Source organism: Streptomyces sp. NPDC006463 (genome assembly GCF_042870715.1).
GTDB lineage: Bacteria > Actinomycetota > Actinomycetes > Streptomycetales > Streptomycetaceae > Streptomyces.
Genome location: NZ_JBIAHP010000004.1, coordinates 114,135 through 171,497, shown reverse-complemented (window position 1 = coordinate 171,497; position 57,363 = coordinate 114,135). Strand labels below are relative to the sequence as shown.

Annotated in this window: 46 protein-coding genes, 1 pseudogene and 1 riboswitch (2 of these 48 running past the window's edge); of the genes and pseudogenes, 31 read left to right on the top strand and 16 right to left on the bottom strand. The window is 72.5% G+C overall.

What is annotated here, in order from left to right; all coding sequences use genetic code 11:
• Nucleotides 1-638 carry the 5' portion of a response regulator transcription factor gene (locus ACFYOB_RS09940; protein ID WP_030008767.1) on the bottom strand. 16 nt of this gene lie to the left of the window's left edge, so the window shows 638 of its 654 coding nt (coding positions 1-638); its start codon is at nucleotides 636-638; its stop codon lies off the left edge, out of view.
• Nucleotides 639-885: 247 nt separating this feature from the next.
• Between ACFYOB_RS09940 and ACFYOB_RS09935 the strand changes: the two genes are divergently transcribed.
• Nucleotides 886-1,059, top strand: a complete 174-nt coding sequence (locus ACFYOB_RS09935) for a hypothetical protein (protein WP_328928077.1) — start codon at nucleotides 886-888, stop codon at nucleotides 1,057-1,059.
• A 78-nt stretch (nucleotides 1,060-1,137) separates the two neighbouring features.
• Here ACFYOB_RS09935 and ACFYOB_RS09930 read toward each other — a convergent pair whose 3' ends face one another.
• Both ACFYOB_RS09930 and ACFYOB_RS09925 read right to left on the bottom strand, forming a co-directional pair.
• Nucleotides 1,138-1,941 (bottom strand): inositol monophosphatase family protein, encoded by an 804-nt coding sequence (locus ACFYOB_RS09930; RefSeq protein WP_388557155.1) that lies wholly within the window; start codon nucleotides 1,939-1,941, stop codon nucleotides 1,138-1,140.
• Between the two features lie 26 nt (nucleotides 1,942-1,967).
• Nucleotides 1,968-3,128 carry a ferrochelatase gene (locus ACFYOB_RS09925; protein ID WP_388557152.1) on the bottom strand — a complete coding sequence of 387 codons (1,161 nt, stop codon included), beginning with the start codon at nucleotides 3,126-3,128 and terminating at the stop codon, nucleotides 1,968-1,970.
• 172 nt (nucleotides 3,129-3,300) lie between these two features.
• Here ACFYOB_RS09925 and ACFYOB_RS09920 point away from each other — a divergent pair, with 172 nt between their 5' ends.
• Nucleotides 3,301-4,554, top strand: a complete 1,254-nt coding sequence (locus ACFYOB_RS09920) for an MFS transporter (protein ID WP_388557150.1) — start codon at nucleotides 3,301-3,303, stop codon at nucleotides 4,552-4,554.
• A complete protein-coding gene (locus tag ACFYOB_RS09915) occupies nucleotides 4,508-5,833 on the top strand; it encodes a D-arabinono-1,4-lactone oxidase (RefSeq protein ID WP_388557147.1) in 1,326 nt (441 codons plus the stop codon). Before ACFYOB_RS09920 ends, ACFYOB_RS09915 begins: the two co-directional genes overlap by 47 nt.
• Nucleotides 5,834-5,835: 2 nt before the next feature.
• Here ACFYOB_RS09915 and ACFYOB_RS09910 read toward each other — a convergent pair whose 3' ends face one another.
• Nucleotides 5,836-6,597 carry a hypothetical protein gene (locus ACFYOB_RS09910; RefSeq protein WP_388557145.1) on the bottom strand — a complete coding sequence of 254 codons (762 nt, stop codon included), beginning with the start codon at nucleotides 6,595-6,597 and terminating at the stop codon, nucleotides 5,836-5,838.
• Nucleotides 6,598-7,093: 496 nt separating this feature from the next.
• Here ACFYOB_RS09910 and sepH point away from each other — a divergent pair, with 496 nt between their 5' ends.
• A complete protein-coding gene (gene sepH / locus ACFYOB_RS09905) occupies nucleotides 7,094-8,143 on the top strand; it encodes a septation protein SepH (protein ID WP_388557143.1) in 1,050 nt (349 codons plus the stop codon).
• Between the two features lie 52 nt (nucleotides 8,144-8,195).
• Here sepH and ACFYOB_RS09900 read toward each other — a convergent pair whose 3' ends face one another.
• Nucleotides 8,196-9,041, bottom strand: coding sequence for a sulfurtransferase (locus ACFYOB_RS09900; protein ID WP_388557141.1), 846 nt, complete (start codon nucleotides 9,039-9,041; stop codon nucleotides 8,196-8,198).
• Nucleotides 9,042-9,216: 175 nt separating this feature from the next.
• Between ACFYOB_RS09900 and ACFYOB_RS09895 the strand changes: the two genes are divergently transcribed.
• Nucleotides 9,217-10,008, top strand: a complete 792-nt coding sequence (locus tag ACFYOB_RS09895; protein WP_388557138.1) for a VOC family protein — start codon at nucleotides 9,217-9,219, stop codon at nucleotides 10,006-10,008.
• Between the two features lie 21 nt (nucleotides 10,009-10,029).
• Nucleotides 10,030-10,260: a hypothetical protein gene (locus ACFYOB_RS09890; protein WP_388557136.1), complete on the top strand. Its 231-nt coding sequence runs from the start codon at nucleotides 10,030-10,032 to the stop codon at nucleotides 10,258-10,260.
• Nucleotides 10,261-10,481: 221 nt separating this feature from the next.
• Here the strand turns inward: ACFYOB_RS09890 and ACFYOB_RS09885 are convergent, their stop codons facing one another.
• A complete protein-coding gene (locus ACFYOB_RS09885; RefSeq protein WP_388557134.1) occupies nucleotides 10,482-11,831 on the bottom strand; it encodes a hydrolytic protein in 1,350 nt (449 codons plus the stop codon).
• 168 nt (nucleotides 11,832-11,999) lie between these two features.
• On the opposite strand from ACFYOB_RS09885, the gene ACFYOB_RS09880 reads away from it, so the two are divergent.
• The 17 genes from ACFYOB_RS09880 (at nucleotide 12,000) to ACFYOB_RS09800 (ending at nucleotide 32,582) form a co-directional block, all read left to right on the top strand.
• The gene (locus tag ACFYOB_RS09880) at nucleotides 12,000-12,671 is read left to right on the top strand and encodes a LuxR C-terminal-related transcriptional regulator (RefSeq protein WP_388557132.1); all 672 of its coding nucleotides are present in this window, start codon (nucleotides 12,000-12,002) and stop codon (nucleotides 12,669-12,671) included.
• Between the two features lie 181 nt (nucleotides 12,672-12,852).
• Nucleotides 12,853-16,035, top strand: a complete 3,183-nt coding sequence (locus ACFYOB_RS09875; RefSeq protein ID WP_388557130.1) for a hypothetical protein — start codon at nucleotides 12,853-12,855, stop codon at nucleotides 16,033-16,035.
• A complete protein-coding gene (locus ACFYOB_RS09870; RefSeq protein ID WP_388557128.1) occupies nucleotides 16,032-16,736 on the top strand; it encodes a DUF4255 domain-containing protein in 705 nt (234 codons plus the stop codon). The genes ACFYOB_RS09875 and ACFYOB_RS09870 overlap by 4 nt, the downstream gene beginning before the upstream one ends.
• A complete protein-coding gene (locus ACFYOB_RS09865; protein WP_388557126.1) occupies nucleotides 16,733-18,838 on the top strand; it encodes an AAA family ATPase in 2,106 nt (701 codons plus the stop codon). Before ACFYOB_RS09870 ends, ACFYOB_RS09865 begins: the two co-directional genes overlap by 4 nt.
• A gap of 166 nt (nucleotides 18,839-19,004) precedes the next feature.
• Nucleotides 19,005-20,570, top strand: a complete 1,566-nt coding sequence (locus tag ACFYOB_RS09860) for a phage tail sheath family protein (protein WP_388557122.1) — start codon at nucleotides 19,005-19,007, stop codon at nucleotides 20,568-20,570.
• Between the two features lie 38 nt (nucleotides 20,571-20,608).
• Complete coding sequence (locus ACFYOB_RS09855) at nucleotides 20,609-21,049, top strand: phage tail protein (protein WP_388557119.1); 441 nt, start codon at nucleotides 20,609-20,611, stop codon at nucleotides 21,047-21,049.
• Nucleotides 21,046-21,543 (top strand): hypothetical protein, encoded by a 498-nt coding sequence (locus tag ACFYOB_RS09850; protein WP_388557117.1) that lies wholly within the window; start codon nucleotides 21,046-21,048, stop codon nucleotides 21,541-21,543. The genes ACFYOB_RS09855 and ACFYOB_RS09850 overlap by 4 nt, the downstream gene beginning before the upstream one ends.
• Nucleotides 21,540-21,698 (top strand): DUF6760 family protein, encoded by a 159-nt coding sequence (locus ACFYOB_RS09845; protein ID WP_167344733.1) that lies wholly within the window; start codon nucleotides 21,540-21,542, stop codon nucleotides 21,696-21,698. The genes ACFYOB_RS09850 and ACFYOB_RS09845 overlap by 4 nt, the downstream gene beginning before the upstream one ends.
• 40 nt (nucleotides 21,699-21,738) lie before the next feature.
• Complete coding sequence (locus ACFYOB_RS09840; protein ID WP_388557113.1) at nucleotides 21,739-24,873, top strand: hypothetical protein; 3,135 nt, start codon at nucleotides 21,739-21,741, stop codon at nucleotides 24,871-24,873.
• Nucleotides 24,874-24,907: 34 nt separating this feature from the next.
• Complete coding sequence (locus tag ACFYOB_RS09835; protein WP_030664136.1) at nucleotides 24,908-25,333, top strand: phage tail protein; 426 nt, start codon at nucleotides 24,908-24,910, stop codon at nucleotides 25,331-25,333.
• Nucleotides 25,334-25,388: 55 nt separating this feature from the next.
• The gene (locus tag ACFYOB_RS09830; RefSeq protein ID WP_388557108.1) at nucleotides 25,389-26,114 is read left to right on the top strand and encodes a LysM peptidoglycan-binding domain-containing protein; all 726 of its coding nucleotides are present in this window, start codon (nucleotides 25,389-25,391) and stop codon (nucleotides 26,112-26,114) included.
• Complete coding sequence (locus ACFYOB_RS09825; protein WP_388557105.1) at nucleotides 26,111-27,928, top strand: VgrG-related protein; 1,818 nt, start codon at nucleotides 26,111-26,113, stop codon at nucleotides 27,926-27,928. Before ACFYOB_RS09830 ends, ACFYOB_RS09825 begins: the two co-directional genes overlap by 4 nt.
• A 71-nt stretch (nucleotides 27,929-27,999) precedes the next feature.
• Nucleotides 28,000-28,317, top strand: a complete 318-nt coding sequence (locus ACFYOB_RS09820) for a PAAR domain-containing protein (RefSeq protein WP_388557102.1) — start codon at nucleotides 28,000-28,002, stop codon at nucleotides 28,315-28,317.
• A complete protein-coding gene (locus ACFYOB_RS09815) occupies nucleotides 28,317-28,739 on the top strand; it encodes a GPW/gp25 family protein (protein WP_190184825.1) in 423 nt (140 codons plus the stop codon). The genes ACFYOB_RS09820 and ACFYOB_RS09815 overlap by 1 nt, the downstream gene beginning before the upstream one ends.
• Complete coding sequence (locus ACFYOB_RS09810; RefSeq protein ID WP_388557098.1) at nucleotides 28,739-30,715, top strand: putative baseplate assembly protein; 1,977 nt, start codon at nucleotides 28,739-28,741, stop codon at nucleotides 30,713-30,715. Before ACFYOB_RS09815 ends, ACFYOB_RS09810 begins: the two co-directional genes overlap by 1 nt.
• Nucleotides 30,712-31,284 (top strand): phage tail protein, encoded by a 573-nt coding sequence (locus tag ACFYOB_RS09805; protein ID WP_388557095.1) that lies wholly within the window; start codon nucleotides 30,712-30,714, stop codon nucleotides 31,282-31,284. The genes ACFYOB_RS09810 and ACFYOB_RS09805 overlap by 4 nt, the downstream gene beginning before the upstream one ends.
• Nucleotides 31,285-31,325: 41 nt before the next feature.
• Entirely contained in the window at nucleotides 31,326-32,582 is a 1,257-nt protein-coding gene (locus tag ACFYOB_RS09800) for an NADase-type glycan-binding domain-containing protein (RefSeq protein ID WP_388557092.1), read from the top strand.
• 39 nt (nucleotides 32,583-32,621) lie between these two features.
• Here ACFYOB_RS09800 and ACFYOB_RS09795 read toward each other — a convergent pair.
• Nucleotides 32,622-32,766 (bottom strand): annotated as a pseudogene (locus tag ACFYOB_RS09795) (thymidine kinase); the annotation flags it as partial.
• A gap of 1,076 nt (nucleotides 32,767-33,842) precedes the next feature.
• On the opposite strand from ACFYOB_RS09795, the gene ACFYOB_RS09790 reads away from it, so the two are divergent.
• The 5 genes from ACFYOB_RS09790 to allB all read left to right on the top strand — a co-directional run bounded on the left by ACFYOB_RS09790 (nucleotide 33,843) and on the right by allB (nucleotide 40,790).
• Nucleotides 33,843-35,120 carry a YcaO-like family protein gene (locus ACFYOB_RS09790; RefSeq protein WP_388557089.1) on the top strand — a complete coding sequence of 426 codons (1,278 nt, stop codon included), beginning with the start codon at nucleotides 33,843-33,845 and terminating at the stop codon, nucleotides 35,118-35,120.
• 12 nt (nucleotides 35,121-35,132) lie between these two features.
• On the top strand, nucleotides 35,133-35,894 hold the full coding sequence (locus ACFYOB_RS09785; protein ID WP_388557086.1) for a TfuA-like protein: 762 nt from the start codon (nucleotides 35,133-35,135) through the stop codon (nucleotides 35,892-35,894).
• On the top strand, nucleotides 35,891-37,198 hold the full coding sequence (locus ACFYOB_RS09780; RefSeq protein ID WP_388557083.1) for an MFS transporter: 1,308 nt from the start codon (nucleotides 35,891-35,893) through the stop codon (nucleotides 37,196-37,198). The genes ACFYOB_RS09785 and ACFYOB_RS09780 overlap by 4 nt, the downstream gene beginning before the upstream one ends.
• 198 nt (nucleotides 37,199-37,396) lie before the next feature.
• The gene (locus ACFYOB_RS09775) at nucleotides 37,397-39,346 is read left to right on the top strand and encodes a B12-binding domain-containing radical SAM protein (protein WP_388557080.1); all 1,950 of its coding nucleotides are present in this window, start codon (nucleotides 37,397-37,399) and stop codon (nucleotides 39,344-39,346) included.
• Nucleotides 39,336-40,790 (top strand): allantoinase AllB, encoded by a 1,455-nt coding sequence (gene allB / locus ACFYOB_RS09770; RefSeq protein WP_388557077.1) that lies wholly within the window; start codon nucleotides 39,336-39,338, stop codon nucleotides 40,788-40,790. Before ACFYOB_RS09775 ends, allB begins: the two co-directional genes overlap by 11 nt.
• 216 nt (nucleotides 40,791-41,006) lie before the next feature.
• Here allB and ACFYOB_RS09765 read toward each other — a convergent pair whose 3' ends face one another.
• The 4 genes from ACFYOB_RS09765 to ACFYOB_RS09750 are packed head-to-tail and all read right to left on the bottom strand — an operon-like array spanning nucleotide 41,007 to nucleotide 46,361.
• Nucleotides 41,007-41,657, bottom strand: coding sequence for a thymidine kinase (locus ACFYOB_RS09765; protein WP_388557074.1), 651 nt, complete (start codon nucleotides 41,655-41,657; stop codon nucleotides 41,007-41,009).
• Between the two features lie 59 nt (nucleotides 41,658-41,716).
• Nucleotides 41,717-42,922, bottom strand: coding sequence for an alkaline phosphatase family protein (locus ACFYOB_RS09760; RefSeq protein ID WP_388557071.1), 1,206 nt, complete (start codon nucleotides 42,920-42,922; stop codon nucleotides 41,717-41,719).
• On the bottom strand, nucleotides 42,922-43,524 hold the full coding sequence (locus ACFYOB_RS09755) for a DUF5998 family protein (protein WP_328928050.1): 603 nt from the start codon (nucleotides 43,522-43,524) through the stop codon (nucleotides 42,922-42,924). The genes ACFYOB_RS09760 and ACFYOB_RS09755 overlap by 1 nt, the downstream gene beginning before the upstream one ends.
• A gap of 50 nt (nucleotides 43,525-43,574) precedes the next feature.
• Nucleotides 43,575-46,361, bottom strand: coding sequence for a GNAT family N-acetyltransferase (locus ACFYOB_RS09750; RefSeq protein ID WP_388557065.1), 2,787 nt, complete (start codon nucleotides 46,359-46,361; stop codon nucleotides 43,575-43,577).
• A gap of 184 nt (nucleotides 46,362-46,545) precedes the next feature.
• Here ACFYOB_RS09750 and ACFYOB_RS09745 point away from each other — a divergent pair, with 184 nt between their 5' ends.
• Nucleotides 46,546-46,827 (top strand): HPr family phosphocarrier protein, encoded by a 282-nt coding sequence (locus ACFYOB_RS09745; protein ID WP_328928048.1) that lies wholly within the window; start codon nucleotides 46,546-46,548, stop codon nucleotides 46,825-46,827.
• A 309-nt stretch (nucleotides 46,828-47,136) separates the two neighbouring features.
• Here ACFYOB_RS09745 and ACFYOB_RS09740 read toward each other — a convergent pair whose 3' ends face one another.
• The 4 genes from ACFYOB_RS09740 to ACFYOB_RS09725 all read right to left on the bottom strand — a co-directional run bounded on the left by ACFYOB_RS09740 (nucleotide 47,137) and on the right by ACFYOB_RS09725 (nucleotide 51,927).
• Nucleotides 47,137-47,814, bottom strand: coding sequence for a GntR family transcriptional regulator (locus ACFYOB_RS09740; protein WP_388557062.1), 678 nt, complete (start codon nucleotides 47,812-47,814; stop codon nucleotides 47,137-47,139).
• A 186-nt stretch (nucleotides 47,815-48,000) separates the two neighbouring features.
• Nucleotides 48,001-48,807, bottom strand: a complete 807-nt coding sequence (locus tag ACFYOB_RS09735; RefSeq protein ID WP_388557059.1) for a M23 family metallopeptidase — start codon at nucleotides 48,805-48,807, stop codon at nucleotides 48,001-48,003.
• Nucleotides 48,808-48,820: 13 nt separating this feature from the next.
• Nucleotides 48,821-48,979, bottom strand: a riboswitch (cyclic di-AMP (ydaO/yuaA leader).
• Nucleotides 48,980-49,183: 204 nt separating this feature from the next.
• Nucleotides 49,184-50,551 (bottom strand): M16 family metallopeptidase, encoded by a 1,368-nt coding sequence (locus tag ACFYOB_RS09730; protein ID WP_388557677.1) that lies wholly within the window; start codon nucleotides 50,549-50,551, stop codon nucleotides 49,184-49,186.
• Nucleotides 50,552-50,571: 20 nt separating this feature from the next.
• Complete coding sequence (locus ACFYOB_RS09725) at nucleotides 50,572-51,927, bottom strand: M16 family metallopeptidase (protein ID WP_388557056.1); 1,356 nt, start codon at nucleotides 51,925-51,927, stop codon at nucleotides 50,572-50,574.
• Nucleotides 51,928-52,117: 190 nt separating this feature from the next.
• Here ACFYOB_RS09725 and ACFYOB_RS09720 point away from each other — a divergent pair, with 190 nt between their 5' ends.
• Nucleotides 52,118-54,571: a DNA topoisomerase (ATP-hydrolyzing) subunit A gene (locus ACFYOB_RS09720; protein ID WP_388557053.1), complete on the top strand. Its 2,454-nt coding sequence runs from the start codon at nucleotides 52,118-52,120 to the stop codon at nucleotides 54,569-54,571.
• Between the two features lie 100 nt (nucleotides 54,572-54,671).
• Nucleotides 54,672-56,738, top strand: coding sequence for a restriction endonuclease (locus tag ACFYOB_RS09715; protein WP_388557050.1), 2,067 nt, complete (start codon nucleotides 54,672-54,674; stop codon nucleotides 56,736-56,738).
• Here ACFYOB_RS09715 and ACFYOB_RS09710 read toward each other — a convergent pair.
• Nucleotides 56,735-57,363 carry the 3' portion of a CobW family GTP-binding protein gene (locus ACFYOB_RS09710; RefSeq protein ID WP_388557047.1) on the bottom strand. It continues 493 nt past the right edge of the window, so 629 of the gene's 1,122 nt are visible here — the last part of the coding sequence; the start codon falls outside the window, past its right edge; it ends in the stop codon at nucleotides 56,735-56,737. The two genes, ACFYOB_RS09715 and ACFYOB_RS09710, sit on opposite strands and share 4 nt — an antisense overlap.

Below are 57,363 nucleotides of genomic sequence, written 5' to 3'. Positions count from 1 at the left end.
GAGCCAGGCACGGTCACGATGACCGGCGGCTCCCCCAGCTTGCGCCGCAAGGTCATGACCGTCACCCGCACCACGTTGGTGAAGGGGTCGGTGTTCTCGTCCCATGCCTTCTCCAGCAGCTGCTCGGCGGAAACCACGGTCCCCTCGCTGCGCATGAGCACCTCCAGCACCGCGAACTCCTTCGGCGCCAGCTGCACCTCCTTGCCCTCGCGGAACACCTCACGCCGGTTCGGGTCCAGCTTGATGCCGGCCCGCTCCAGCACGGGCGGCAGCGCGACGGTGGTGCGCCGCCCGAGCGCCCGCACCCGGGCCGTCAGCTCGGTGAAGGCGAAGGGCTTGGGCAGGTAGTCGTCCGCCCCGAGTTCCAGCCCCTCCACGCGGTCACTGACGTCGCCGGAGGCCGTCAGCATCAGCACGCGGGTGGGCATGCCGAGCTCGACGATCTTCCGGCAGACGTCGTCGCCGTGCACGAGCGGGAGGTCCCGGTCGAGCACGACCACGTCGTAGTCGTTGACTCCGACGCGCTCCAGGGCGGCGGCGCCGTCGTACACGACGTCCACTGCCATGGCCTCCCGGCGCAGCCCGGTGGCCACCGCATCGGCGAGCAGCTGCTCGTCCTCGACGACGAGTACGCGCACGTCGTTTCCTTCCTAAGGGCCCAGCAGGGCGCACGTGTGTTGCGTCGTCCATCCTGCCCGTTTCGGCCGTAAACCGGCTGTAAGGCGACGCTCACAGGGAGGCGGACGGGACGGAAGTGAGGATTCCCTCGTCTCACGAGGTTTCTGGGCCCAAGGTGCCGGGGAGGACGTCAGCACACCCCATCCACTCCCTGACGGCGGACTGCCACGTGCCGCCGCCGACCCACGAAGAGGGGGCGAACCCACCATGGACGCATTCACCGCGGGTCTCCTGCAGCGCATCAGGGCCACGCAGTCGGACCTCAGGATGGCCCGCGAGTCGGGCGACGACTTCCTCGCGGAAGTGGAACAGGCGGAGCTGGAAGACCTCCAGCGCCTCGCCGCCGAGCACGGGGTTCCCGTGTCCGTCAGCGCCGCCTGACCCCGGACCCCGGACCCCGGCCGCCGTCTCCCGGCGGCCGGGGTTCCCTCATTCCACGGCGACGGCGTCGGCGCGGGATCAGTCGTGCCAGGCCCCGGCCTCGTCCAGCAGCGGCTGGAGGGAGGCGAAGACCGCCGGGGTGGCGGCCAGGACCAGCTCCCCCGAGGCCCGTTCGCCGGGGCGGCCCCCGGTCACGGCCCCGGCCTCCCGGGCGATCAGGTCACCCGCCGCCAGGTCCCACGGGTTCAGCCCCCGCTCGTAGTACCCGTCCAGCCGTCCGGCGGCCACGTCGCACAGGTCCAGCGCCGCCGACCCGCCCCGCCGGATGTCCCGTACCACCGGGATGATCCGCGCCACGACCTCGGCCTGGTGGGCACGCCGGGCCTGGACGTACGCGAAGCCGGTCCCGAGCAGCGCCTGGTCCAGCGGCGCCGCCGCCCGGCAGGCGAGCCGCGCCGTACCGAGCCACGCCCCGCCGCCGAGCACCGCGTGGTACGTCTCCCCGCGCATCGGCGCCGCCACGACGCCCACCACGGTCTCGCCCCGGTACTCGGCCGCGATGGACACGCCCCAGCTCGGGAGCCCGTACAGGTAGTTCACGGTCCCGTCCAGCGGGTCGACGACCCAGCGCACCCCGCTCGTCCCGGGGGTGTCCGCGCCCTCCTCGCCCAGCAGCCCGTCCGCGGGCCGCCGCTCGGAGAGGATGCCGGTGATCAGCTTCTCCGCCGCGATGTCCATCTCGGTCACCACGTCGATCGGACTGCTCTTCGTCGCGGCCACCGCCAGATCGGCCGGCCGGCCGTCGCGCAGCAGCGCCCCGGCCTGACGGGCGGCCTGCAGGCCCACGTCCAGCAGTTCGGCCTTCAGCTCTTCGGAAATCACGGTCCACTCCTCAGGGGGGTACGGCCTCAGCGGGGGTACGGGCTGTCGGCGCCCGCGGCCGCCGGCCGGGGTGCCCGCGCCGGGCAGCAGCCCACGGCGCACAGGTCATGGCTCGCGCCCAGCAGTCCCAGCGCGCACCGCTCGACGGGCTCGCCCCGTTCGACCGCGGCCCGCTCCAGCACGAGTTCGCGTACGGCCGCGGCGAACCGCGGGTCGGCCCCGACCGTGGCCGACCGGGCGACGGGCAGCCCCAGCTCCGCCGCCTTCGCCGTCGCCTCCGTGTCGAGGTCGTACAGGACCTCCATGTGGTCCGAGACGAAGCCGATCGGCACCATCACCGCCGCGGGCGCACCCGCCGCGTGGAGGGCCTCCAGGTGGTCGCAGATGTCCGGCTCCAGCCACGGGATGTGCGGGGCGCCGCTGCGCGACTGGTAGACGAGCTCCCAGGGCAGTTCGGTGCCCGTCTCGGCGCGCACGGCGTCCGCGATGACCCGTGCGACGTCCAGGTGCTGCTTGACGTAGGCGCCGCCCTCGCCGTGCTCGGTGTGCTCCCCGACCGGTCCCGAGGTGTCGGCGGCCGCGGTCGGGATGGAGTGCGTGGTGAAGACCAGGTGCGCCCCGGCTCGTACCTCCGGCGCCAGCCCGGCCAGCGAGGCGAGCACGCCGTCGATCATCGGCTGCACGAAGCCGGGGTGGTTGAAGTAGTGCCGCAGCTTGTCCACCCGCGGCAGCTGGGCCACGCCCTCCTCGGCGAGCGCGGCCAGCGCGTCGGCGAGGTTCTCGCGGTACTGGCGGCAGCCCGAGTACGAGGCGTAAGCGCTGGTCGCGAGCACCGCGATGCGGCGGCGCCCGTCGGCGGCCATCTCGCGCAGCACGTCGGTCAGGTACGGGGCCCAGTTCCGGTTGCCCCAGTAGACCGGCAGGTCCAGCCCGTGCTCGGCGAAGTCCTTGCGCAGCGCGTCCAGCAGTTCGCGGTTCTGCGCGTTGATCGGGCTGACCCCGCCGAAGCCGAAGTAGTGCTGCCCGACCTCCTTGAGCCGCTCGCGCGGGATGCCGCGCCCGCGCGTGACGTTCTCCAGGAACGGCACGACGTCGTCGGGTCCCTCGGGACCTCCGAAGGAGAGCAGCAGGAGGGCGTCGTACGGGGCGGCGGGCCCGCCGACGGGCGGGCGGAGCTGGTCTGACATGGATCGAATCCTGCCACCCGGCCTCCGCGCGCGGGAACCGCCCTGGCCGGGACCCGGCCCGCACCGCAGGTAAGGTGACCCTAAGTTCCTTGATCCGGAACTTTTCCCCGTGCGGGTGCCCGGCCGGCAGTCGTAACCTGTACGAGCCTATGACGTCCCTTACGGAGACCCCTTGCCCAGTCCCTACCGCGCGATCTTCGCGGCCCCCGGAACGAAGGCGTTCAGCGCGGCCGGCCTCATAGGCCGGCTCCCGATCTCCATGGTCGGGGTGGGCATCCTCACCATGATCTCCGAGATCACCGGCCGCTACGCGATGGCCAGCGCGCTCACCGGCACGCTCGCCCTCGCCGCCGCGGTCATCGGCCCGCAGGTCTCCCGCCTGGTGGACCAGTACGGCCAGCGGCGGGTCCTGCGCCCCGCGACGGCGGTCTCGGTGGCCTCGGTGGCCGTGCTGCTGGTGGCCGCCGCGAACGGGTGGCCCGACTGGACGCTCTTCGTGTGCGCCGCGATCGCGGGTTGCGTACCGAGCGTGGGCTCGATGGTCCGCGCCCGCTGGACGGTGATCTACCGCGAGTCCCCGCGCGAGCTCCACACCGCGTACTCCTTCGAGTCCGTGATCGACGAGGTCTGCTTCATCTTCGGCCCGATCATCGCCATCATGCTGTCGACCGTCTGGTTCCCCGAGGCCGGACCGCTGATCGCCGCCGTCTGCCTGTTCGCCGGCGTCTGGCTGCTCACCGCGCAGCGCGCCACCGAGCCCGCGCCGCACCCCCGCGACGAGCACGCGGACCGCACCTCGGCCCTGCGCTCCCCCGGCCTCCAGGTGCTGACGGCCACCTTCGTGGCGACCGGTGCGATCTTCGGCTCCATCGACGTGTCCACCCTGGCCTTCGCCGAGGAACAGGGCCACAAGTCTTACGCCAGCTACATCCTGGCCGTCTGGGCCCTTGGGTCCTGTATCGCCGGAATCGTCTTCGGCCTGCTCCATCTCAAGGGCCGGACCGAACGCAGGTGGGTACTGGGCATCTGTGCGATGGCCGTGAGTATGATCCCCCTCCTACTGGCCGGGAACCTTCCGTTTCTGGCCGTGGCGCTCTTCGTCTCGGGCCTCGCCATCGCTCCCACGATGATCACCACGATGGCCCTGATCGAGGCACACGTACCACGCGCGAAGCTGACCGAGGGCATGACCTGGATCAGCACCGGCCTCGCGGTCGGCGTCGCGATCGGCTCCTCCGTGACCGGACTGGTCATCGACGCGGCCGGCGCGCAGCGCGGGTACGTCGTCTCCATCGCGTCGGGGGTGGCCGCGGCGGCGGTGGCGTTCGCGGGTTATCGCCGGCTGACGAGGCCGGCGCAAGGGGAGGAGCCAGCTAGCGATGGGGACGGCGACAGCAGGGAAGAACAGCCAGACCGCGTGGCGTAACTGGGCGGGCAACGTGTCCGCCCGGCCCGCACGCGTGGTGACCCCGGCCTCGGTCGGGGAGCTCCAGGAAGCGGTCCGCCGGGCCGCCGAACAGGGACTGCGGGTCAAGGCGGTCGGCACCGGCCACTCCTTCACCGCGGCCGCCGCGACCGACGGGGTGCTTCTGCGCCCGCAGGCGCTGGCCGGGATCACCTCGATCGACCGCGAGGCGGGCACCGTCACGGTGGCGGCGGGCACGGTCCTGAAGGACCTGAACGCGGCCCTGGCCCGGGAAGGCCTGTCGCTCACGAACATGGGCGACATCATGGAGCAGACGGTCTCCGGCGCCACCAGCACGGGCACCCACGGCACCGGCCGCGACTCGGCCTCCATCGCCGCCCAGATCCGCGGCCTGGAACTGGTCACCGCAGACGGCCGGCTGCTCACGTGCTCCGAGAAGGAGAACCCCGAGGTGTTCGCGGCGGCCCGGCTGGGCATCGGCGCGCTGGGCATCGTCACCTCGATCACCTTCGCCGTGGAGCCGCTCTTCTTCCTGACCGCCCGTGAGGAGCCCATGGGATTCGACCGGGTGACGGCCGAGTTCGACGAGCACTTCGCGGAGAACGAGCACTTCGAGTTCTACTGGTTCCCGCACACCGGCAACTGCAACACCAAGCGGAACAACCGCAGCCAGGGCCCCGCCGCCCCGCCCGGACCGGTGAGCGCGTGGATCGAGGACGAGCTGCTGTCCAACGGCATCTTCCAGGCGGTGAACTCGCTGGGCCGCGCGGTCCCGGCCACCATCCCCTCCATCGCCCGCGTGGCCAGCCGCGCCCTGTCGGCGCGCACCTACACGGACATCCCGTACAAGGTGTTCACCAGTCCGCGCCGGGTGCGGTTCGTGGAGATGGAGTACGCACTGCCGCGCGAGCGCGTGGTCGAGGCGTTGCGGGAGCTGCGGGCCATGGTCGACGGCTCCGGGATGCGGATCAGCTTCCCGGTCGAGGTGCGGACGGCCCCCGCGGACGACATCACGCTGTCGACGGCCTCGGGCCGGGAGACGGCGTACATCGCGGTGCACATGTACCGGGGCACCCCGTACCAGGCCTACTTCACGGCGGCCGAGCGCATCTTCACCGCGCACGGCGGCCGGCCGCACTGGGGCAAGGTGCACACGCGGGACGCCGAGTACTTCGCGCGGGTCTACCCGCGGTTCGCCGAGTTCACCGCGCTCCGCGACCGGCTGGACCCGGACCGGGTGTTCGGCAACGACTACTTGCGGCGCGTACTGGGCGAGTGAGTTCAGGGGGCGCTTCGGCCCTGCCCGGCGGGTGTCGGGGCGTCCGTACCCGGAATCCCGCTCGGGGTGGGCGTCGGTGTGGGCGTCGGCGTCGGGCCGTGCTGCGACGGGGAGGAGGACGGGCCGGGCGAGGAGTCGCCCGGGTCCGGGGTGCTCGGACCGGGGCTCGGGCCGCGGCCGCCTCCGCTGTGCGAGGCCGAGGGGGCCGGGGAGGTCCCGGACCCCGGGGTCTTCCCGTCCTTCCCGTCCTTCTCACCGGCGCCGTTCTCCTCCTCGGGCCGCGGGGGCGCGTGGTCGGGCGCCTTGCGGGTGCCTCCGGAGAGGATGGTGCCGCCGCCCGCGCTGACCGAGGTGCCGGCTATCGCCTCGTAGCTCCCGAGGACGCCCAGGGAGAGGGCGAAGACGGCGCCGGCCGCGACCGCCGTGCGCCTGCGGCCCCGCACCCGGGTGCCGTGCAGGGTGGCCTCGCCGAACTCCCCGGAGGGCGCGGCGGCACCGGGGAGCGGCACCCGGCGGGCCCTGGGGCGGGCGGTCTCGCGGAGCTGGTCGCCGGTGCGCCGGAAGAAGTGCTGGATGACGGGTCCGCCGGCGGTGGCGACGACGCTGACTACACCGGCGCCCAGGATGGTCCCGTAGACGCCCATCTTCGAGGCGAGGAGGGCGGCCGCGACGGTGGCGAGGGAGCTGCCGGCCACCTGAGCCGCGCTCAGGTCGAGCTTCTTCTTCTTCTCCGGTTCGCCGTCGTGCGCCGTCCTCTGACCCATCGCCATCCCCTGTGTGTCCTGCCTCTCCCGCACCGGAAGCCTTCAGCAGTTACTGACACCCGAGCGAAACGAATAGTTCCGTTTCTGGGGATTCTGTGAAGCAAGACACCCGGAAACGGACACGAGTACAGGTGGAGCCCGTCAGAGGGCAGGCCAACTCCCACCGTCCGGGAGAAGTTCGGCGGCGCGGCGGTCCACCCAGGTGGCCCGAATGGAGTACTGTGACGAGCCCTGGGTTCGTCCTTCCTTACGGATGTCCGGATTCGGGAGAGGGGGCCGAATTGATGGAAAACGGCACTCAAAGACCGGTGTTGCCGCGGTATCGCACGGATTCCTGCTGCGCACAGTAACCACTCGGTCACTGTGCGTGCCCAACAGGTAACCGTGCCATAACGGCGATCAAGGGCCCATGCCCGACACGCCGGTTTAACTCGGCAAGGTTGTGGCAGGCTGCACCCGGGCAGGCCACACTCGACTAGCGGAAGCAGCGACGCACGTGACGTCGGCAGGCACCACCCGGGAGGTCCCCATGCCCGAACTGCGTGTCGTGGCCGTCTCAAATGACGGCACACGACTGGTGCTCAAGGCTGGGGACAGCACGGAGTACACGCTTCCGATCGACGAGCGGCTGCGGGCTGCCGTGCGCAACGACCGCGCGCGCCTGAACCAGATCGAGATCGAGGTCGAGAGCCACCTCCGCCCCCGCGACATCCAGGCCCGCATACGGGCCGGTGCCTCCGCGGAGGAGGTCGCTCAACTCGCCGGCATCCCCGTCGACCGCGTGCGCCGCTTCGAGGGCCCGGTGCTCGCCGAGCGCGCGTTCATGGCCGAGCGCGCCCGCAAGACCCCCGTACGCCGCCCCGGTGAGAACACCGGACCCCAGCTCGGCGAGGCCGTGCAGGAGCGGCTGACGCTGCGCGGGGCCGAGAAGGAGTCCGTCCAGTGGGACTCCTGGCGCCGCGACGACGGCACCTGGGAGGTCCTGCTCGTCTACCGGGTCGCCGGTGAGCCGCACTCCGCCATCTGGACGTACGACCCGCCGCGCCGGCTGGTCGTGGCCGTGGACGACGAGGCCCGCTCGCTGATCGGCGAGTCGGACGACCTCCCGGCCACGCCGGAGCCGAGCTTCCCCTTCGTACCGAGGATCGCGCGGCTGCCGCGCGACCGGCCGCTGGACCGCGTCCTCGACCGCCAGCTGGAGCGGCCGACGGCCCCCCAGCCGGATCCGGAAGAGGAACGGGACACCCTGACCAGCCTGCTGGAGGCGGTCCCGAGCTTCCGCGGCGACATGGTGGTCCCGGACCGGACCGAACCCCCGGCGGAAGAGGCCGAGGTGGAGGAACCGCCGGCCCCGGCCGCCTCTGCGGGCGCGGGTTCCGCGTACGCCGACGTCCTGATGCCCCGCACGGTGGCCGGCCACCGCGACCGGCTGACGGGCACCACCGACCGTCAGGCCGAGGCCGACGGGGTCCGCCCCGGGCGCCGCGCGGCGGTGCCCAGCTGGGACGAGATCGTCTTCGGCACCCGCCGCAAGAAGCAGGAGTAGCGCCGCCGCCCGGGCATCCCGGCGGCGGCGCCTTCGGGGCTACTCGTCCGGGCTACTCGGGGTGCGGACCCGTGGCCACCGGCCGGGCCGGGTCCGCGGACCACTCCGACCAGCTGCCCGCGTAGAGGTCGGAGGCGATTCCCGCCACTTCCAGCGCGAGCACCTCGTGCGCGCCGGAGACCCCCGATCCGCAGTACACCCCGACCGGGGTGCCGTCCGCGGCGCCGAGGGCGGCGAAGCGCGCCCGCAGGGCGGCCGCCGGCAGGAGCCGGCCGTCCGGATCCACGTTCTCCGTGGTCGGGGCCGACAGGGCGCCCGGGATGTGGCCGCCGACCGGGTCGATCGGCTCGACCTCCCCGCGGTACCGCTCCCCCGCCCGCGCGTCCAGGAGGACCCCCGCACGCGCCCGCGCGGCCGCCCCGTCCGCGTCCAGCAGTCCGACCGCTCCAGGACTTGGCTTGAAATCACCCTCCGTGGGAGTCACCCGGTCGGCCGTCACGTCACCCCCCGCTGACGTCCACTGCGCCAGGCCTCCGTCCAGTACCCGTACGTCCGTGTGACCCGTCCAGCGCAACAGCCACCATGCCCGGGCGGCCGCCCAGCCCTGACCGCCGTCGTACACGACCACCGGTACGTCCGACGAGACGCCGGCCCTGCGCATCACCGCTCCGAAGGCCTCCGGGTCCGGCAGCGGGTGCCGTCCGCCCGACCCGGGCGGACCTGCCAGTTCACTGTCGAGGTCGACGTACACCGCGCCGGGCAGGTGCCCGGCCTCGTAGGCGGGGCGCTGGTCGGGACCGCCCAGCTGCCAGCGGACGTCCAGCAGCACCGGCGGCCGGGAACCGGCCAGCTCGCTCGCCAGTTCGGCGGCGGAGAGGATCGCAGATTTCGAAGTCATGCGGCCCATCTTCCTCCCCGCCCGGCGCCCCCGTAACAAGCCCGACACCAGAGGTGCGAACCGATCCGGTCATCTCTCTCCCGGGCCCCCGCGACCCGGCCGGTCGGGGCGCGTCGAGCCCCCCGGAGTGGAAGCATCAGCACCGGTAAGCGGCACGACGGAGGAGACGGCTGACATGACCGAGGCAGCGGAAGCAACCCGGCGCACGCCCGGCACCCCGTGCTGGGTGAGCCTCATGGTGCACGGCCTGGGGACCACCGAGGACTTCTACGCCGACCTGTTCGGCTGGGAGTACGTACCGGGCCCGGAGCAGCTCGGCCCGTACGTCCGGGCCCTGCTGGACGGCCGTGAGGTGGCCGGCATCGGCGAGATGCCGCCGGACCGGCATCTTCCGGTCGCCTGGACCACGTACCTCGCCACGGACGACGCCGACGCCACGGCGGAGACGATCCGCGCGTGCGGCGGCACGGTCGCGGTGGGCCCGCTGGACGCAGGCATCGCGGGGCGGGTGGCGATCTGCTCCGACCCGCTGGGCGCGATCTTCGGGCTGTGGCAGGCACAGTCCCACATGGGCACCCGGCTGCACGGCGCCCCGGGCACCCCGGTCTGGAACGAGCTGGTCACCCAGGACACCTCGGCGGTCGGCAAGTTCTACGAGCACGTCTTCGGCCACGAGGCCCAGACGCACTCCACCGCCTCCGACGACTTCGACTACCTGACCCTGCACCTGGAGGGCCGCCCGGTGGCCGCCGTGCACGGCGTCGGCCGCTCGCTGCCGCACGACCGGGGCCCGCACTGGATGACGTACTTCGAGGTCGAGGACACCGACGCGGCCGCCACCCGTGTCAGCGATCTGGGCGGGCGGATCCTGGAACCGCCCCGCGAGGGCATCGGCGGCCGTGTGGCCACGGTCGCGGACCCGGAGGGCGCGGCCTTCACCCTCATCCATTCCCGGCCCCGCGACTGACCCGGGCGCACACGGTCAGGCGTGACCGAAAAGGGCAGGCTGTGGCAGCAGGAGCCGTGGGCCGACAGCGCGGCCGCGTTCCAGATGCGCGAGGCCGGCCACTTCCGCGAGCCGTCGGGTTCAACCGGGCAGGGATGGCCGAGGAGTTCGCCGACCCTGCGGCCGCAGGCGATGCTGCCGAACACGGTCGACCTCGGCGACGCCACGGTGGTCCTGACCCCCGGGCGGCAGGAGGGAGCCCCCACGCACTGACCGGAGCTCAGGAGGGAGTCGAGATCAAGCCATCTTTGTCGCTCGTACAACTGTCGATGGGTTACTCGGAGTTCACCGTCCTGGGACTACCGGAACAAGAACGTACGGCCGACGAGCGGACGCCTGATCGATCAGCCGATGTACCGATTTCCGGACGGTGCGGCAAAGGACCCCCTTTGCCCCGGCGCACGACCTGACAGACGATGTGTCTTCCGCTTGGGTCACCTGAGGTCGCTCAGTACACCACTCACGTTGAGCACCTCGTGGCACTCCTGCGCCTGACGCCCGGTGGCAGGGGTGCCCGGCTTCGCACAGGTCACCTGGACGGTCACAGTCTGGCTCTCGGCGATGCTGATGGGGGTGACCCAGTGGTAGTCCTGGTTACGGAACGTCTCCAGCGCGATCGTCGTGATCTTGCGGTCGCCGAAGCTGATGGTCACCACGCCTTCGTCGCCCTGGAAGTTGGCGACGACGATGTCCGTGATCCCGAACGCCTTGCCCGCGGGCACCGTGTAGGCACCGGTCTTGGTCTGCCCACCGTCGGTCTGCAGGTCGATGGTGGCCGAGCTCTGTTGCCCTGCGGCGCCCCCGCCGGCTCCCGGTCCCGATCCCGGCCCGGCTCCCGTACCGCCCGTGCCCGTACCGGGCTGGGGGTTCTTGCCTCCGCCACCCGGCTGCTTGGCGTCACCGGCCCCCGGGGGCTGTCCGTTCACGTCCGCACCGGGCGTCGGCCTCTTCTGGACCACCTCGTCGGCGGCCTCCTTGGCCGTACTGCGCACGGCCGGGCGCACCAGCATGAACCAGGCGAGCAGCAGCGCGAGCAGCGCCGCCAGTGCCGCGAGCAGCCACCTCGGGAAGACCGGGATCTGGACGAACTCCGCCTCCAGCGGGGCCCGGACGGCACCCGGATCCGGCTGCTCCTTTCCGTCCTCACCGTCCCCGTCACCGGCTTCGGCCACCTCGACGGTGAACGGCCAGGTCACCGGGGACCCGAACCACACCGGCTTGCCGGTGCGGACGCGCAGCACCACCTCCGCGGACTCCCCCGGCTCCAGCTTCAGAGCGGTGGGACGGAAGTCGAACTTCAGCTCCTCACCCGGCTGAGCGGGCGTGAAACCCAGCCGTACCGGGGAGTTGCCCTCGTTGCGCACGGCGAGTCGATAGCGCCCGCGCAGCCAGCCGCGGCGGCGTTTGGGAGCGCTCTCTGCGCGCAGCTCCCGGAACTCCTCGATGTGCACGGTGGTCTCGGGGACCCGCACGGACTCGGGGTGCTCGGTGGGCAGCACGCGCACGGCGAGCGGCACGTCGCCCGCCCTCACCTGCGACGAACGCGGTGGGGCCAGGCGGATCGTCACCGTTTCCGAGGTGCCGGGGTAGAGGGAGACGCGCTCGGGTTCCACCGTGGTCCACGCAGCGCAGTCGCCGACGACCTCCAGGCGGTACGCCTCGACGATGTCGCCGTCGTTGCGGACCGTCAGGCTGGTGGATGCGGTACCGCCCGGCGTCACCGACACCGGCGGGATGTCGAGGCCGAGTGCGCCAGGGCTGGGAGAGGCAGCTGGGGATGTCACACCACGACGCTACGGCGACGCCCCGGCCGCTTCCACGGGCGCGAGGGCAACGCCCCGGGCAGCCCCGATGCCCCCGCAGGCTGTTCTCAACTCCTCTCGCTGAACCACCTGTTGACCATCACCCCTCATCCGTATCCCCACATACGCATCACGGAACAGGTACGACACATGCCCCAGCCCCAGAACAACGCAACCGTCTCCCCGCCCGGCGCCGGCCGACGGGTGACCGTGGCCGTGTACGCATCGGACCCGATCCTGCGCGTCGGGGTCGTCCACCAACTGCGCCAGCGGCCGGAGATCGCGCTCGTCGACGACTCCGACGCCGACGACGCGCAGGTGTCGCTCGTGACCGTGGACAGCGTGGACGACGAGACGGCCGCCCTCCTGGACCGGCTGCGGCTCAACTCCGACACGCGCACCGGGCTCGTGGTCGGCACGTTCGAATCCGGGGACGCCTTGCAGCGCGCCATCGAATCCGGGGTCACCGCGGTACTGCGGCGCGCCGAGGCCGACCAGGACCGGCTCCTGCGTCTGGTCCTGGCGATAGCGAACGGCGAGGGCGTGCTGCCCGGTGACCTGCTCGCGAAGCTCCTCGACCACGTCGGCAGCCTGCAGCGTTCGGCGCTCGACCCGCGCGCCGTGTCCCTGTCCACCCTGACGTCGCGCGAGGCGGAAATGCTGCGCCTGGTGTCGGAGGGCCTGGACACCGCGGAGATCGCCCGCAAGACCTCGTACTCCGAGCGGACCGTCAAAAACGTGCTGCACGAGGTCATCACGCGACTGCAACTGCGCAACCGCACGCATGCGGTCGGCTACGCCCTGCGCAACGGGCTGATCTGACCGTACGGCGGGGACCGGTGCCCTGCGGCCCCGCAGGTGCGGGCCGCGCCCGCCACTGCCCGAAAGCGCACCGGGCGCTTCCCCCGGATCCGGCCCCGCGGCCCTGCCGGTCCGCAGCGGCGGGGCCGCAGGGTGGCGGGGTCATACGTAGATGCTGCACCGGACGGTGAGGTGGACCCTGATGGCCACGGGTGGATCCGGCGGTCGGCGACCCCGCTGGGGGAGAGTCGGCGCGTCGTTGCTGCTGCTGATCCCCTTGCTCGCGGCGACGGCGGCCACCGGCCCCGGCGACGCCGAGGCACGAACCCTGGCGGCCGACACCGGGGTCAGCCGGGTCGCGTACGCCGGTACGCGCCACCGCAGCCTGGGCAGGGTGGCGAGCGACACGTCCAGCACACCGCTGTTCGGCGAGGGCCCGGTGCACCTGGACCTCCAGCCCGCCGCGCAGGGCGACCAGTTGGTCTTCGCCAGCCGCCGCGACGAGCGGGCGCCGCAGGTCTACCTGCGGTCCGCGGACGGGTCGGTGCGCCGTCTGACCAGCGGCCTGGACGTGGCGAACCCCCGGCTGACCCCGGACGGCCGGTCGGTCGTCTTCGACTCGGTCCAGCCCGCCGCGTCCGGTGGCGTCCAGCGCGACCTGTGGCTGGTGCGCACCGACGGCACCGGCCTGACCCGGCTGACGGACACCCCCGCGAACGAGGAGCACCCCACGGTCTCGCCGGAGGGCGGACGCCTGGCGTACTCCTCCGACGGCGACCGGGCCGTCGGCCGACAGGTCTACGTACGCCCCCTGCGGGGCGGCTCCGCCACCCGCGTCACCGACCCCGCCAACGGCACGGCCACCGAACCGGTGTGGAACCCGGTGGACGACGCGGCCAACCGGAACGTGATCGCCTACACCGCGACCGGACCCGACGGGCCCCGCCTGCGCTGGACCGACGGGCGTGGCGACGGCCCGCTGCTGGCCGGTACCCAGGGGGGCTGGCGCACCCGGGGGGCAGCCTGGCTGCCCGACGGGAACGGCCTGCTCTTCCTCAGCCCGGACCGCACCTGTGACTGCAAGGGCGACTGGGACCACGTCTTCCAGGTGCCCGCGCACTCGCCTGACACGCCGCAGCTCGTACTCAGCGAGAACCGGGAGGTCGGCTCGCCCACTTGGCTCGGTCCCCTCAAGGGCGGCGGGGCCGTCGTCGAGCGGATCTCGTCGGCCGGGCCGCACGTCGTGACCCTGCAGGACGCCCGGACGGACGGCTCCGACCCCCGCGACCTCAACCTGACCATCCTCAACGAGGACCCGGCGGCCGACACCAACACCGACCCGGCCAAGGACCCACTGTTCCAGCCGGCCCCCGGCTCCGACCCGTGGACCGAGCGGCAGAACTACACGCCCGACGGGCGCCGGATCGTGCTGACCCGCTTCGAGGACACGCGCGACGGCCGGATCGAACGGATCTGGATGGCGGACGCCGACGGCACCCGCGAGGCCGCCATGCCGCTCGCGGGCCGCGGACCCAAGGACTGGGACACCGATCCGACGTTCTCCCCCGACGGCAAGTACCTCGCCTTCACGCGTACGTCGCCCGGCGGCGTCGGCGATGCCGCGGGCCCCGCGCGCATCCTGATCGCGGACGCCGCCACCGGGGCGATCCGCGGCGAGATCACCCCGCCCGCGGGCCGGCCCCGGGGCGGCGACGCCCAGCCGACGTGGTCCTCCGACGGCACGACCCTGGCCTTCACCCGCAATCTGGTGATCAACGGCGGTGGCGGCAACAAGCACATCTGGACCGTGCCCGTGGACCACCTGGACCGGCAGCGCGACCTGAGCGCCACCATCTGTCCCGGTGCCTGCGAAGTCATCGACGACAGCCCGGCGTTCTCACCGGACGGCGCCACCGTCGCCTTCAACCGCAAGAACGGCGGCGGCCGTGTCGACGAGCGCAGCGGCATCCTGCTCGCCTCCCCGGCGGGCGGCACCTGCCGGGTCCTGCTGCCCGACGCCGCCCGCGACAAGCCGGGGGCCTGCGGCCGCGAACTGCCCGAGACCACCGGCTCCGGACCCTTCCAGCCCCGCGACGCCGCCTGGACCGCCGACGGCAAGAGCCTGGTGCTCACCGCCCGCGGCTCCCGGGCCGCCAACAGCCCGGAGAAGCTGAAGCTGGTGGACGTGGCGACCGGCGCCCACAACCTGCTCGTCACCGGTCTGCCGGGCCGTCAGAAGGAACCCAGCGTCCAGCAGTCGGTGGACCTCGCGGTGCGCGCACCCGAGAAGGCCGCGCCGCTGACCGTCGGCGGCTCCGCCACCGTCCGGGTGGACGTCGTCAACCACGGCCCGGCGGCCTCACCCGGCACCCGGCTGACCGTCGCGCCCCCGCTCGGCGTGAACGTCACCGCGCTCACCGCACCCGGCGCCACCTGCGACGCCGCGGCCCTGACCTGCGCCCTGGGCGTGGTGCCGCCCGGCGCCACCGTCCCCGTGACCGTCACCCTCACCGGCCTCACCCCGGGCGACCAGCCGGTGGACTGGTCGGTCACCGGCACCGTCCTCGACCCCCGCCCCAGCGACAACGCCGGGCGGACCGTGGTGCCGGTGCACGAGGCACCCGTACCCCCTAAGCCGACCCCCACCCCGCCGACCCCCACCCCGCCGACGCCGACCCCGGTCCCGCCGACGACCCCGCCCACGACGCCCACGCCGCAGCCGGAGCCGCCCGCACCCCAGGCCGGCCCCGGGGTGAGCGTCACGGCGCAGCCGAACCCCGGCTACGTCGGCGGCCGCGTCGTCGTCACGTACACCGTCCGCAACGGGCAGAGCGCCCTGGCCACCGGCCTGCGGCTGCGCATCGGCCTCCCTCAGGGCGTGCCCGACGCCGGGCCGCCGCCGGGTTGCGACCAGAACTGGCAGTGCGCACTGCCGGACCTGGCTCCGGGCGCCCGGACCGTCGTGCGGGTCGTCCTCAACCCCGACAAGGCGCTCACCGGCGTCGTGACCGGCAGCCTGACCACGACCGGCACGGACGCCGATCCCGGCGACAACACCGCCCAGCAGCAGCTGCGCATCCTCCAGCCGCGCATCGTCGCCGTGCCGCCGATCGGCAGGCCCGGCTTCGTCACCTCGGTGCGCGGCGAGGACTTCCCGCCCGGCGTGCCCGTGCGGTTCACGTGGAAGCCGGGCATCACGGCCGCGGCGGCACCGACCTTCCCCCGGTCCGACGGCACGTTCATCGGCCAGCTGCTGATCCTCGCCAAGGACCAGACCGGCCCCCGTGTCATCACCGCGAGCGGCCCCGGCTTCTCCCCGGTGCAGACCGACTTCCTCGTGGTCAACGGCACGGTGCAGCCGCCCGACGAGGTGACCCGCCGATGATCCACGAGGTCGACGAGGGGCTGCGGCGGCTGCTGGCGGAATCCGGCCTGGAGGCGTCGGGCGTCGAGGTCGTGTTCGACGCTCCGACCCGTGACTGGGCGGCACGCCGCAGCGCGCCCACGGTCTGCGTGTTCCTGTACGACATCAGGGAGGACCCGACCCGGCGCGGCAGCGGCGCGGGCGAGGTCCACGACGCGGACGGGTTCGTCGTCGCGCGCCGCACCCCGCCGCGCTGGTTCGAGCTGACGTACCTGGTCACCGCCTGGGCGAGCAGACCACAGGACGAGCACCGGCTGCTCTCCCAGGTGCTCTCCTGCCTCGTGTCCACCGACACGCTGCCGCCGCGCCTGCTGAGTGGCACGCTCGCCGAGCTCGGCCTGCTCGTGGACGTGGACGCGGGCGGCACCGGGATGGACGCACCGGCCGCCTCCGACGTGTGGTCGGCGCTGGGCGGCGAGCTGAAGCCGTCCCTCGGGCTGCGCGTGAAGGCACCGCTGGCAGGCATCAGCAGGGTCGCGGCCCCGCCCGTCACCGAGGGCCTCGTGGTGAACTCCGTACCGCAGGCCGGACCGGGCGAGGACGGGAGCCCGCGCCGGCTGCGCTACCTCGAACTGGGCGCACCGGGGCCGGAAGGCTTCGGCGGCTCCCGGGAACGGCCCAAGGCTCCCGCCCGCCGCCGACGAGGAGAACGGCAGCCGTGACGCACGCCCTCCGGCCCCCGGCACCGGACCCGGCCCCGGACCGGGCCCGCGCCGACGAGGTCCCGTACCTGTGGACACGGCTGCGGCTCGTCGAGGAGCGGGTACGGCTGGCCGTGGCGCGCCGTCGCGCCGTCGATCCCGACCTGGACGACCCCTACCGGGGCCAGTACTTCACGCCCGAGGCGGTCGCCCGGATCCTGGACGAGGAGCACGGCCCGGGCCTGCCCGCGCTGGGACCGGGCGGCCCTCCGCCCGGCTCGCCGCTCGACGTCCTCGCCACGCGCTTCGGGCTGGAGCCGCTGGACGTGGACCTGCTCCTGGTCGCCCTGGCGCCGGACCTGGACGCCCGCTTCGAACGGCTCTACGGCTACCTCAACGACGACGTGACACGGCGTCGGCCGACCGTCGGACTCGCCCTCGAACTGTGCGGCCGCAGCCGGGTCGCGGCCGCCCGGTTCCGGCTCTCCCCCGGCGCACCGCTCGTCGCGGGCGGCCTGCTGGAGGTCGCGGAGGCCGAACGGCCGCCCCTGTCCCGGGTGCTGGCCGTCCCGGACCGGGTCACCGCCCACCTGCTCGGCCACGCCGCGCCCGATCCGCGTCTGGCCGAGGTGCTCGGCGAGGCCGCCGACGACCCGGCCGTCGACCCCGACGAACTGCTCCGGGCAGCCGCCGCTGCCACGAGCGGCACCGGCCACGTCCACCTGCGGACCCGCGGCGGCGACCCCGAGGGCCTGGCCGCCGCCGCACTGCACGCCTGCGGGCTGCGCCCCCTGGTCCTCGACCCGGCGGCACTGACCCACCACACCCGCGCCCTGCCCGCACTCGCCCGCGCCGCCGCCCGCGAGGCCCGCCTGCTCGGCGCCGGTGTGCTGCTCGGGCCGCTGGAGGAACTGCCCGACAAACCCGACGAGCGGGCCCACGTCCTGCGCACCCTGTGCACGGTGCTGCGCGGCATCCCCCTGTTCACGCACGGTACGAGCGGCTGGGAGCCCGCCTGGGCGGCCGCCACCCCCGTCACCCTGACGGTGGCGGCCCCCACCCCCGAGCGGCAGGCCGTGCGCTGGCGCCACGCGCTGGAGCGGGCCGCCGGCGAACGCGGGGACGCGGGCGAGGTCGACGCGCTCGCCCGGTCAGTGTCCGCGCACCGCCTCGACGCCGGGCAGCTGCGCCGCGCCGCCGACACCGCGGTGCGCACGGCCGCGCTCTCTGCCCGCCCGGTCTCCCCCGACGACCTGCGCAGCGCCGTACGGGCCCAGAACGGCGCGGGCCTGGCCCGCCTCGCCCGCCGGGTGGAGCCCGCCGTGGGCTGGGACGACCTGGTGCTGCCCGGCCCCACCCACCGCCGGCTGCGTGAACTCGCGGTGCGCGCGCGCCACCGCGACCAGGTGCTCGGGCAGTGGGGCATGCGGCCCGGCGGCGGGCGCGGGCGCGGGGTGATCGCGCTGTTCGCGGGTTCCTCCGGCACCGGCAAGACCATGTCCGCCGAGGTCGTGGCGGCCGACCTGGGCATGGACCTGTACGTGGTGGACCTGTCCACGGTCGTCGACAAGTACGTCGGTGAGACCGAGAAGAACCTGGAACGGATCTTCACCGAGGCGTCGGCCGTCAACGCGGTGCTGCTGTTCGACGAGGCCGACGCGATCTTCGGGAAGCGCTCGGAGGTCAAGGACGCCCACGACAAGCACGCCAACATGGAGTCGGCGTACCTGCTCCAGCGGATGGAGTCCTTCGACGGCATCGCCATCCTGACCACCAACCTGCGGGCCAACCTCGACGAGGCGTTCACCCGCCGCCTCGACGTGATCGCGGACTTCCCGGTGCCCGACGCAGCCCAGCGCCTGGCCCTGTGGGAACGGTGCCTGGGCGACCGGCTGCCCCGGGCCGGCGACCTCGATCTCGGTTTCTGTGCCGACCGGTTCGAACTCGCCGGGGGCTCGATCCGGGCCTGCGCGGTGACGGCCGCCTACTCCGCGGCCGCCTCGGGCGAACCGCTGACCATGCGCCAGGTGGTGACGGCGGTCGCCCAGGAGTACCGCAAGCTCGGCCGCCTGGTCCTGGAGGGTGAGTTCGGGCCGTACCTGGGCCAGGTCACGGACGTGTGACCCCGGCGGCGGACCGGCCGGGCGGGCTGCCTGGACGGCCCGACGGGGGCGACCGTAAGGGCAGCGCACTTGCCCCTGGCCAGGTCCGAACGCCCCTGCCGCCGGCGGCGGCGGCCGGAAAGGCTGTGACCAGTCCTGATTGCAAAGCCGTGACGAAGGAGCGAGCATGCCGACGTACCTCACCCCGGGCGTGTACGTGGAGGAGGTGCAGTCCGGTGCTCGCCCGATCGAAGGGGTCGGCACCGCCGTCGCCGCGTTCGTCGGGTTCGCCCAGAGCGGGCCCTTCCACGAACCGACGCTGGTCACCAGCTGGGACCAGTACTCCCAGCACTTCGGCGGCTTCACCGAGGGCACCTACCTGCCCCACGCCGTCTACGGGTACTTCGCCAACGGCGGCGGCGCCGCGTACGTCGTCCGCATCGGCGGGTCCGACCGCAGCGACGCCTCCGCCGCACCGGCCGCCGCGGGAGCGGTCCCCCAGCCCCGCGCGGCGGAGCCCGTCGAACTCGGCGGCTTCCTGATCACGGCGCGGCCGGGCGTCACCGGCGTGTCCGTGGAGATCGCCGACGCGGACGGGGAGAACCCGCCCGAGGACCGCTTCAAGCTCCTGGTCCGCCAGGGCGAGCAGGTCGCCGAGACCTTCGAGGTCTCCGCCCGCAAGAACGTCAAGGGCTACCTCGTCACCCAGGCGCGCGCCTCGAAGCTGATCGAGGTCACCGAGCAGCGGGCCGCCGCCCAGACCCGGCCCGCCGGCCAGACCGTGGCCCTGCCCGACGCCCCGACCGCCGTGCCCGCCGCGACCGGCAACGGCACCGTGTCCCGGCTCGACCCGGCCGAGTACGTCGGCGACGCGGGCGCCCGCACCGGCTTCGCCGGCCTGGAGACCATCGACGAGATCACCATGGTCGCGGTCCCGGACCTGATGAGCGCCTACCAGCGCGGCGACATCGACGCCGAAGGCGTGCGCACCGTGCAGCTCGCGGTGATCTCCCACTGCGAGCAGATGGGCGACCGGGTGGCCGTCCTGGACACCCCGCCCGGGCTCTCCGCGCAGCAGGTGCGCACCTGGCGCAACGACGAGGCGGGCTACGACTCCCGCTACGCCACCCTCTACTACCCGTGGGTGCGGGTCTTCGACCCGGCCGCCGGGCACAACACGACCGTCCCGCCGAGCGGCCACATCGCCGGTGTGTGGGCGCGCAGCGACGCCGAGCGCGGTGTGCACAAGGCCCCCGCCAACGAGGTGATCCGCGGCGCGGTGGACCTGGAACTGCGCCTGAGCAAGGGCGAGCAGGACCTGCTCAACCCGATCGGCGTGAACTGCGTACGGGCCTTCCCCGGCCGGGGCATCCGCATCTGGGGCGCGCGCACCCTCTCCTCGGATCCGGCCTGGCGCTACCTGAACGTGCGCCGCCTCTTCAACTACCTGGAGGAGTCCATCCTCCTGGGCACCCAGTGGGTGGTCTTCGAGCCCAACGACGACCGGCTGTGGTCGAGCATCCGGCGCAACGTCACCGCGTTCCTGACCGAGGAGTGGCGCCGTGGCGCACTGTTCGGCCGCACGGCGGCGGAGGCGTTCTACGTCAAGTGCGACCGGGACAACAACCCGCAGGAGTCGATCGACCAGGGCCGCGTGGTGTGCGAGATCGGTGTGTCGCCCGTCAAGCCCGCCGAGTTCGTGGTGTTCCGGCTGGCCCAGTTCTCCGACAGCACCAGCCTCATCGACGAGTGACCCTCCGGGGCAGCAGCAAGGAAAGGTGAAGGACAGTCATGGCAGAGGGCGATGCTCTTTCCACCCATATCTTCGGCGTACAGCTCGGCGGCTACCTGGTCGAATCGATCCAGGAGATCAGCGGCCTGACCGTCGAGGAAGAGGTCGTCGAGGTCCGCCAGGTCAGCGCGGAGGGCAAGCAGATCATCCGCAAGCAGCCCGGCGCACGCCAGGCGGGCGAGGTCACGATCACCCGGGGACTCGACAAGAGCAGCGAGTTCACCAAGTGGATCAAGGAGACCCTGAACAACGGCGCCGTCGACACCGCGCGACAGAACCTCACCATCGAGATCAAGGACTCCACCGGATCGACCGTCCGCCGCATCCAGCTGATGCAGGGCTGGGCCTCCAAGTGGGAGGGCCCCTCCCTCAAGGCCGGCGAGTCCGCCGCGGCCACCGAGTCCGTGACCATCGTGTTCGAGGAGATCATCGTCGAATGAGGCGCCGTACCGTGACTGCGGGCAGCCTGGAGGAGATCCTCCAGGTCACGGCGCCCACCCAAGCCCCGGAGCAGGCGGCGGCGCCCCCGGCCGCCGCCGCTCCGGCCCGTCGCGAGGACCACGGGCTGCGCACGGAGTTCGAGTTCGAGCTGCCGCGCGGGTACGTGGACGAGGCGGGCACGGTGCACCGGCAGGGCGCGATGCGCCTGGCCACCGCCCGCGACGAGCTGCGCCCCCAGATCGACCTTCGGGTCAAGGAGAACCCGGCGTACCTGAGCGTGGTGCTGCTGAGCCAGGTGATCACCCGGCTCGGCACCATCACCGACGTGCACGCCGGGGTCGTCGAGCGGATGTACGCGACCGACGTCGCGTTCCTCCAGGACTTCTACCGGCGCGTCAACAGCGAGGGCCACACCCGCGCGGCGGTCACCTGCCCGCACTGCGACGGCGGCTTCGAGGTCGACCTCTCCGGTGGGCGCCTGGGGGAATCGTGACGTACGCGCTCCCCCGGCTCCGGGAGGAGATCGCGTACATCGCCTACCACTTCCACTGGCGGCGCGACGAGATCCTCGACCTGACCCACGGCGAGCGCCAGGACTGGGTCACCGAGATAGCTCGTATCAACACCCGTGTGAACGAAGGCGGTTGAACAGATGGCATGGCGGGACAGGCTGCGTCGGCGTGCCGCTGTGCCGAACAGCGCGGCCGCGCCGGCGGTGGCGGACCAGGGCACGGCTGCGGCACGGGACGTCGCCGTGCCCGGCGACTGGGACGGCGGCTGGCGCATGACCTCGCCGCCCGGACTGACCGTGTCGCGCGCGCCGATGGGCGTCAGTGACGGGCTCGCCTTCCGCTCCGGCCTGGCCGCGTGGCGCGACCCGTCGTTCGACACGGGACTCGCCCACGCCCTGCTGCCGTCCGCCCCGGCCGGTCTCGTACGCGGGGTCGCCCGCCCCGCTACCGCCCGCCCCACCCACAGCGGCGGCGGCCCCCTGCTCCTGCGGGCACTGCGCACCGAGCCCGGCGCGCAGGAGCCGGCCGGGCAGGCGGAGCCGGTGCGGCCGTCGGCTCCGGGAGCGTCGTCGCAGCGGCGCGACATCCCGCAGGTCTCACGCCGCACGCGACCCGGCGCCCCGCCGTCGGGAACCGGCCCGGCGCGCTCCGGCACGGCCCCGTCCACGCCGGACCACGGCAGGCCGGGTCCGGTCGTCTCACGCGGACCCGCCCAGGATGACGCCGGCACAGCGAAGTCGGACACGACGACGCCCGTCCCGGCCGCGGATCCGCAGCCCACGACCGCGTCGGGCACGTCCCGCGGCGCCGACCGCGCACCGGGCCCGGTCGTCTCGCGCGCCTCTGCCAGGGGTGGCGCGGGCACGGCGAAGTCGGGCACGACGACGCCCGTCCCGGCCGCGGATCCGGGGGCGCCGACGTCTTCGGCGAGCTCCGTGACACCGTCCCGCGAACGGCCCCGGGACGGATCCGGATCCGGTACGCGGGGCCTCACGTCCACGCACTCCGCAGCCGTGCTCGGGGCGTCCGCGCCCGCCGTGCAGCGGGCCGCCGTCTCCCCTGGCGAGCCCGGCCGTACGGCGACCCCGCCTGCGCAGTTCCCGATCGTCCGCCGCATCGCGGTGGTCCCCGGGACCTCCGCCGAAGCCGTGTCCGGCCCGCCCGTCCAGCGCACCACGGCACGTCCCTCCGGGTCCGGCGCACCCGCCGCCGTACGGACGCCCGCGGGCGACCGGCCCGGTCGTCCGGGCGAGGGGGCGCCCGCCCCGGCGGCCCCCGCCGTGGTCCGGCCGCGCCCCGTCGGGCGTGCGCTCACCACCGCCCGGGTCGCTGCCACGCCCCGGCGTCGCGTGTCCGCCGTGCGGCTCTCCGCCGCGCCGCACACCGCTCCCGTCATGCCTGCGGCCGGCCCGGACACGCCCGTGCAGCATGCGCAGACCCGCGCCCCGCTCGGCATCCCGCTCCCCGAACTCCCGTCCACGGCAGGACCGTCGAGCCCCCCTGCGGCGACCCCGGCACCGGCCATGCCCACGGTGCAGCGCCAGACCGAAGCCTCGGGGACCGGCCCGGCCGCCTCGGGGGCCCCGGTACAGCGGGAGGGCACCCACGCGCCCCTCATCGAGCTGCCGATCCCAGCCCCACCGTCGAGCCCCACCCCCGCCATGCCGACTGTGCGGCGCCAGGCAGAAGCCTCGGCCGTCGGCCCGGCACCGAAGGCACCGGCCCAGCAGGTCGCCGCCACCCCGGCCATGCCCGCAGGCGGCCCCCCGGAGACGCCCGTACAGCGGACGCGCACCCGCGCACCCCTCGGCGCGCCCCTCGCCGAGCTCCCGCCCACGGCCACACCGTCGGACCCCACCACGGCGGCGACGCCGACTCCGGCCATGCCCACCGTGCAGCGCCAGGCGGAACCAGCGGCGAGCGGCCCGGCAGCGGAGACGCCCGTACAGCGGATGCGCACCCGCGCACCCCTCGGCGCACCCCTCGCCGAGCTCCCGCCCACGGCCACACCGTCGGACCCCACCACGGCGGCGACGCCGACTCCGGCCATGCCCACCCTGCAGCGCCAGGCAGAAGCCCCGGCCGTCGGCCCGGCACCGAAGACACCGGCCCAGCAGGTCGCCGCCACCCCGGCCATGCCCGCGGGCGGCCCGGCAGCGGAGACGCCCGTACAGCGGATGCGCACCCGCGCACCCCTCGGCGCACCCCTCGCCGAGCTCCCGCCCACGGCCACACCATCGGACCCCACCACGGCGGCGACGCCGACTCCGGCCATGCCCACCGTGCAGCGCCAGGCAGAGCCCGCGGCGAGCGGCCCGGCGCCGGCCGCGCCGCGCGTGCGCAGTGGTCTCGGGGCGCCCCTGCCGTCGATGCCGGCGAGTGCCGCCGTACCCGCGTCCGCCGCCTCCTCCGGGTCCCGGGTCCACGCGCCCCTGCTGGGCGCGGGCGTGGGTGACGCGCAGCCCCGTACCGGCGGACCGGCCGGGGCTCGTCCGCCCGTCCAGCGGGCCACCGCCGCCCCGCAGCGTTCCGGCCCGGTCCCGCTCGTCGCCGCCCGCGCCGTCGGGGGGACGGCCGCGCCGGACGCGACCGCACCCCGGGCCCTCCAGCTCTTGGCGGCTCGGCCCCTGTCCCTCGGCACCCTTGACGTGGCGGGCATGGGGGCGGCGCCGGCCGCCGCCCCCCGCCCCCGCCCGGCAGGCCGCCCCGTGGTCCCGGCCCGCTGGTCCGCCCCGTCCACCGCCGCACCGCAGCAGACGCAGCAGACGCAGCAGATCCAGCGAGCCGCCGACGGGAGGCGCGCCCCGGCCCCCGTACCCCCGCGCCCCGCACATCCCGTGCGCCCGGCGCCCGCGTCGCCCGCGGCCCGTGCCACGGCGGCTCCCCTGCCCGTGACCGGCCCGTACACACCGCCGCTCGTGGTCCAGCCGGCCCCCGCCGCCTCGGCCGCCGGACCGGTACCCGTCGTACGGCCCAGGACGTCGGCCCCCGCCGGCGCCCCGGGAACGCCCGTCCCCCCGCCACCTCCGGCCAGCGGCCCGCCTCCGGTGCAGCGCGACACGGGCGGCGGCCGGACCAGCCCGGGCCGGACCACCTCCACCTCCACCTCCACCGCCGCCTCCGCCTCCGCCTCCGCCTCCAGCCGGAGCAACCCCGCTCGGACCTCCCCCGGCGACGCGCTCCCGCACGGCGGCGACCTCGACATGGACGACCTGGCACGGCGTCTGCTCGATCCGGTCGCCCGCCTCCTGCGCACCGAGCTGCGGCGCGGCCGGGAACGCGCGGGCAGGCCCTTCGACGGCCGCCGCTGAGAACACGTACGAACGAGAAACGGACGACGGACCGATGACGGACAACATCTTCGCGACCAGCGTGTTCTTCCGGCTGGCGATCGGCGGCAACGACCTGGGCGCCTTCCACACCTGCTCGGGCATGGGCGCCGAGGTCGAGATGGAGAGCTACGCCGAGGGCGGCAACAACGGCTTCACCTGGCAGCTGCCCGGGCGCGTGACCTGGTCGAACATCACCCTCACCCGGCCCGTCACCGCCGACACGGCGAAGATCGGCCGCTGGCTGGACGAGACGCTGCGGCGGGTCGAACCGAAGGACGGCGAGATCGTGGCACTGCGGCCCGACCTGAGCCGGATCATCAGCTGGCAGGTGTTCGGGATCGTCCCGGTGCGCTGGCAGGGGCCGTCCTTCGACCCCGCCAACTCCGCGGCGGCGGTGGAAACCCTGGAGATCGCCCACGCGGGCCTGCTGCCCTCCTGACCTCCCGTCCCCCTGCTCCTCCTCGTCCTCGCCGCTCCGGAAGGAAGTCCACGGCATGGCCTCTTCGGCACGCGCCAGCCGCGCCAGGGCCCAGCTCACCCTCAAAGAGCCCCCGGCCTCGGTCGGGGCCAAGCCCGGCGGGACGGTCGCCCGGCTCGACCTCCAGTTCAACCCCTCGACGCTGCAGCTGGGCAAGACCACCGAGTGGCGGCGGTCCCCGTCCCGGATGGCGGGTCAGTCGGCGCTGCCCGAGTTCGTGGGAAGCGGCCCGCGCACCCTGAGCCTGGAGGTGTTCCTGGACGCCACCGCCACCCACGACAACTCGGTGGAGCAGGCCGTGGAGAAGCTGATGAAGGCGTGCGTGCCGACCCCGGCCAGCCTCGGCCGCAAGAAGCCGGCGAGCCCGTGGGTGCGTTTCGAGTGGGGCAGCGCGCGGACCACGTCGTTCGACGGGGTCCTGTCGAGCCTGTCGGTGTCGTACACGCTCTTCGACGTGGACGGCAGGCCGCTGCGGGCCACCTGCTCGCTGTCCATCGAGGAGGCGAGCGTCGACCCGCCCGGCCAGAACCCGACCTCCGGCTCACGCACCGCCCGCAGCACGCACACCGTGGTGGCGGGCGACAGTCTGGCCATGCTGGCCTGGCGCGAATACGGCGACGCGACGGCCTGGCGGGTCATCGCGGAGGCCAACGGCATAGACGACCCGATGGCACTCGTCCCCGGCACCGAGATCGTGGTGCCGGGCACGCGGGACCAGCACGGCGAGGAGGAGCAGCGGTGAGCGGATCCGAACCCGGAGGCCGGTCGTTCGCGGCCGACCCGATAGTCGAGGCCCCCGGCGAACTGCCGCAGATCTGGGCGGCGCAACTGGTGAGCTGCGTGGTGGACGAGAACGTGGGCCTGCCCGACACGGCGGTGCTCACCTACCGCGACCCCGACCACGAGTTCCTGCGCGCCACCGGCATCACCATCGGCACCCCGCTGCGGGTGTCGGTGGCGACCGTGAAGGGGCAGGCGCGGGAGCGGTTGTTCAACGGCGAGGTCACGGCCCTGGAGATCGACCGTGACCGCACCGGCTCGTTCACCGTCGTACGTGCCTACTCCAAGGCGCACCGCCTCCAGCGCGGCCGCAAGGTCGTGGCGTACCGGAACATGACGGCCGCCGCCATCGTCCGCAAGGTGGCGGCCGGAGCCGGACTCGCCGTCGGGAAGGTGGAGGCCGCGCCGGTCACGTACAAGCAGCTGTCCCAGGCGAACGTCTCCGACTGGGACTTCCTGCAGTTCCTCGCCGGCGAGAGCGGCGCGCAGGTGCGCGTCGACGACAAGGGGCTGCTCCAGTTCACCCGGCCCGTGAAGGCGTCGGGGGCGCCCGCCCCGTCGACGTCGGCGGTGCGCGACCCGATGGTCCTGGAGTACGGGCGGAACCTCCTCGCCCTGCGGGCCGCGCTGTCGGCCGCCGACGGCGCCTCGAAGGTGCAGGTGCGCGGCTGGGACGTGACCACGAAGCGGCCGCTGGTCGCCGAGCATCCGGCCGTGGTCAGCGACACGGTGGTGCCGGGCCTCGGCCCCCAGACCGCCGCCCGGTTCGGGGCGACGGCCGTGTCCGTCACGGACACCCCCTACCGTACGCAGGCCGAGACGACGGCGGTCGCGAAGGCGGCGGCCGCCCAGATCAGCGCCGGCTTCGGCGAGTTGGAGGCGGTGGCCGAAGGGAACCCGCTGCTGCGGGCCGGCAAGCCGGTGGCACTCGGCAACGTCGGACAGGCGTTCTCCGGCCGGTACACGGCGACGGCCGTGCAGCACGTCCTGGAGCCGCACGGGGGCTTCCGCACGACCGTGTGGGTCAGCGCCAGCCCGGACCGCTCCCTGACCGGCCTGGTGACCGGCGCCAACGCGCCGGGGCGCGGGCCGCGCATCCCCGGCCTGGCGATCGGCGTGGTGACGGACGTGCGCGAGCCGAACGGCTCCCAACGCGGCGCGGTGCGGCTGAAGTTCCCCTGGCTGGACGACACCTACGTCACGGACTGGGTGCGCACCGTCCAGTGGGGCGGCAAGGGCGGCGGCGGGGTGGTGAGCCCCGAGGTCAACGACGAGGTGCTGGTCGGGTTCGAGCAGGGCCTGCTCGACAGTCCGTACGTCATCGGCGGGCTCTACAACGGCGTGGACCAGCCCTCACCGCACGACGTGCCGCTGATCGACAAGACCAGCGGCAAGGTCAACCGCCGCTCGGTGGTGTCGCGTTCGGGACACCGCGTGGAACTGCTGGACGCGGCGGCGCCGGGCCCCTCCGGGCTGCGGCTGGTGACCGGGGACGAGCGGCTCGAAGTACGCATGGACGACCGGCGGGACCGGATCGAGCTCACCGTGTACGCGGGCCGGGGCCGTCCGCTGACCTCGGTCCTCCTGGACAAGAACGGCATCACGCTGGACGCCCGGCAGGGCACCGTGAAGGTGTCCGGCCGCCAGGTGGACATCGACGGCACCGCCGGGGTCAGCATCGGCGGCCGGTCGGTCCGGGTGAACGGCACCGCGGACGTCACCGTCGACGGCGGCCTGCTCGCCGTCCTCAAGGCCCGGCTCATCCGGATCAACTGAAGCCCCCACGCCCCCTCCGTCCCCGTACCCATGCCCCTTGCACCACGACCGCCTTCCCCGAGGAGCCCCCGATGCCAGCCGCAGCCCGTACCGGCGACCCCACCAACCACGGTGGCCGGCTCGCCACGCCGCCGCCCGGGGCCGCCGCGGCGGTCGCGACGGTGCTGATCGGCGGGCAGCCCGCCGCCGTCGTGGGCAGCCTGCACGTCTGCGTGGTCCCGCCGCACGCGGCCATGGGACCGGCCAACGTGATCATGCCCAACCCGGCCGCCCTCACCGCGGGCGCGGTGCTCATCGGCGGGCTGCCCGCCGCGCGGGCGCGCGACCAGACCGCGTGCGGCGCGATGGTCCTGACCGGCGCCCCGAACGTCCTGATCGGGGGCGTGTGATGAGCGAACGGTTCATCGGGCGCGGCTGGGCCTTCCCCCTGCGGGTCGGACCGACCGGCGGGATCGCCATGGTCGAACGGGAGCGCGAGCTGGAGGAGGCCATCCGCCTGGTGCTGGGCACCGCGCCCGGCGAACGGCCGATGCGGCCCGAGTTCGGCTGCGGCATCCACGAGTACGTCTTCGCCCCCGGCGACGGCGACACCGCCGGCCGGGTCGCCCAGCAGGTGCGCGAGGCACTGGAACGGTGGGAGCCCAGGATCGCGGTCGACGAGGTCGTCGTGGCCTTCGACGCCGTCGAGGCGGGCACCCTCTACATCGATGTGCACTACACGGTGCGCACCACCAACGACCGGCGCAACCTGGTCTTCCCCTTCTACACGATCCCCTCCGAGGAGGGGGCCGAGGAAATGGTCGCGGACTGATGGCCCTGCCCTCCCCCAACCTGGACGACCGACGGTTCCAGCAACTCGTCGACGAGGCGAAGCGGTACGTGCAGCAGCGCGCCCCGGAGTGGACCGACCACAACGTCTCCGACCCGGGCGTCACCCTCATCGAGACGTTCGCCTACCTCGTGGACCAGCTGCTGTACCGGCTGAACCGGGTCCCGGACAAGAACTACCTGGCGTTCCTGGACCTGTTGGGCATCCAGCTGTACCCGCCCTCGGCCGCCACCGCCGACGTCGACTTCTGGCTGTCCGCCCCGCAGCCCGACACGGTGACGCTGCCCGCGGGCACCGAGGTGACGACCGCGGCCGGCGAGACCGAGGAGGCCGTGGTCTTCGCCACGACCGGCGATCTGCGGATCGTGCCCAGCGAGTTGACGCGGCTGGTCGCCGCGCCCCGCACCGGTGAGCCGGCCGACCGGACCGGTGCACTCGCCGAGGGCCGCGACATACCGTGCTTCCAGGCGACGCCCGAACCCGGCGACGCCCTGCTCTTCGGCCTGCCCACGGCGGTGCCGCGCTGCGTGGTCGCGGTGCGCCTGGACAGCCGCGTCGAGGGCGTCGGTGTCGACCCGCGCCAGCCCCCGCTGGTGTGGGAGGCATGGGACGGCGGCCGGTGGCAGCGCTGCGCGACCGACTCCGACAGCACCGGCGGCCTGAACCGGCCCGGCGAGATCATCGTGTACGTACCGGCCGGGCACACCGCGTCGGTGATCAGCGGGACCCGCGCGGGCTGGCTGCGCTGCCGGGTCACCGAGCCCGAGCCCGGCCAGCCGTTCTACTCGGAGTCCCCGACCGTGCGCGAGGCCGCCGTCTTCACCGTCGGCGGCACCATGACCGTGGAGCACGCCGAGCGGGTGGCCGACGTACCGCTCGGCACGTCGGACGGCGTGGCGGGGCAGACCTTCCGGCTCGGCCGTCCGCCCGTGCTGCTCGACGGGGAGCCCCCGGTGGTGGAGGTGTCCTCCCCCGAGGGCTGGCAGCGCTGGGACGTGGTGGGGCACTTCGGCCGCTCGGGGCCCGACGACCGGCACGTACGCGTCGACGCCACCACCGGCGAGTTCTCCTTCCCGCCGGTGCTGCGCGAGGCCGACGGCTCCCTGCGCCCCTGCGGCGCCGTACCGGCCAAGGGCTCCCAGGTCCGCGTGGCCCGCTACCGCACCGGGGGCGGCCCGGCGGGCAACGTCTCGCGCGGCGCGATCTCCGTACTGCGAAGCTCCGTCCCGTACGTCGCCCGGGTCACCAACCGGGAGGCGGCGCGCGGCGGTGTCGCCGGGGAGACGATCGACAACGCCAAGCTGCGGGCCCCGGAGGCGCTGCGCATGCAGGAGCGCGCGGTGACCGCCGAGGACTACGAGATCATCGCCCGCCAGGCGGCGCCCTCGGTGCGCCGGGTCCGCTGCCTGCCGGCCACGGACGGCGCGGGCGGCGAGGGTGGCGCGGGCGCGGTGCGGGTCCTGGTGGTGCCGGACGCCGTCGCCGACGAGGGCGACCGGCTCCGCTTCGAGCAGCTGATCCCCTCCGACCAGGTACTCACCGCGATCACGACGACCCTAGACGAACGGCGCCTGATCGGCACGCGCCTCGTTGTGGAGCCGCCCGTCTACCAGGGCGTCACCGTGGTCGCCCGGCTGTCGGCACCCGCCGGGGACGCCGACCGGGTGCGCGAGGCGGCGCTCGCCGCGCTGTTCCGCCACCTCAATCCGCTGCACGGCGGCCCCGACGGCACCGGCTGGCCGTTCGGGCGGCCCGTGCAGTACGGCGAGGTGTTCGGTGTACTGCAACGCGCCATCGGGGACGTCCTGGTGGAGGAGATCCGGATGTTCGCCGCCGACCCGATCACGGGGCGGCGCGGTGCCCCGGTCGACCGCATCGACATCGGCGCGGGCACGCTGGTCTTCTCCTACCAGCACCAGGTGGTCGTGACGACGCCGGAGCCGCAGGTGCGCGGATGAGCCGGGCTGCCGTCCCCGGCCTGCCCAGCAGGCACCCGATCGGCGAGCAGCTGCCCGCGCTGTACGCCGACGACGACTTCGCCCAGCGGTTCACGGCGGGGCTGGACACGGTCCTGGCTCCGGTGTTCGCGACCCTCGACAACCTGCCCTCCTACCTCGACCCCCGGCTGGCTCCGGCCGACTTCGTGTCCTGGCTGGCCTCCTGGGTGGGCGGTATCGACGACCCGCGGTGGCCGGTCGAGCTGCGGCGCGAGGCGGTGGCACGCGCGGTTGAACTGCACCGATGGCGCGGCACCAGGCGCGGCCTGATCGAGGCCCTGCGCCTGGTGCTGGGCGTGTCCGCCGAGGTCAGCGGGGACGGCGGAGCCACCTGGTCCCGTACGGCCGGTGCCGAGCTGCCCCCTCCCCCGGCGGGCGAAGTTCTCGTACGGGTGTGGCCGCGCGGCACGGGAGAGGCGTACGAGGTGGACGCGGACCGGGTCCGCTCGCTCGTCCGCACCCTGTGCCCGGTTCATACGGTCTGCCGGGTGGAGGTCCTGTCCGGGCCGCCCGCGGGTGAAGGGAGTTGACGGCATTGCGTGCGTGTCCCGTGTGTGGTGCGTCCAACGGCGTGACGGACGATTTCTGCGGCAACTGCGGTGCCTACCTGGGCTGGTCGGACTCCACCCCCACGCGGGGTGCGGCGGGGACGACGCCGGACGCCCCGGCCCGCCCTGCGAGTCCGGGGGACGGCGTCGGCGCCGGTGCCGGTGCCCCGGAGCATGCGGTTCCCGAACGGGTGGACTCCCGGCCGCCCGCCGCCGCGGAGCCCGGCCCGCCCGCCCCCTCGGCGGCGGAGCCGGCCCCGTCCGCGCCCGTCGGCGCGCAGTCCGCCCCTTCCGCCCCTTCCGCGCCCTCGGGGGCAGCTCCTGCGGAAGGCGGGGAGGACCGGACCGCCCGCAGGGCGCGCGGCCCCGAGAGCGGGCCGCAAACGCCGCCCGCGCCCTCGTCCGCCTCCACTTCCGCCCCCGCTTCCGCTTCAGGCCCCGGAACGGCGCCCGCCGTCCGGCCACCCGCCGCCCCCGAGGCCGTCGCGCCGCAGGCATCGGCGTCCCCGCAGCCCGTGCGGCCCGCGAAGGCCGTCACGCCGCGCCCGGTCGTGCGTCCCCCCGTGGTGGGCGACGACGTGGCGGGGGTGCCGTGTCCCGCCTGCGGCACGCCCAACCCGTCGGACCGCCGCTTCTGCCGCCGCTGCGCGGCGCCGCTGACGCCCTCCGCCGCACCGGCTCCCCTGCCGTGGTGGCGGACGATCTGGCCGCTTCGCCGCCGCACGCGGGCGGGCTCGGGCCGGATGGTGCGCTTCCTGGTGATCCTGGCCGTGGTGCTGGCCCTGTGCGCGGCCGGCTTCCTGATGCTGCCTGCCGGACGCCACCTGATCGAGGACACCCGGGACAAGCTCGGCAAGGCCAAGGCGGTGACCCCGGCCCGCGTCGAGGCGAGCGCCGAGCTGCCCGGGCACCCGGTGAGCCACAGCACGGACGGGCTCACCAACCGCTACTGGGGCGTGCCCGGCCCCGGCGCCTCGGCGACGTACACCTTCGCCAAGCCGTTCCGCCTGGTCGACGTGATCATCACCAACGGCGCCTCGTCATCACCCGAGGAGTACGCGAACCAGGGTCGGGCACTCCAGATCGACATGGAAGTGACGGCACGGGACGGCCGCAAGGTCCGCAAGCAGCTCACCCTGAGCGACAAACCCGGTCCACAGACGTTCCCCACCGGCATCAGCGACGCCACGGCGATCCGCCTGACCCTCGACGCACCCGCCGGTTCGGCCCCGGACCGCCATCTCGCCCTGGCGGAGGTGGAGTTCTTCCAGCGGAGCTGACCGCCCGGCGGGGCACGCGCGAAGAGGGCCGGGCGTGGCCGTACGGGCGTTGTGCGTGGCGCGGACGCCACACCAGCACAGGGCTTCGACCTGGAGCTGTTCGAGGCGGTCCGCCCGCTCGATCGATCTGGGCGGGCGTCAGGAACTGCGCCTCGTCCACGATCACGTAGTACGCCTTGCCGCCGCCGCGAGGGCCGAATGCGGCTCCCACTCGGGACCCCGGGGCTTTTAGCCCATCGATTCCGCTAACCGATTTCGGGAACCACAGCAGGAGCTCATCGGGGCCGCCGTTCCGCCTTGTAGGTGCCATCGCCACGGAGTCGCTGCCCCACTCCACGCACCTCCGCTTTTGCATGGCGACCGCATTCCGCTGGTCCAGTCTGCGCCCCGTCCATCAGTGCCCCCGAGGCCTCCATCACAGTTGATTCACAACTGCAAGGACGCATTCCACTCACCCGGGCGCACATGGCGTCGGCGCGGCCGCGACCGAAGAGCCAGACGAACAGCCGACCAGGCGGATTGGGGCGCCGCGCCCACCCCGTGACCCCGCAGCATTCAGAGGATCGCACGAGGAATATGCGGCTCCACCGCCAGCCCTTTGTATGCAAAAGCAATATAAGAAAGCCCGCCGCCAAGGCAAGATCGTTCACGAGCTAGCTCATAGCCGCTCTGGAACTGCCGGGATCACAATCACCGATACCGCTGGTTCAATCTGAGCGGTTTCCTGGAATATCGAATAAAGGAGAGCGTCATGGCCGAGAACATCGAGGGCACGGAAATCACCGCCGTCAACTGGGACGAGCTCGAGCGCGACTGGACCGAAGCCTCGGACAGCGCGGTCGTCATCTGTAACAGCCGCTGACATTCCGTTCAAGGCCCACCCCGGACCAGGATTGACCCGGCCCCGGGTGGGCCTCGGGAAGAAGCAGTGGCCGCCCACCTCAATCGTTCACGGCCCGTTCGGCGGGGCGCCACGATGTCGCGACCCATGGTCGTCGAGGTGTGCGGGCCATTCTTCCAGCGAGTTGCATGACTCCACTCGAAAAGGGGCGATCCAGCCCCGGGCACGGAGTTGCGTTCCATGCCCAGAGTGCACCTGTTGCTGCCGGCCTGCACAGGCCGGCAGCAACAGGTGACAACCCATAGCGGCACACTACCGCCGGTGTGCCGGTCTCGTACATCGCGGATCGGGATTCTCGGCATTCGCAGATCGATCCCCGAGGCATACGAGCACCCTGATCCGTCCTCCTATTTGGCGTGATGACGATGCTTCTGACCACAGACCACCCACCCCGTATCAGCGAGATTCTGAACGGTGCGGAAACCGACAAAGTCATCTATGCGGGAACGCATCGCGTGCGAACGCTCTCCGAGACGGTGGAGCTGGCTTGGGAAGCACGTGCGCTCGTTGGCGTCTCCCGCGTCGCGGACGTCACCGGCCTGGACACTCTGGGCATTCCGGTGTTCAACACGCTGCGCCCGCGGGCCGCTGGCGGAAACCTCACAGTGACCTGCGGCAAGGGGATAACCCGGCCGGCTGCTCTTGCGTCAGCCCTCATGGAAGCCGTCGAAAGCCACTGTGGCGAGCAGCACGGTCGCAGCGGCCCCGTCCGTTCCCTCCATGAGTTGTCACTGACCGGGAAAGTGCTGCATCCTCGCGCGCTCCTCCTGGACAGGGAAACCTCGTGGACCGAGGAGATGCCCATCGAGTGGTGGCCGTACCGCAACTTCGCCACCGACGAGATGGTCATGCTCCCGGCGGCGACCGCCTTCACGCCGTACGCGTCACCCCACCCCCGCCTTACCGCCTCCATATCCGACGGCCTGGCCGCGGGGAACAGCCTCGCCGAGGCAACGCTGCACGCCCTGTACGAGCTGGTCGAGCGGGATTGCACAGCCTTCGGTGAAGTGCTCAAGATGGGGCATCGAGTACCCCTCGACAGCCTTCCTCCGGCGCACAGCGAACTGGTGGAGCGGTTCCACGGCAACGGAATCGCCGTGCGGGTGTTCTCCTTCTCCAACGACATCGGCATCCCGGTCTTCTACGTGACGATCGACGACCGGCAGGCGGATGATCCCCTGCTCTTCAACGGCGGGGCCGGTTGTCATCTGTCACCGGACGTGGCGTTGTACCGGGCGCTCACGGAGGCCGCCCAGTCGCGGCTGAGCATCATCTCCGGGGGACGCGAGGACATCGCCCGGCATGTGGCCCGCCGCGAAGAGGGCTACGAATTGGCGCGGGAACGAGCGGACGAATGGGCGCGCGGCTGGCCCGTCCGGTCCTTCGCCGACCACTCGGACCTCAGTACCGGCAGCCTCGCCGAGGATCTGAACGTGCTCCGCACGCACCTGTCCCGCGCGGGGCTGGACAGGATCTACGTCACCGACCTGACCCTCCCTGGCATTCCGTTCTCGGTGGTACGGGTCGTCGTCCCGGGTCTGGAGTTCTTCCACCAGGAACCCGGACGGCTCGGTCCCCGACTCCATGCCGCGATGAAGAAGCGCACGCATGCCGGGCAAGCCACAACAAGGAACTAAAGCTTCTCTCCCATGGATCCATACAAGATTGCTGTCTTCGCCGGCCCCAGTCTGGTCGGCTCGCCCTTTCTGGAGCTCATCGCCGGGGTGTTGCGCCCTCCCCTGCGCGCGGGAGACCTCCCCGTCGTGGCACAAGAGCTCGAACCCGGGGCCGAGCTGCTCATCATCGACGGGGAGTTCGGCCAGTCGCAGGCCGTCACCCTGACCGAGATCCGTGAAGTCGCCGAGGCTGGTTTCCGGATCTACGGCTCGTCCAGCATGGGGGCCCTGCGCGCCGTGGAGTGCGCTCCCGTGGGGATGGTCGGGATCGGCCGGATCTGGGCCGACTATGCCGCAGGGCGCCTGGTGGCCGACGACGAGGTCGCTCTCACCTATGACGCCGAAACCTACGCGCCGTTCACCGTGCCGTTGGTCAGCGTCCGGCGGCTCACGGAGCTGTTGGCCGGCTTCGGTGCTTCCCCCGAGGCGTGCTCCCGGTTCCTGGCGGAAGCACGCGCGGTCCATTTCAGGGAGCGTTCCTTCTCCCTGCTGAAGCGGATCGCGGAAACCGTGTTGCCTCGGGCCTCCGCGGAAGCGGCGCACCGCTTGCTACAAGCCCCCGCGCGAAGACTGTGGGATGCGAAGCTCGCGGATGCCGAAGCCGCGCTCTCCATGGTGCTGTCGGGAAAGGTCCCCCAGCCCCGTACGGACATGGTGCCGACGCCTTCCGAGTACGCGGCGCTCCTGGCGCCTGCCGAAGAAGCGGGCGGCGCAACGGTGGGGGATGCCGCATGAAGGCCGCCGCTTCCACTGCTCCTGCCTCCTTGGCGTCTCCCGGGCTCGGCGCCTCCTTCCACCGCCTGCTCACGGCAGCGGTGTCGACGCGTTTCGCGGACGCGAGCAGGACCACGGCGTTCGCGCTGCTGGCGGCTTCCTTGTCCACCGACCCTCGGGTCATATCTGCCGTGACGGCGGCCGCCTTCCTGCCGTGGCTCCTCTTCGGGCTGCCTGTCGGGGTGCTCGTGGACCGTTACGACAAGCGCCGCGCCTTCTTCGCCGCCGACTTCACTCGTTGCCTGATCGCCATCGGACTCACCGTCGCCGTGCTCACGGGGCACATCACCGTCGTGGCGGTGCTGGTGTGCGCGTTCGCGCTGACTACCTTGCAGACCGTCTCCGACAGCTGCTTCCACAGCCTGCTGCCGGCCGTGGTGAGCAAGGAGTCGCTGGGACAGGCCAACGCCAGGCTGAACATGGCACAGTCCGGGCTTGGGCAATTCGCGGGGGCGCCTGCGGGGAGCGCACTGTACACGTGGCATCCGTACGTGCCGTTCCTGGGAAACGTACTGTGCTTCCTGACCGCTGCCGCTGCGGTCCGTGGACTGCCCAAGACCCTTCCGCCCAGCGAGGCCGAGACGGTCTGCGAGCCTGCTCCGGAGGGACAGTCACCGAAGGCATCCTCTCTGCTGGGCGACCTCAAGACGGGTCTGCACTGGATCGCATCGACTCCGCTCATTCGCGCCCTGGCTTCCACCGTGGGCATGATGAACCTCGCGGCCGGGCTCTACCTGGGCATCCTGCCCTTGTACGCCCTGCACACCCTGCACATGCCGGCCGCCACCTACGGTCTGCTGTCCGGTCTGACGGCTGCCGCAATGCTCGGCGGCAACTTCGCCGCGGGAAAGCTGATATCAGCCGTCCGTCCGGCCGTAATCTGCCGCTGGGCGGTCCTCATCCAGATCGTCGGCTTCGTCGGCTTGGCCACGGCCCCTTCCTACGAGGCGGCTCTCCCCTGGGTGGTTCTGGACGGGTTCACTGCCGGACTGTGGAACGTCCCCGGGATGACACTCCTGATGGAGCATGCCCCGGCAGAAATCCGGGGTCGCGTCATGTCCGCCTACAACACCTTGGCCGTGAGCGCGGTGCCATTGGGAACCGTCCTCGCCGGCCTCCTCGCCCACTGGTCCGGCAACCGCACACCCATCGTCGCCGGAACCGTGTGCCTGGTGTTCGCCGCGGGACTGTTCATCTGGACTTTGCGTCGTGCGGACGACAGCACGGCCGACGCCGAAGAAAACTCGCCTTTGGTGGAGTCGTGACCTGAGGAGATCCGATTTCCGTGGGGAGAGCGGCAAGTCCGCGGCCGAGGTGGCCCGGGATCTGAAGATCAACGACACCAGGGGGCGCCCTCGGCGGCCCAACGAGACAGCTCCACGGTTTCAGGATTGCTCCATGGCAACAAGACCGGCCACTTACATGGCCGTCTTACTGCTTTTTTCAACACAAGGACCTAGGAGATGACGCTCGTGTCTGATTCAGAGATCGCGGTTGACATCGGCGCCAAAGACGGGGAGAGCCGTCCGGTGACGCTCATATTCCCTCCGCTCATCGAATCCAATTTCGGTAGCTTCTTCCCGTCCACAGCGGTGCTTGCCGCCTTCCTCGGGGAGAACGGCATCGGCTGCTCCCAGGAGGACCTCAATGAGGAGTTCGCCCTCTTCCTGCTGCAGGACGAACTTCTGGACCGGCTCGGCAGGGGACAGGTGGACGGGGTCCCGGAGGACTCCCTCGTCGCCGCTGCCGCGCGGTGGGCCGCGAAGAACCGCGATCGCCTGATCGATGCGCAAGGGCGCCACTGCTTCGGTACGGATCGCTACGGCGCCGACAGCAAGTCCGCCTATGCGATGGAGCTGATCGCTCGCCCGTTCAGCCTGGATCCGGGTCCGGAAGTGCTGCGTGCCGTGAGGACGGGCGGGCATCCACGGGATGCTTTCGAGAAGTTCTACGCGGACTCGAGGATCACCGAGCGGATTTCTGCGGGAACCTCGCTGATCGGCATATCCGTGCCCATGGGGCCGCAGCTGGAGCCTTCCCTCATGCTGGCTGCCCTGTTGAAGAAGAGCCATCCCGAAACCCCGATCGTGCTGGGCGGTCCGACGTTCAGCTTGATGGAACCGGATGACCTGTCGATGCTGCTCCGGCACCATCCCGCGATCGACTGTGTGGTGCGTTTCGACGGTGAGCACCCACTGCTGACCCTCGCCCAGCGCGCTGTTGGCGGCAGTTTCTCGCCCGCCGGGATTCCCGGCGTCTCGTACAAGGAAGGAGACGAAGTAGTCCACGCGGCTCCGGCGCCGGGACCGAACATCAACAAGCTGCCTGTTCCCGCGTATCCCACGGATGCGCTCGACCGGCTGGCGGATCCGGCTCTGGCCATCACCCAAGCCCGTGGCTGCTACTGGGGGAAGTGCGACTACTGCGACTTCATCGAGCTGTATGACGGCAGCCCCCCGTTCCGCGGACGGCAGCCGAACAATTTCGTGGACGAGATCCAGGAATTGGTGGAGAAGTTTGGCGTAAAGCGGTTCAAGTTCATCACGGAATCCATCCCGCCGGCCTTCGCCCGGCGGATGAGCCAGGCGATCATCGACCGCGGCTTGAACATCAGATGGAACTCCTTCGCAATGGTCGATCGGCGTTTCGACAAGGAAGTTCTCGGGCTGATGGTGGAGTCCGGGTGCGATTTCCTGATCATTGGCATGGAGACCACGAGCACACGAGTGCTCAAACTGGTCAACAAGTCGGCCGACAGGGAGGAAAACCTGCGCTTCTTGCAGGACGCCCGTGACGTCGGCATGAAGCTGAGGATCAACCTCATACCGAACCTTCCGTCGACGACCTTCCAAGAAGCCATCGACACCCTTGATGACATCAAGGGCCTGGTGGACTGCATCGAGACCCTTACCGTCTTCCCCTTCGAGGCCACCCGCTCCTCGAATGTGGGGCGCAACCCCGAACGTTTCGGTCTGGTGAGCACGGCCCCCACCGAGGTGAGCGCCCAGGCGCAGTACGCCCTGAACCACTTCCACAGCGTCGATCCGGCGATGACTCCGGAGGAACTTGCCGAAGCCGTCCGGTTGTACAGGGCGTTCGCCGACGAAGTGTCCCGTCGGCAGATCATCGACGTCAGCGGTCCCGATGTGGCGGGGTCTCTTCGCATACCCGTCGAAGACATCGACTTCCTCGACAGGGAAGGGCACGTGGTGGGCACCCACATCGGGAACCGGGAGCGCGTCAGGATCCCGGCGAAGGCTGCCGAGTTCCTCGAGCCTTACCTCACCGGAGAGTCGTTCACCATGACGGATCTGCAGAGCAAGGTGGGCGAGAGAGGGGCGACGGCTCTTGTCCGGAACCTCTTGAAGGCCCACATGCTGGTGTCCGCGAAGGGTGCGCCCCATGGCAACTGAAATCGGGGCGAGGGTCTTCCGCTCCCGGCGCGCCGTTCTCCCCGAGGGCGAGCGCCCGGCGGACGTGGTCGTCGTCGACGGCCGCATCACCGAGGTCGCCGAGTACGCGAGCATCACCGGTCATCCCGTCGAGGACCTGGGCGACCTGGCCCTGCTACCCGGCGCGGTCGACACCCACGTGCACATCAACGAGCCCGGCCGCACCGAGTGGGAGGGCTTCCACACCGCCACCCGCGCCGCGGCCGCCGGCGGGGTCACCACACTGATCGACATGCCGCTGAACTCCATCCCGCCCACCACCACGGTCGAGCACCTGGAGGTCAAGCGGCAGGCCGCCCTGGGCAGCGTCTTCGTGGACGTCGGCTTCTGGGGCGGTGCGATTCCCGGCAACACCGGCGACCTGGAGCCCCTGCACAACGCGGGCGTCTTCGGCTTCAAGTCCTACCTGTCCCCCTCCGGCGTGGACGAGTTCCCGCACCTGGGAACCCGCGAGCAGCTGCGCGAGGCCCTGGCCGAGCAGGCCCGCATCGGGGCCCGCGCGATCATCCACGCGGAGGACCCGCAGATCCTGGACGCCGCCCCGAGCGTCCCGGGCCGCGACTACGACGACTACCTCGCATCCCGCCCGGGCGCGTCCGAGGTCGCCGCGGTCGAGCAACTGCTTGAAATGGCCAAGGAGACCGGCGCCAAGGTGCACGTCCTGCACGTCTCCTGCGCCGACGTCATGCCGGTGATCGCCAAGGCCAAGGCGGAGGGCGTCGACGTCACTGCCGAGACCTGCCCGCATTACCTGACGCTGGCGGCCGAGGAGATCCCGGCCGGGAACACTGCCTTCAAGTGCTGCCCGCCGATCCGCGAGGAGTCCAACCGGGACCGCTTGTGGGAAGCACTCGCGAACGGCGAGTTCGTCGGCATCGTCACCGACCACTCCCCCAGCACCCTCGGCCTCAAGCTGCTCGACACCGGTGACTTCGCCTCCGCCTGGGGCGGGATCGCCTCCCTGCAGCTGGGCCTGTCCGCGATCTGGACCGAGGCCGCACGGCGCGGGCACTCGCTGTCCGACGTGGTCCGCTGGATGTCCACGGGCACCGCGGCCTTCGCCGGTCTTGACCGCAAGGGCGCCATCGCCGTCGGAAAGGACGCCGACCTCGTAGCGTTCGCCCCGGAGGCCACCCAGCACATCGAGGCCGGGCGCCTCCTCCACAAGAACCCCGTCACCCCCTACTCGGGCCGCACCCTGACCGGCGTAGTACAGGCCACCTGGCTGCGCGGCGAAAAGGTCGATGTGGACGGCGCCCCCAAGGGTCGGCTGCTGAAAGCAGCGCCCTCCTCGACCACGGACCGCGGGAGGAACCCCACGCCCCCTCGATCCGCCACCAAATACTTGACCTGCGGATGGGGGATGGAGATCTCCCAGTGGTCTCCGGCTCCCCCGTGCCACTGACCAGTCCGGCCCCGGTCCTTCGTGACGGACCGCCGGTTTGTCCGGCGAGCCGTTTCGACGTTGTGGACCGGTCGCGGGTCGGCCGGCGGCCCGGCTGTCGCGCCGGGTGGGCGCCGGGTTCCACGGCTCCGGCCGCCCACCGTGCGGGCGTTGTGGGTGTCGCGGGCCCCTGGCCCACTTCTCCACGCCCAGGGCCGACGCCCGCGCCAGGCGGCGTCAAGCCGGAGTGACCGGGAGGACGTCCGGGGAGAGGGCGCCCGCCTGGGCCGCGGCCGAGGTCATGCGGCGGCGGTGGTGGCGGCGGCACAGGACCTCGTAGCCGATCTCCTCGGCCGGGCGGTTCACGTCGCCGACCACGACCTGGGCGCCCTCGACGACCATCTCCCCGCCCACCGTACGGGCGTTGTGCGTGGCGCGGGCACCACACCAGCACAGGGCTTCGACCTGGAGCTGTTCGAGGCGGTCCGCCAGCTCGATCAGCCGCTGCGAACCGGGGAAGAGCTTGGTGCGGAAGTCCGTGGTGATGCCGAAGGCGAAGACGTCCAGCCCGAGGTCGTCGACGATCCGGGCCAGCTGGTCGATCTGGGCGGGCGTCAGGAACTGCGCCTCGTCCACGATCACGTAGTCCGCCTTGCCGCCCTTGGAGAGCTGGGCGACCAGGTACGCGTACAGGTCCATGCCCTCCGGCGCCTCGACCGCCTCCGTCACCAGGCCGAGGCGGGACGACAGCTTGCCCTCGCCCGCCCGGTCGTCACGGGTGAAGATCACGCCCTGGAGCCCCCGCGCGTCACGGTTGTGGGCGATCTGGAGCGCCAGAGTGCTCTTTCCGCAGTCCATCGTTCCGGAGAAGAACACCAGCTCGGGCATGGGAAGTACGGGACCTTTCCGGTCGTGGGCAGGAGGGGGAAGACAGGGAGGAGGGTCGGTCAGGTGCGGATTTCGAGCAGCGGGACGAGCTGCTCGGCCGCGGTCATGGAACCGTGCATTCCGACGAGCGCGGACTCGTTGGGCTCGTTGCGCGAGGCGGTGATCGCGACATCCGCCTGGGCGGCGGCCACGACGTCGCCGATCCGGCCGAGCACGCGCTCGTCGCACTCCCCCGGCGGCCCGAACCAGCCCAGCTCCAGGGCCTCTTCGCGGCTCGCGACCCAGAACCGGTCGCCGAGCACCTCGCGCCACACGGTCAGCACGTCGGCCTCGGCCCCCGGCACGGCGTACACGTGCCGGGCCCGGCCCTCGCCGCCGAGCAGGGCCACGCCCGCGCCCAGCTCCCAGTCCTCGTCGAAGTCGATCCGGGAGTCCTCGTCGAAGGGGACGTCGACCATGCCGTGGTCCGCTGTCACGTACAGGGCGGTGCGCGGCGGCAGTTGCTCGGCGAGGCGCTGGACGAGCCGGTCGACCAGCATCAGCTGGCCGCGCCATGCGTCGGAGTCCACGCCGTGGCGGTGGCCGGCCCCGTCGAGCTCGCTGAAGTACGTGTACACGAGCGAGCGGTCGCCGGCCGCGAGCTGGATCGCCGCGAGGTCCATCCGGTCCTCGCCGGTCATCCGGCCGTGGAAGGTGCCGCCGGACAGCGCGATCTTGGTGAGCGGGGTGGTCTGGAACGCGGGCGAGGACACCTGGGCGGTGTGCACGCCGGCCTTGTCGGCCAGCTGGAAGACGGTCGGGTACGGCTGCCAGGGCTTGGGCGCGGTCCACGGCTGCCAGCGGAGCTGGTTCATCAGCTCGCCGGTGGCCGGGTTGCGCACGGCGTAGCCGGGCAGGCCGTGACGGGCGGGCGGCAGGCCGGTGCCCACCGAGGCCAGCGAGGTGGCGGTGGTCGCCGGGAAGCCCGCGGTGATCGGGCGGCCGGTGCCGCCGCGCGAGCCCGCGAGCAGGGAGGTGAGGTACGGAGCCTCGTCCGGGTGGGCCTTTATCTGCTCCCAGCCCATGCCGTCGACCAGGAAGACGCAGTTCCGGTCGGCCGGGGTCAGCTCCGCGATGGAGGCGGTGAAGCCGGGGACGCCCTGGCCGGCCACGAGGGTGGGCAGCAGGTCGGCGAGCGAGCCGACGCCGTACTCGGGGACGGGCGCGGCCGCGAGATCCAGCAGCTCCGGCTCGTCCGCCCAGTTCTGCGCGGCGGGGTACGCCATCAGCGGGCGGAGGTGGACGTGGAGGTGGCCGCCGTCGCCTCGCTGAGGGCCTGCGCGAAGACCAGGGTCTGGCGCACCGCCTCCGGGCCGTCGCCCGCCTCGCTGACCCGCAGGCTGAGGTCGTCGGCGGTGGAGTTGCCGGTGTAGCCGTGGTCGGAGTCGCAGTTCGGGTCGCCGCAGGCGGCCGGCTCCAGGTCGATCCGGGAGACCGCGCCCCAGCCGATGGTCAGGACGACCTCGCGGGGCAGGGTGCCGGGGGTGTAGGACTCCGGGTTCGCGACGACGCGGCTGAGGACCACGGAGGAGATGCTGGAGAGCTTGACCGACTCGGTGGAGGTGGTCGCGTACGGGGACGGGGACCCGGCGTCGGCGGCCTGCTCGTCGGTGTGGCTGACGATGAAGCGGTTTCCGGTCAGGACCAGCACGGTGACGTGGCGGCGCACCTCGTTGGAGTCGAAGGTCGTCTCCTGGTGGACCAGGTACGACGAAATCGGCTCGCCGCCCACCGCGGCCTCCACGGCCTCGGCCACGAGGGCCGGGTAGTAGCCGCTGCGCTCGATCGCCGTGCGCAGCCCCTGGGTCGTCGTACCGGATTTCGCCATGAGGTCCATCCTAAGGCCCGCACGGGGCGCCCCGGCCTCTCCGTACGCGCTCAGTAACTGGGGAGGGTCCGCGGTCCGAGGTCGCCGCGGGCGGGCGGGTGCGCGACGCGGACGGTGGCGCTCAGCACGGACAGTCCCTCGGTGGCGACGACCACGGGCTCCAGGGAGACGTCGATCACCTCGGGGTGGTCGTCCACGAGGCGGGACAGGCGCAGGAGCAGCTCCTCCAGGGCGGGGGTGTCGACGGCGGCGCTGCCCCGCCAGCCGAACAGGAGGGGTGCGGTCCGGATGGACCGGATCAGCCCGGCGGCGTCCCGGTCGGTGGCCGGGACCAGGCGGTGGGCGGTGTCCCCGAGCAGCTCGGAGGCGACGCCGGCGAGCCCGAAAGAGAGGACGGCGCCCGCGGCCGGGTCGATGACGGAACGGACGACCGTGTCGACCCCGCGGGGCACCATCGCCTGGACCACCGGCTGGAGCTCCGAGGGCTTGCCCAGCAGGCCGGTGAGGTCCTCGTACGAGAGCCTCAGCTCGGCCTCGTTCCTGAGGTCGAGCCGTACGCCGCCCAGGTCGGCGCGGTGGCGCAGGTGCGGGGCGGTGGTCTTGAGGGCGACCGGGTAGCCCAGTATCCCGGCGGCCCGGACGGCCGCGTCGGGGGTGGGCGCCGGCAGGGCGTGCAGGACGCGGATCCCGTACCGCCCGAGGAGCTCGCGGGCGTCCCACTCGGCCAGGGTGAGCACGGCTCCGCCGTCGACGTCGGCGAGCAGCCGGGCCAGCTGGGCGGCGGCGCCGGGCTCGTCGATGTCCTCGTACTCGGGGACGTGGCCGGCCTCGGCGGCGGCCCGCCGCCACTGTCCGTACCGGACGGCTTCGGCGATGGCGCGCACGGCCCGCTCGGCGGCGGGATAGCTGGGGATCCGGTCCTCCCCCGCGGCGCCGGCCTCGCCGGCGGCGCCGGCGCGGGGCCGGGGGCGGAGGCCCGGTTCGGGCAGGGGCGCGGCGGGTGCGGGGCCCCGCGTGGCGGACAGCGCGTCCACCAGTTCGCCGAGCTCCACGTGCACCACGGCGACGGGCTTGCCCGGCACCTCGGCCACGGCCTCGCGCAGGGAATCGGCCAGGTCGTCGGCGAGCGCGTGCTCGCTCACCCAGGGAATGGCGGTGACCACCACCGCGTCGCAGTCGTCGGAGGCCAGCGCCGAGACCAGCGCCGCGCGGAAGTCCGCGGGCGAGGCCGCCGTCGTCAGGTCGAGCGGCGGCAGCGGCCGCAGCCCCTGGGCCAGGCAGGCGTCGTACGTGAGGACCCCGAGCGACTCGGAGTTGCCGAGGATCGCGATCCGGGGCCCGGCGGGCAGCGGCTGCGCGGCCAGCAGGAGGCCGACGTCCACCAGCTCCGTCACCGTGTCGACCCGGATCACGCCCGCCTGCCGCAGCAGGTCGGAGACGGTGGCATCGGGCAGCCGGGTGCCCGGGACCACGTGCCCTGCCGGGGTGTGGCGGCCGCCCCTGGCGACGACCACCGGCTTCTCGGCCGCGGTCCGGCGGGCGAGGCGGGTGAACTTCCGCGGGTTGCCCAGGGTTTCCAGGTACATCAGGGCGACGTCGGTCGCCTCGTCGTCGTACCAGTACTGAAGGATGTCGTTGCCGGAGACGTCCGCCCGGTTCCCCGCGGAGACGAAGGAGGACAGGCCCTCGCCACGCCGGAGCAGGGCGGAGAGCAGCGCGATCCCGATCGCCCCCGACTGCGTGAACAGGCCGATCCGGCCCCGCATCGGCATCGGCGCGGGCGTCAGCGAGGCGTTGAGCTCCACCTCGGGCGCGGTGTTGATCACCCCGTAGGCGTTCGGACCGATGAGCCGCATCCCGTAGGAGCGCACCTGGCGCACCAGTTCGCGCTGGCGGGCGAGTCCGGCCGGGCCGCTCTCCCCGTATCCGGCGGACAGCACCACGAGCCCCTGCACCCCGTGTTCGCCGCAGGCCGCCACGACCTCGGGCACCCGGTCCGCGGGAACCGCGATCACCGCGAGGTCGACGGGGGCGCCGATGGCATCGATCGTGCGGTAGGCCCGCACGCCGTCGAGCAGGTCGAGGCCGACCTGCTCGTTGACGGCGTAGAGGTGGCCGTGGAAGCCGCTGTCGCGCAGGTTGCGCAGCGCGGCGGCGCCCACGCCCGCGCCGGAGCGGCTGACTCCGATCACCGCGACCGAGCCGGGGGCCAGCAGCCGCTGCACCGAGCGGGCCTCGGCGCGCTGTTCGCGGGCGCGCTGCACGGCGAGGGACTCGGCGGTGGGTTCGAGGTCGAGGGTGAGGTGGACGGATCCGTCCTCGAAGCTGCGCTTCTGCTGGTAGCCGACGTCCGTGAACACCTTGATCATCTTGGTGTTTGCGGGAAGCACCTCGGCGGCGAACCGGCGGATGCCGCGCTCGCGGGCCACCGCGCCGATGTGTTCGAGCAGCGCGGAGGCCACTCCGCGGCCCTGGTGGGCGTCCTGGACGAGGAAGGCGACCTCGGCCTCGTCGGCGGGGGCGGTGGCGGGTCGACCGTCGGGGCCGATGCGGTCGTAGCGGACGGTGCCGATGAACTCCCCGCCGATGGTCGCCGCGAGGCCGACCCGGTCCACGTAGTCGTGATGCGTGAACCGGTGCACGTCGCGGTCGGAGAGCCGGGGGTAGGGAGCGAAGAAGCGGTAGTACTTCGACTCGTCGGAGACCTGCTCGTAGAAGCTGACCAGCCGGCCCGCGTCCGCGGTGGTGATGGGCCTGATCCGGGCGGTTCCGCCGTCGCGCAGGACGACGTCCGCTTCCCAGTGGGCCGGGTACGAGGGGTCCGACTCGGTGGTCATGGGCCTACCTTACGGCCGGGAACGGCCCGGCAGCGCTCGCGCGGCGCATTAGGCAGGCTGGGGCAAAACGGTGCAAGCTGGGGAAGGTCGAACGGCGGGAGATCCGGGCGGGAGGCCGGTCGGAGCATTCCGGGCGTCGTGAGAGACTGGTCTAGACAACCGTAAGAACCTGAAGGGCATCACCATGGCAGAGCGCCGCGTCAACGTCGGCTGGGCCGAGGGCCTGCACGCTCGTCCCGCCTCGATCTTCGTCCGTGCGACGACCGCTTCCGGCGTCCCGGTGACCATCGCCAAGGCCGGCGGCGACCCCGTCAACGCCGCTTCCATGCTGGCGGTTCTGGGCCTGGGCGCCCAGGGCGGCGAGGAGATCGTCCTCGCCTCCGAGGCCGACGGCGCGGAGGTCGCGCTGGACCGCCTCGCGAAGCTGGTCGCCGAGGGTCTCGAGGAGCTCCCCGAGACCGTCTGACCCTTCGGGTTCGAACCACGCGCTGCACCCGCCGGAGCCGCGGCCCCCACCACCCCGGGGCCGCGGCTCCGGCGTTCGCGGGTTCACCCGGCTCCACCCGGGGTCACGGAATACGGCCGCGCGAAACACGGCAGCGCGGGGGCACGGCGAATTCGGCGCCACGGAAATGCGGGCAGCCCGGGAATGCTCCGGCCCGGAAAAATGTACCGGCGCAGGAATTCGACTCCACGGGAATTCGGCGCGCAACAAATTCATGCGACCCGGAGATCCCGGCGGCACCCGGATAGGTCCCTTTGTATACGGGCCCTGTTAATGCCGGCCGCTCGCCATGTTTACGGCAGGTTGCGAAGTGCTCACCGTCGGCCGGAGCCGCGGCCGGTGCGCGGCGCTCGCCCGGTCGGCGTGGATCGCCGTCAGCGTCCGGGCCCGCTCCGCGTCCCCGCGCGCCACCGCGTCCACGATCGCCCCGTGCTCCGCCCATGACTCCACCGGCCGGGCCGGCGCCTCCACCACGTACATCCACGCCACCTTGTGCCGCATCTGCGTGAGCAGGGTGATCAGCCCGGGGCTCCCGGAGGCCTGCGCGAGCGTCTCGTGGAACCAGCTGCCCAGGGACCGCAGATCCTCGCCCTGGCCCCGCCTGGCCCGCTCCTGGCCCAGCCTCACCAGCCCGCGCAGCACCTTGAGGTGGGCCTCGGTGCGGCGCCGGGCCGCCCTGGCGGCCGCCAGGGGCTCCAGCAGCATCCGCACCTCCAGGAGGTCGGTGGCCTCCTGCTCGGTCGGCTCGGCCACACAGGCGCCCGCGTGGCGCCGCGTGGTCACGAACCCCTCGGACTCCAGGGTCCGCAGCGCCTCACGGACCGGGACGCGCGAGACGCCGTACCGGCGGGCCAGTACTTCCTCGGTCAGCCTGCCGCCAGGTTCGAAGACCCCGGAGACGATGTCGTCGCGGATTGCCGTGCATACCGCGTGCGCAGGAATACGCAAGACCGAACCTCCGCTATTTCCGACTGCCGCGCCCATTGGACATGCGCGTGCGCAACTCGACTCTATTGCAACACACGATAATTTCCGAGAGCGCTCGGAAATGCGAAACATTTACCCGGCGGAGCAGCACGAAGGCCCCGGCTCGGGAGCCGGGGCCTTCGGTGAAGCGGTGCGGTGCGGTGCGCGTCAGAGGCTGACGTCGTGCGAGCGCAGGTACGCGATCGGGTCGATGTCCGAACCGTAGCTGGCACCGGTGCGGGCCTCGAAGTGCAGGTGCGGGCCGCTGGAGTTGCCCGTGGAGCCCGACAGGCCGATCTGCTCGCCCGGGGTGACCTGCTCGCCGACGGAGACGCTCAGCGAGGACATGTGCCCGTACTGGGTGTACGTACCGTCGTTGTGCTTGATGACGACGTTGTTGCCGTACGCGCCGCCCCAGCCGGCCTCGACCACGACGCCGGCGCCCACCGCGTGGACGGAGGTGCCGGAGGCGGCGTGGAAGTCGATGCCGGTGTGGCTGCCGGAGGACCACATGCCGCCGCCCGCCTTGTACTGCGTGCTGACGTACGAGCCGTCGACCGGGGCGACGAAGGTGTTGAGGCGCTTGCGCTCCTCCTCGCGGGCCGCGCGCTCGGCGGCTTCGCGCTCGGCCTTCGCCTTGGCCTCGGCGAGGCGCTTGGCCTCGGCGGCCCGCTGCTTGGCGTCGGCCTCGGCCTGCGCCTGGGCGGCCGCGTGCTCGGCGGCCCGGTGCTGGGACGCGGCCTGGTTCTGGATGTCGTCCTGGAGGTCCTCGGCGACGACCACGGCGCCGAGAGCGTTGTCCTGGGTCGACTGGTGGTGGTCGCTGTTGTCCGCGGCGAAGGCCGGAGCGGCGAGGGAGCCGACGACACCAGTGGTGGCGAGGGCGGCTATGCCGGCGTAGCCGGCGGTCTTGCGGCTCAGACGGCTGGAACCACGGTGCTTACCGGAGCCGGCGGGACGACTGCCAAACGCCATGAAGGGGCTGATCCTTTCCTTCCTTCTCGCCTACCGGGTTAGCTGACGGGTTCGGAGCAGGAAGGTCTCCTACGGGCCCCCTCTTGCGAGGCGGTCCGATTCACCCCAGGGACACATGTGGGTCCCCGGCTCCCCAGGCTCGCGCCTGACGGGGACTCGGCGATCGCTGCCCGGTGCCGCGGATGCGACGAGTACAACTGACGGACAGCACAGGTGACGCTAGGCGGATCATCAGTCAATCGCCAAACAGACACGCCTTTTTGTTGCGTACGCCACACCACATAAAAGCAACCTCACCATCAAACGGACAAAAGGGCCCCGGCGGACATGCCCGCCAGGGCCCTTCGTGGATCGGCCAGTCGACCGACGGCTGCCGTCAGTTGGTGACGACGCTCACCTCGCCGATCCCGAGCGCGCGCACCGGCGCCTCGATCTGCGCGGCGTCTCCGACCAGGATGGTGACCAGCCGGTCCGCCGGGAATGCCTTCACGACCGCCGAAGTGGCCTCCACCGTCCCGGTTTCGGCCAGCTGCGCGTACAACTGCGCCTGGTAGTCGTCCGGCAGCTCCTGCTCGACCTGGTCCGCGAGGGTTCCGGCGACCGAGGCCGCCGTCTCGAACTTCAGCGGGGCCACGCCCACCAAGTTCTGCACCGCCACGTCCCGTTCGGCATCGGTCAGGCCGCCCTCCGCGAGGGTGCGCAGCACCTTCCAGAGGTCCTCCAGCGCCGGGCCGGTGTTCGGGGTGTCCACCGAGCCGCTGATGGCGAGCATCGAGGCGCCCTTGCCGTCGGCGGTCGAGCGCAGCACCTGGCCGAAGGCGCGCACGCCGTAGGTGTACCCCTTCTCCTCGCGCAGCACCTTGTCCAGGCGGGAGGTCAGCGTGCCGCCCAGGCAGTACGTGCCGAGCACCTGCGCCGCCCAGACCCGTTCGTGCCGGTCCGGCCCGATCCGGCCGATCAGCAGCTGCGTCTGGACCGCGCCCGGCCGGTCCACGATGACCACGCGGCCGGTGTCGTCGGCGGTCACCGGCGGCACCGGGAGGGGGTCGGCGGCGCCGCCCGTCCAGGCGCCCAGGGTGTCCGCGAGAACGGCGTCCAGGTCGATGCCGGTCAGGTCGCCGACGACCACCGCGGTGGCCGTGGCGGGGCGTACGTGGGCCTCGTAGAAGGCGCGTACGGCCGCGGAGTCGATCCGCGCGACCGTCTCCTCGGTGCCCTGGCGCGGGCGGGACATCCGCAGGGAGGCCGGGAACAGCTCCTTGGAGAGCTGCTTGGCGGCGCGGCGCTGCGGGTTGGCCAGCTCGTGCGGGATCTCGTCGAGCCGGTTGCGCACCAGGCGGTCGACCTCGGCGTCGGCGAAGGCCGGCGCGCGCAGGGCCTCGGCGAGCAGGCCGAGCGCCTTGGGCAGCCGGGAGGCCGGGACCTCCAGGGAGACCCGCAGGCCCGGGTGGTCGGCGTGCGCGTCGAGGGTGGCGCCGCAGCGCTCCAGCTCGGCCGCGAACTCCTCGGCGGAGTGCTTGTCGGTGCCCTCGGACAGGGCGCGGGCCATGATGGTGGCCACGCCGTCCAGGCCCTCGGGCTCGGCGTCCAGCGGAGCGGCGAGGTTGACCTCGACCGCGATGACCTGCTGGCCCGGGCGGTGGCAGCGCAGCAGGGTCAGGCCGTTGGCCAGGACCGAGCGGTCGGGGGCCGGGAAGGCCCACGGCTGCGGTTCCCCGGCCTGCGGGCGCGGGTGGAAGGTCATCGTGACGGCTGCGGTGTCGCTCACTGCTCCGCCCCTTCGTTCTCGTTCGCGTCGTTCTCGTCGGACTCGTCGGCGTCCGCGCCGATCGGCTCGTAGACCAGGACGGCGCGGTTGTCCGGGCGCAGCCGGGCCGCGGCCACGGCCTGCACTTCCTCGGCGGTGACGGCGAGGACGCGCTGGACGGCGGTCAGGGCCAGCTGCGGGTCGCCGAAGAGCACCGCGAAGCGGCACAGTTCGTCGGCGCGGCCCGCGACCGTGCTCAGCCGGTCCAGCCACTCCCGCTCCAGCTGCGCCTGGGCGCGCTCCATCTCCTCGGCCGTCGGGCCCTCGGCGGCGAACCGCGCGAGCTCCTCGTCCACGGCCGCTTCGATGTCGGGCACCTCGACCCCGCCGGACGTCTTGACGTCCAGCCAGCCCAGGGAGGGCGCGCCGGCCAGGCGCAGCATGCCGAAGCCCGCCGCGACGGCCGTCTGGTCACGGCGTACCAGGCGGTTGTGGAGCCTGGAGGACTCGCCGCCGCCCAGGACGGTCAGCGCCACGTCGGCGGCGTCGCACTCGCGGGTGCCGTCGTGCGGGAGCCGGTAGGCGGCCATCAGGGCGCGCGCCGGGACCTCCTCGACGATCTCCTCGCGCAGCTCCCGGCCGATGACGTCGGGCAGCGAGCCCTCACGGGGCGGCTGCTTGCCGTCGTGCGCGGGGATGGTGCCGAAGTACTTCTCGATCCAGGCGAGCGTGCGCTCCGGGTCGATGTCGCCGACCACCGACAGCACCGCGTTGTTGGGCGCGTAGTACGTACGGAAGAAGGCGCGCGCGTCCTCCAGGGACGCGGCGTCCAGATCGGCCATGGATCCGATCGGCGTGTGGTGGTACGGGTGGCCCTCGGGGTACGCGAGGGCGGTCAGCTTCTCGAAGGCCGTGCCGTACGGGACGTTGTCGTACCGCTGGCGGCGCTCGTTCTTGACGACGTCGCGCTGGTTCTCCATGGACTCGTCGTCCAGGGCGGCCAACAGCGAGCCCATGCGGTCCGCCTCCAGCCACAGCGCGAGCTCCAGCTGGTGGGTCGGCATGGTCTCGAAGTAGTTGGTGCGCTCGAAGCTGGTGGTGCCGTTCAGGGAGCCGCCGGCACCCTGGACGAGCTCGAAGTGCCCGTTGCCCGGTACGCTCGCCGAGCCCTGGAACATCAGGTGCTCGAAGAGGTGAGCCAGGCCGGTTCGCCCCTTGACTTCGTGGCGCGAGCCGACGTCGTACCAGAGGCAGACCGCGGCGACCGGGGTCAGGTGGTCCTCGGAAAGCACCACGCGCAAGCCGTTGGCCAGCCGGTGTTCGGTCGCTGTCAGGCCGCCGGAGCCGGCCTGGGCTGTGGCCGTGTGACCCATGGGCATGTGGTCCCTTCGATCGCGATGCAGAGATTTCTGTCAGACCTGCCACTGTATGCAAGCGCGTCGGCCGCCGGATAAGTTCCCGGGTCACACCCTGGGTCGGAGTCGGCGTTGTCGGAGCCTCGGGCCACAATGGTCCGCGTCAGACCCCCAGCACACTCATTCTTGGTTAAGGAGCCGCGCAGCGATGGCCCGCCGCAGCACGAAGACCCCGCCGCCGGAGGATTTCGAGGAGAAGATCCTCGACATCGACGTCGTCGACGAAATGCAGGGCTCCTTCCTCGAGTACGCGTACTCGGTGATCTACTCCCGTGCCCTGCCCGACGCCCGGGACGGCATGAAGCCGGTGCACCGCCGCATCGTGTACCAGATGAACGAGATGGGTCTGCGCCCCGACCGCGGGTACGTGAAGTGCGCCCGCGTCGTCGGCGAGGTCATGGGCAAGCTCCACCCGCACGGTGACGCGTCGATCTACGACGCCCTCGTGCGCATGGCCCAGCCGTTCTCGATGCGGCTGCCGCTGGTCGACGGCCACGGCAACTTCGGTTCGCTCGGCAACGACGACCCGCCGGCCGCGATGCGTTACACCGAGTGCAAGATGGCCGACGCCACGTCGCTGATGACGGAGTCGATCGACGAGGACACCGTCGACTTCACCGCCAACTACGACGGCCAGGAGCGGGAGCCGGTCGCGCTGCCCGCCGCGTACCCGAACCTGCTGGTCAACGGCGCGTCCGGGATCGCGGTCGGCATGGCCACCAACATGCCCCCGCACAACCTCGGCGAGGTCATCGCCGCCGCCCGCCACCTGATCCGCTACCCGCACGCGGACCTGGAGGCGCTGATGCGCTTCGTGCCGGGTCCCGACCTGCCCACGGGCGGCCGGATCGTCGGGCTCTCGGGCATCAAGGACGCCTACGAGAACGGCCGCGGCACCTTCAAGATCCGCGCGACGGTGGCGGTGGAGAACGTGACGGCGCGCCGCAAGGGCCTCGTCGTCACGGAACTGCCCTTCACGGTCGGCCCCGAGAAGGTCATCGCGAAGATCAAGGACCTGGTCGGTTCGAAGAAGCTCCAGGGCATCGCGGACGTCAAGGACCTCACCGACCGCTCGCACGGCCTGCGCCTGGTCATCGAGATCAAGAACGGCTTCCACCCGGAGGCCGTCCTGGAGCAGCTGTACAAGCTGACGCCGATGGAGGAGTCCTTCGGCATCAACAACGTGGCCCTCGTGGACGGGCAGCCGCTGACGCTCGGCCTCAAGGAGCTGCTGGAGGTCTACCTGGACCACCGCTTCGAGGTCGTCCGGCGGCGCAGCGAGTTCCGCCGCACCAAGCGCCGCGACCGCCTGCACCTGGTCGAGGGCCTGCTGGTGGCGCTCATCGACATCGACGAGGTCATCCGGCTCATCCGGGACAGCGAGAACTCCGCGCAGGCCAAGGCCCGGCTGATGGAGCGGTTCTCGCTGAGCGAGATCCAGACCCAGTACATCCTGGACACCCCGCTGCGCCGGCTCACCAAGTTCGACCGGATCGAGCTGGAGTCCGAGCGCGACCGGCTGACCGGCGAGATCGACGAGCTGACCGGGATCCTGGAGTCCGACACCGAGCTGCGCAAGCTCGTCTCCGCGGAACTGGCGGCGGTCGCGAAGAAGTTCGGCACCGAGCGGCGTACGGTCCTGCTGGAGTCGGCGGGCACGGCGGTCGCGGCGGTTCCGCTGGAGGTCGCGGACGATCCCTGCCGCGTACTGCTGTCCTCGACGGGCCTGCTGGCCCGCACCGTGACCGGTGAGCCGCTGGCGGAGGCCGACGGCAAGCGCGCCAAGCACGACCTCATCGTCTCGCAGGTCCTGGCGACGGCGCGGGCCGAGGTGGGCGTGGTGACCTCCGCGGGACGCCTGCTGCGGCTGTCCGTGATCGACCTGCCGCAGCTGCCGGACACGGCGGCCGCACCGGCCCTGGCGGGCGGAGCCCCGATCACGGAGTTCCTGACCGGCCTGGAGGCGGACGAGAAGGTGATCTGCCTGACCTCGCTGGACGAGTCCTCGCAGGGCCTGGCGCTCGGCACCGAGCAGGGCGTGGTCAAGCGCGTCGTGCCGGACTACCCGGCCAACAAGGACGAGCTGGAGGTCATCACCCTCAAGGACGGCGACCGGATCGTCGGCGCGGTCGAGCTGCGCACGGGTGAGGAGGACCTGGTCTTCCTCACCGACGACGCCCAGCTGCTGCGCTACCCGGCGGGCCAGGTGCGCCCGCAGGGCCGCCCGGCGGGCGGTATGGCGGGCATCAAGCTCTCCGAGAACGCCAAGGTGATCCACTTCTCGGCCGTCGACCCGGCCCGGGACGCGATGGTGTTCACGGTGGCGGGCTCGCACGGGACGCTGGACGACTCGGTGCTGTCCGCGAAGCTGACCCCCTTCGACCAGTACCCGCGCAAGGGCCGGGCCACCGGCGGCGTGCGCTGCCAGCGGTTCCTGAAGGGCGAGGACGTGCTGGTACTGGCCTGGGCGGGCAATTCCCCGGTCCGGGCGGCGTCGGCGAACGGCACTCCGGCCGAGCTGCCGGCCGTGGACCCGCGCCGGGACGGCTCGGGGACCGCGCTGCCCGCGGCCGTCGCGGCGCTGGCGGGAGCCGCGCTGTAGGACGTACGACGCCATTCAGGTGGTACGCCCAACGGGGGACGTACCGCCTGAATGGCGACTAGTGTTTTCCCCCAGGACTGGTGGGGGGAGAACGCAGCTGATGAGCCGTGGAGCGGGCAGCGGACTGATCGGGAACTGGGCGGAGGCGCAGCGTCGGCAGCAGCAGACGCAGTTGGTCCAGCAGCGGGAGGCCGAGCGCCGGCAGCGCGCCTACGAGCGGGACGCGAACCGCAGCCACCGGCAGTACCGCGAGGCCGAGGCGCTGCGGCGTACGGCGCAGCTCGACGCCGAGGTCGATGCCCTCAAGGGCCTGTTGGTCGCCGGTTGCCGAGCACCGGCGTTCCGGATATCCGCCCTGGCCCGGGCCGACCAGTTGCAGCCCTTCGACCCCGGGGCGCTGGCGCACCCGGTGCCGATGCCGCGCATCGAGGACTTCCAGCGGCAGAGCAGTGGCTGGACACTCGGTTCGAACCACCGGGCGCAGGCCGAGCGTGAGGCACACGCCCGGTACACGCAGGCTTGGCAGGCCGCGAACGCCGCGGAGGCGCAGCGCCAGCAGCAACTGGCCGCGTACCGGCAGCAGTACGACCGCTGGGCGGCGGAGCAGCTCGCCGGGGTACGGACCCACAACAGCGGGCTCACCGAACTGGCCGACGCCCTGCGCGCGGGTGACGCCGAGGCGGCGGTGGAGTACTTCTCGGCCGCCCTGTACGCCTCGACGGCGTGGCCCGAGACGCTGCCGAGGCAGGTGACGGCCGCCTACGACCCGGCCGCGCGCCAACTGGTGCTGGACTGGGAGCTGCCCGGCTACACGGTGGTGCCGGAGGCCCGCGCGATCCAGTACCTGCCGAGCACGGACCAGGACAAGGTGAAGCCCCGCCCGGTCACGGAACGGCGGGGGCTGTACCGGGACCTGCTGGCCCAGTGCGTGCTGCTGGTGGTGCGCGAGCTGTACGCGGCGGACGAGTTCGGCGTGCTGGAGTCGGTCGTGGTCAACGGTTTCGTGGACTGCCACGATCCGGTGACGGGGCAGGAGGCGCGGGTCGTGCTGGCCACGGTGCCGGCGGCGCGCGGCGCTTTCGCCGGGCTGCGGCTGGAGCAGGTCAGCGCGGTGGACTGCCTGGTCTCGGGGCTGGGCGGGCAGCTGTCGGCGCGGCCCGACCAGCTGACGGCGGTGCGCCCCGGGCGCCGGCCCGAGGAGGTCGGCGGCGGGGTCGTCAGCCACGGCGGGCACGCGGGCGACGACGAGGACGAGCCCGACCTCTTCGCGATGGACCCGATCGCCTTCGAGAACCTGGTCGCCGAGCTCTTCCGGGCGATGGGCATGGAAGCGGTGACCACCCAGCGGTCGGGCGACGGCGGGGTGGACGTCGAGGCGCTGGACCCGGCCCCGATCCGGGGCGGACGGATCGTGGTGCAGGTCAAGCGCTACCGGAACACGGTGCCGCCGACGGCCGTGCGTGATCTGTACGGCACGGTCCAGGACAAGGGGGCGAACAAGGGGGTGCTGGTCACCACCGCGTCCTTCGGGCCGGGGTCGTACACCTTCGCCAACGGCAAGCCGCTGGAGTTGGTTCCCGGACCGGACCTGGTCGAGCTGCTCCACCAGTACGGACTTCGCGGCCGGCTCGGCGGCGGCGCGCCGGCTCCAGCACGGCAGGCTCCGGAGCCGGCTCCCCCGGGCGACCACAACGTGCTCGGCATGTCCTGGTCGGGGTCGGTCGCCCTGGACGTGTGCGCCCTCGTCTGCACGGGCAACCGGGTGCTGAGCGAGGACCACTTCGTCTTCTTCAACAACACGCGGACCCCGGACGGTTCGGTACGGTCCCGCGCGCACGCGGCGCCCGACAAGGCGGCGCTGGAGGTCACCTTCGACGCCCTGCCCCCGTCCGCCGACCGCCTGGTCCTCGTGGCAGCGATCGATCCGGAGGTGGATCCCCACGCCGACCTCGCCGGGTTCACCGACGCCCACATCCGGCTGCTGTCCGCCGGCGGCGAGGAGCTCGGCCGACTGGACGTCTCGGACGGGCGGGCCGGCGAGACCGCCCTGGTCCTCGGCTCGTTCCGGCGCCGCTCCAACGGCGATTGGGACTTCGTGATCGGCGGAAAGGGGTACCGGGGCGGCCTGGCGGACCTGCTGGGCGAGTACGGCGTCGAGGTCGCCTAGGGGGTGTCCGAGGCGTCCGGTGTGTCCGGCACGTGGGACCCGGCGGCCTCGGCCTCCGGGTCCGCCGGCCTGGCCACGTACCGCAGCACGCCCCACATGCTCTCGGGGCGCACCTCGTGCGGGGCCGGTTCGCGGCAGGCCTCCAGTTCGCGCAGCAGGGCCGGCCCGTCGGTGCCGGAGCCGATCAGGACCAGCTGCGTCAGGCGTGCTTCGCCCCGCCCCCAGGGCTGCGGGGCGAAGCGGAGGAAGCGGCCGACCGCGTGGACCTCGTACCGCTCCTGGTGCCCGGGGACGCCGAAGTAGACGAAGCCCTTGATCCGGTAGAGCCCGGCGGGGCGGCGGTCGAGGAAGTCGATGAACCGGCGCGGTGAGAGGGCCTGCTCGGAGACGAACTCGACGCTGTCGTACGCCGCGTGCGCGTGGCCGCTGTGGTCGTGACCGACTTCGTGGTCGTGCTCCTCGGCCTCCGCGAGCAGGTCCTCGAAGGAGAGCTGCCCGCGGGTCTCGGTCCAGGGCCGCCGGTCGAAGAGCAGTTCCGGGTCGATCCGCCCGTGATCGGCGCCCACGACCGGGATGCCGGGGGCGCAGAGCGCGACGAGCTCCTTCTCGATCCGGGCCCGCTCGG

Excerpts from the sequence above, each read along its gene's own strand:
- ACFYOB_RS09935 (WP_328928077.1), top strand. The coding sequence starts at position 886 with ATGGACGCATTCACCGCGGGTCTCCTGCAGCGCATCAGGGCCACGCAG.
- ACFYOB_RS09925 (WP_388557152.1), bottom strand. The coding sequence starts at position 3,128 with ATGTCAGACCAGCTCCGCCCGCCCGTCGGCGGGCCCGCCGCCCCGTAC.
- ACFYOB_RS09915 (WP_388557147.1), top strand. The coding sequence starts at position 4,508 with ATGGGGACGGCGACAGCAGGGAAGAACAGCCAGACCGCGTGGCGTAAC.
- ACFYOB_RS09910 (WP_388557145.1), bottom strand. The coding sequence starts at position 6,597 with ATGGGTCAGAGGACGGCGCACGACGGCGAACCGGAGAAGAAGAAGAAG.
- ACFYOB_RS09900 (WP_388557141.1), bottom strand. The coding sequence starts at position 9,041 with ATGACTTCGAAATCTGCGATCCTCTCCGCCGCCGAACTGGCGAGCGAG.
- ACFYOB_RS09895 (WP_388557138.1), top strand. The coding sequence starts at position 9,217 with ATGACCGAGGCAGCGGAAGCAACCCGGCGCACGCCCGGCACCCCGTGC.
- ACFYOB_RS09880 (WP_388557132.1), top strand. The coding sequence starts at position 12,000 with ATGCCCCAGCCCCAGAACAACGCAACCGTCTCCCCGCCCGGCGCCGGC.
- ACFYOB_RS09875 (WP_388557130.1), top strand. The coding sequence starts at position 12,853 with ATGGCCACGGGTGGATCCGGCGGTCGGCGACCCCGCTGGGGGAGAGTC.
- ACFYOB_RS09870 (WP_388557128.1), top strand. The coding sequence starts at position 16,032 with ATGATCCACGAGGTCGACGAGGGGCTGCGGCGGCTGCTGGCGGAATCC.
- ACFYOB_RS09860 (WP_388557122.1), top strand. The coding sequence starts at position 19,005 with ATGCCGACGTACCTCACCCCGGGCGTGTACGTGGAGGAGGTGCAGTCC.
- ACFYOB_RS09855 (WP_388557119.1), top strand. The coding sequence starts at position 20,609 with ATGGCAGAGGGCGATGCTCTTTCCACCCATATCTTCGGCGTACAGCTC.
- ACFYOB_RS09850 (WP_388557117.1), top strand. The coding sequence starts at position 21,046 with ATGAGGCGCCGTACCGTGACTGCGGGCAGCCTGGAGGAGATCCTCCAG.
- ACFYOB_RS09835 (WP_030664136.1), top strand. The coding sequence starts at position 24,908 with ATGACGGACAACATCTTCGCGACCAGCGTGTTCTTCCGGCTGGCGATC.
- ACFYOB_RS09830 (WP_388557108.1), top strand. The coding sequence starts at position 25,389 with ATGGCCTCTTCGGCACGCGCCAGCCGCGCCAGGGCCCAGCTCACCCTC.
- ACFYOB_RS09820 (WP_388557102.1), top strand. The coding sequence starts at position 28,000 with ATGCCAGCCGCAGCCCGTACCGGCGACCCCACCAACCACGGTGGCCGG.
- ACFYOB_RS09815 (WP_190184825.1), top strand. The coding sequence starts at position 28,317 with ATGAGCGAACGGTTCATCGGGCGCGGCTGGGCCTTCCCCCTGCGGGTC.
- ACFYOB_RS09810 (WP_388557098.1), top strand. The coding sequence starts at position 28,739 with ATGGCCCTGCCCTCCCCCAACCTGGACGACCGACGGTTCCAGCAACTC.
- ACFYOB_RS09805 (WP_388557095.1), top strand. The coding sequence starts at position 30,712 with ATGAGCCGGGCTGCCGTCCCCGGCCTGCCCAGCAGGCACCCGATCGGC.
- ACFYOB_RS09790 (WP_388557089.1), top strand. The coding sequence starts at position 33,843 with ATGACGATGCTTCTGACCACAGACCACCCACCCCGTATCAGCGAGATT.
- ACFYOB_RS09785 (WP_388557086.1), top strand. The coding sequence starts at position 35,133 with ATGGATCCATACAAGATTGCTGTCTTCGCCGGCCCCAGTCTGGTCGGC.
- ACFYOB_RS09780 (WP_388557083.1), top strand. The coding sequence starts at position 35,891 with ATGAAGGCCGCCGCTTCCACTGCTCCTGCCTCCTTGGCGTCTCCCGGG.
- ACFYOB_RS09775 (WP_388557080.1), top strand. The coding sequence starts at position 37,397 with ATGACGCTCGTGTCTGATTCAGAGATCGCGGTTGACATCGGCGCCAAA.
- allB (WP_388557077.1), top strand. The coding sequence starts at position 39,336 with ATGGCAACTGAAATCGGGGCGAGGGTCTTCCGCTCCCGGCGCGCCGTT.
- ACFYOB_RS09765 (WP_388557074.1), bottom strand. The coding sequence starts at position 41,657 with ATGCCCGAGCTGGTGTTCTTCTCCGGAACGATGGACTGCGGAAAGAGC.
- ACFYOB_RS09760 (WP_388557071.1), bottom strand. The coding sequence starts at position 42,922 with ATGGCGTACCCCGCCGCGCAGAACTGGGCGGACGAGCCGGAGCTGCTG.
- ACFYOB_RS09755 (WP_328928050.1), bottom strand. The coding sequence starts at position 43,524 with ATGGCGAAATCCGGTACGACGACCCAGGGGCTGCGCACGGCGATCGAG.
- ACFYOB_RS09750 (WP_388557065.1), bottom strand. The coding sequence starts at position 46,361 with ATGACCACCGAGTCGGACCCCTCGTACCCGGCCCACTGGGAAGCGGAC.
- ACFYOB_RS09745 (WP_328928048.1), top strand. The coding sequence starts at position 46,546 with ATGGCAGAGCGCCGCGTCAACGTCGGCTGGGCCGAGGGCCTGCACGCT.
- ACFYOB_RS09735 (WP_388557059.1), bottom strand. The coding sequence starts at position 48,807 with ATGGCGTTTGGCAGTCGTCCCGCCGGCTCCGGTAAGCACCGTGGTTCC.
- ACFYOB_RS09730 (WP_388557677.1), bottom strand. The coding sequence starts at position 50,551 with ATGACCTTCCACCCGCGCCCGCAGGCCGGGGAACCGCAGCCGTGGGCC.
- ACFYOB_RS09725 (WP_388557056.1), bottom strand. The coding sequence starts at position 51,927 with ATGGGTCACACGGCCACAGCCCAGGCCGGCTCCGGCGGCCTGACAGCG.
- ACFYOB_RS09720 (WP_388557053.1), top strand. The coding sequence starts at position 52,118 with ATGGCCCGCCGCAGCACGAAGACCCCGCCGCCGGAGGATTTCGAGGAG.
- ACFYOB_RS09715 (WP_388557050.1), top strand. The coding sequence starts at position 54,672 with ATGAGCCGTGGAGCGGGCAGCGGACTGATCGGGAACTGGGCGGAGGCG.